The 57,671-nt window shown below is 44.1% G+C and carries 44 protein-coding genes (1 of these 44 only partly in view); 29 read left to right on the top strand and 15 right to left on the bottom strand.

Annotated elements, in window-relative coordinates:
- From HDC92_RS17820 to HDC92_RS17780, 9 genes are all read left to right on the top strand, one after another.
- A protein-coding gene (locus HDC92_RS17820) for an amidohydrolase family protein (RefSeq protein ID WP_255484571.1) crosses the window boundary here: on the top strand, positions 1-516 show its 3' portion. It extends 411 nt beyond the left edge of the window; 516 of the gene's 927 nt are visible here — the last part of the coding sequence; the start codon falls outside the window, past its left edge; the stop codon is at positions 514-516.
- A gap of 15 nt (positions 517-531) precedes the next feature.
- On the top strand, positions 532-1,467 hold the full coding sequence (locus tag HDC92_RS17815; protein ID WP_183876470.1) for an amidohydrolase family protein: 936 nt from the start codon (positions 532-534) through the stop codon (positions 1,465-1,467).
- Between the two features lie 16 nt (positions 1,468-1,483).
- Positions 1,484-2,458: an amidohydrolase family protein gene (locus HDC92_RS17810; RefSeq protein ID WP_183876468.1), complete on the top strand. Its 975-nt coding sequence runs from the start codon at positions 1,484-1,486 to the stop codon at positions 2,456-2,458.
- Complete coding sequence (locus HDC92_RS17805; RefSeq protein WP_183876465.1) at positions 2,448-3,254, top strand: amidohydrolase family protein; 807 nt, start codon at positions 2,448-2,450, stop codon at positions 3,252-3,254. The genes HDC92_RS17810 and HDC92_RS17805 overlap by 11 nt, the downstream gene beginning before the upstream one ends.
- A gap of 51 nt (positions 3,255-3,305) precedes the next feature.
- Positions 3,306-5,450, top strand: coding sequence for a hypothetical protein (locus HDC92_RS17800; RefSeq protein ID WP_183876463.1), 2,145 nt, complete (start codon positions 3,306-3,308; stop codon positions 5,448-5,450).
- A gap of 173 nt (positions 5,451-5,623) precedes the next feature.
- Positions 5,624-6,769, top strand: a complete 1,146-nt coding sequence (locus HDC92_RS17795) for an alpha/beta hydrolase (RefSeq protein WP_183876461.1) — start codon at positions 5,624-5,626, stop codon at positions 6,767-6,769.
- A gap of 209 nt (positions 6,770-6,978) precedes the next feature.
- Complete coding sequence (locus HDC92_RS17790; protein WP_255484570.1) at positions 6,979-10,176, top strand: SusC/RagA family TonB-linked outer membrane protein; 3,198 nt, start codon at positions 6,979-6,981, stop codon at positions 10,174-10,176.
- A 19-nt stretch (positions 10,177-10,195) separates the two neighbouring features.
- The gene (locus HDC92_RS17785; RefSeq protein WP_183876457.1) at positions 10,196-12,022 is read left to right on the top strand and encodes a RagB/SusD family nutrient uptake outer membrane protein; all 1,827 of its coding nucleotides are present in this window, start codon (positions 10,196-10,198) and stop codon (positions 12,020-12,022) included.
- Positions 12,023-12,040: 18 nt separating this feature from the next.
- Positions 12,041-13,120: a DUF5017 domain-containing protein gene (locus tag HDC92_RS17780; RefSeq protein ID WP_183876455.1), complete on the top strand. Its 1,080-nt coding sequence runs from the start codon at positions 12,041-12,043 to the stop codon at positions 13,118-13,120.
- Positions 13,121-13,187: 67 nt separating this feature from the next.
- Here the strand turns inward: HDC92_RS17780 and HDC92_RS17775 are convergent, their stop codons facing one another.
- Entirely contained in the window at positions 13,188-13,826 is a 639-nt protein-coding gene (locus HDC92_RS17775) for a DUF6266 family protein (protein ID WP_183876453.1), read from the bottom strand.
- 460 nt (positions 13,827-14,286) lie between these two features.
- Between HDC92_RS17775 and HDC92_RS17770 the strand changes: the two genes are divergently transcribed.
- Together HDC92_RS17770 and HDC92_RS17765 are read left to right on the top strand one after the other, a co-directional pair.
- Positions 14,287-15,339, top strand: coding sequence for a Gfo/Idh/MocA family protein (locus HDC92_RS17770; RefSeq protein WP_183876451.1), 1,053 nt, complete (start codon positions 14,287-14,289; stop codon positions 15,337-15,339).
- Between the two features lie 42 nt (positions 15,340-15,381).
- Positions 15,382-16,851, top strand: a complete 1,470-nt coding sequence (locus HDC92_RS17765; protein WP_012780527.1) for a sodium:solute symporter family protein — start codon at positions 15,382-15,384, stop codon at positions 16,849-16,851.
- Between the two features lie 54 nt (positions 16,852-16,905).
- Here HDC92_RS17765 and HDC92_RS17760 read toward each other — a convergent pair whose 3' ends face one another.
- Entirely contained in the window at positions 16,906-18,867 is a 1,962-nt protein-coding gene (locus HDC92_RS17760; protein WP_183876449.1) for a hypothetical protein, read from the bottom strand.
- A 253-nt stretch (positions 18,868-19,120) separates the two neighbouring features.
- Between HDC92_RS17760 and HDC92_RS17755 the strand changes: the two genes are divergently transcribed.
- Genes HDC92_RS17755 through nagA form a run of 9 tightly spaced genes read left to right on the top strand, consistent with a single transcriptional unit; the run spans position 19,121 to position 30,883 of the window.
- The gene (locus tag HDC92_RS17755) at positions 19,121-20,488 is read left to right on the top strand and encodes a DegT/DnrJ/EryC1/StrS family aminotransferase (protein ID WP_183876447.1); all 1,368 of its coding nucleotides are present in this window, start codon (positions 19,121-19,123) and stop codon (positions 20,486-20,488) included.
- Positions 20,489-20,516: 28 nt separating this feature from the next.
- The gene (locus tag HDC92_RS17750; protein WP_183876445.1) at positions 20,517-21,920 is read left to right on the top strand and encodes a hypothetical protein; all 1,404 of its coding nucleotides are present in this window, start codon (positions 20,517-20,519) and stop codon (positions 21,918-21,920) included.
- An 8-nt stretch (positions 21,921-21,928) separates the two neighbouring features.
- A complete protein-coding gene (locus tag HDC92_RS17745) occupies positions 21,929-23,341 on the top strand; it encodes a DegT/DnrJ/EryC1/StrS family aminotransferase (protein ID WP_036675411.1) in 1,413 nt (470 codons plus the stop codon).
- A gap of 3 nt (positions 23,342-23,344) precedes the next feature.
- Positions 23,345-24,733, top strand: a complete 1,389-nt coding sequence (locus HDC92_RS17740) for a neutral/alkaline non-lysosomal ceramidase N-terminal domain-containing protein (RefSeq protein ID WP_183876443.1) — start codon at positions 23,345-23,347, stop codon at positions 24,731-24,733.
- A 6-nt stretch (positions 24,734-24,739) separates the two neighbouring features.
- A complete protein-coding gene (locus HDC92_RS17735; protein ID WP_183876441.1) occupies positions 24,740-25,747 on the top strand; it encodes an amidohydrolase family protein in 1,008 nt (335 codons plus the stop codon).
- Positions 25,748-25,786: 39 nt separating this feature from the next.
- Positions 25,787-27,088, top strand: coding sequence for a hypothetical protein (locus tag HDC92_RS17730; protein WP_183876440.1), 1,302 nt, complete (start codon positions 25,787-25,789; stop codon positions 27,086-27,088).
- A gap of 3 nt (positions 27,089-27,091) precedes the next feature.
- Positions 27,092-29,230 (top strand): PVC-type heme-binding CxxCH protein, encoded by a 2,139-nt coding sequence (locus HDC92_RS17725; RefSeq protein WP_183876438.1) that lies wholly within the window; start codon positions 27,092-27,094, stop codon positions 29,228-29,230.
- Between the two features lie 23 nt (positions 29,231-29,253).
- Positions 29,254-29,670, top strand: a complete 417-nt coding sequence (locus tag HDC92_RS17720) for a high-potential iron-sulfur protein (protein WP_012780536.1) — start codon at positions 29,254-29,256, stop codon at positions 29,668-29,670.
- A 22-nt stretch (positions 29,671-29,692) separates the two neighbouring features.
- Positions 29,693-30,883 (top strand): N-acetylglucosamine-6-phosphate deacetylase, encoded by a 1,191-nt coding sequence (gene nagA, locus HDC92_RS17715; protein WP_012780537.1) that lies wholly within the window; start codon positions 29,693-29,695, stop codon positions 30,881-30,883.
- 10 nt (positions 30,884-30,893) lie between these two features.
- On the opposite strand, the gene rfbC is transcribed toward nagA, so the two are convergent.
- From rfbC to HDC92_RS17700, 3 genes are read right to left on the bottom strand one after another with little or no spacing between them, the layout of a single operon-like run.
- A complete protein-coding gene (gene rfbC, locus HDC92_RS17710) occupies positions 30,894-31,448 on the bottom strand; it encodes a dTDP-4-dehydrorhamnose 3,5-epimerase (protein ID WP_012780538.1) in 555 nt (184 codons plus the stop codon).
- An 8-nt stretch (positions 31,449-31,456) separates the two neighbouring features.
- A complete protein-coding gene (locus HDC92_RS17705; protein WP_183876436.1) occupies positions 31,457-31,759 on the bottom strand; it encodes a DUF4286 family protein in 303 nt (100 codons plus the stop codon).
- Positions 31,760-31,774: 15 nt separating this feature from the next.
- Positions 31,775-33,583, bottom strand: coding sequence for a tetratricopeptide repeat protein (locus HDC92_RS17700; protein ID WP_183876434.1), 1,809 nt, complete (start codon positions 33,581-33,583; stop codon positions 31,775-31,777).
- 64 nt (positions 33,584-33,647) lie between these two features.
- Here HDC92_RS17700 and HDC92_RS17695 point away from each other — a divergent pair, with 64 nt between their 5' ends.
- The 4 genes from HDC92_RS17695 (at position 33,648) to HDC92_RS17680 (ending at position 39,571) form a co-directional block, all read left to right on the top strand.
- Positions 33,648-35,153, top strand: coding sequence for a PAS domain-containing protein (locus tag HDC92_RS17695; RefSeq protein ID WP_183876432.1), 1,506 nt, complete (start codon positions 33,648-33,650; stop codon positions 35,151-35,153).
- A gap of 146 nt (positions 35,154-35,299) precedes the next feature.
- Positions 35,300-37,198 carry a prolyl oligopeptidase family serine peptidase gene (locus HDC92_RS17690; RefSeq protein WP_183876430.1) on the top strand — a complete coding sequence of 633 codons (1,899 nt, stop codon included), beginning with the start codon at positions 35,300-35,302 and terminating at the stop codon, positions 37,196-37,198.
- A gap of 11 nt (positions 37,199-37,209) precedes the next feature.
- Entirely contained in the window at positions 37,210-38,877 is a 1,668-nt protein-coding gene (locus tag HDC92_RS17685; protein ID WP_012780543.1) for a sensor histidine kinase, read from the top strand.
- 4 nt (positions 38,878-38,881) lie between these two features.
- Positions 38,882-39,571 carry a response regulator transcription factor gene (locus HDC92_RS17680; RefSeq protein ID WP_036675418.1) on the top strand — a complete coding sequence of 230 codons (690 nt, stop codon included), beginning with the start codon at positions 38,882-38,884 and terminating at the stop codon, positions 39,569-39,571.
- Here HDC92_RS17680 and HDC92_RS17675 read toward each other — a convergent pair.
- The 8 genes from HDC92_RS17675 to HDC92_RS17640 all read right to left on the bottom strand — a co-directional run bounded on the left by HDC92_RS17675 (position 39,568) and on the right by HDC92_RS17640 (position 49,181).
- Positions 39,568-40,449, bottom strand: a complete 882-nt coding sequence (locus tag HDC92_RS17675; RefSeq protein ID WP_183876428.1) for a hypothetical protein — start codon at positions 40,447-40,449, stop codon at positions 39,568-39,570. The two genes, HDC92_RS17680 and HDC92_RS17675, sit on opposite strands and share 4 nt — an antisense overlap.
- Before the next feature lie 17 nt (positions 40,450-40,466).
- Entirely contained in the window at positions 40,467-41,726 is a 1,260-nt protein-coding gene (locus HDC92_RS17670; protein WP_183876426.1) for a metallophosphoesterase, read from the bottom strand.
- A 20-nt stretch (positions 41,727-41,746) separates the two neighbouring features.
- Positions 41,747-43,240, bottom strand: a complete 1,494-nt coding sequence (locus HDC92_RS17665; RefSeq protein ID WP_183876424.1) for a sigma 54-interacting transcriptional regulator — start codon at positions 43,238-43,240, stop codon at positions 41,747-41,749.
- Positions 43,240-44,337: a vWA domain-containing protein gene (locus tag HDC92_RS17660; RefSeq protein ID WP_012780548.1), complete on the bottom strand. Its 1,098-nt coding sequence runs from the start codon at positions 44,335-44,337 to the stop codon at positions 43,240-43,242. The genes HDC92_RS17665 and HDC92_RS17660 overlap by 1 nt, the downstream gene beginning before the upstream one ends.
- An 81-nt stretch (positions 44,338-44,418) precedes the next feature.
- Positions 44,419-45,300: a cupin-like domain-containing protein gene (locus tag HDC92_RS17655; protein WP_183876422.1), complete on the bottom strand. Its 882-nt coding sequence runs from the start codon at positions 45,298-45,300 to the stop codon at positions 44,419-44,421.
- Between the two features lie 84 nt (positions 45,301-45,384).
- Positions 45,385-46,266: a cupin-like domain-containing protein gene (locus HDC92_RS17650; protein WP_183876420.1), complete on the bottom strand. Its 882-nt coding sequence runs from the start codon at positions 46,264-46,266 to the stop codon at positions 45,385-45,387.
- Positions 46,267-46,441: 175 nt separating this feature from the next.
- A complete protein-coding gene (locus HDC92_RS17645; protein ID WP_183876418.1) occupies positions 46,442-46,993 on the bottom strand; it encodes a fasciclin domain-containing protein in 552 nt (183 codons plus the stop codon).
- Between the two features lie 85 nt (positions 46,994-47,078).
- Positions 47,079-49,181, bottom strand: a complete 2,103-nt coding sequence (locus tag HDC92_RS17640) for an alpha-galactosidase (protein ID WP_183876416.1) — start codon at positions 49,179-49,181, stop codon at positions 47,079-47,081.
- Positions 49,182-49,302: 121 nt separating this feature from the next.
- Here HDC92_RS17640 and HDC92_RS17635 point away from each other — a divergent pair, with 121 nt between their 5' ends.
- Genes HDC92_RS17635 through HDC92_RS17625 form a run of 3 tightly spaced genes read left to right on the top strand, consistent with a single transcriptional unit; the run spans position 49,303 to position 53,760 of the window.
- On the top strand, positions 49,303-51,297 hold the full coding sequence (locus tag HDC92_RS17635) for a DUF1800 domain-containing protein (protein WP_183876414.1): 1,995 nt from the start codon (positions 49,303-49,305) through the stop codon (positions 51,295-51,297).
- 18 nt (positions 51,298-51,315) lie between these two features.
- On the top strand, positions 51,316-52,584 hold the full coding sequence (locus tag HDC92_RS17630) for a DUF1501 domain-containing protein (protein WP_012780554.1): 1,269 nt from the start codon (positions 51,316-51,318) through the stop codon (positions 52,582-52,584).
- Positions 52,585-52,623: 39 nt separating this feature from the next.
- Positions 52,624-53,760: a formylglycine-generating enzyme family protein gene (locus HDC92_RS17625; protein ID WP_317618101.1), complete on the top strand. Its 1,137-nt coding sequence runs from the start codon at positions 52,624-52,626 to the stop codon at positions 53,758-53,760.
- Positions 53,761-53,764: 4 nt separating this feature from the next.
- Here HDC92_RS17625 and HDC92_RS17620 read toward each other — a convergent pair whose 3' ends face one another.
- Positions 53,765-54,553 carry an SDR family oxidoreductase gene (locus HDC92_RS17620; RefSeq protein WP_012780556.1) on the bottom strand — a complete coding sequence of 263 codons (789 nt, stop codon included), beginning with the start codon at positions 54,551-54,553 and terminating at the stop codon, positions 53,765-53,767.
- Between the two features lie 17 nt (positions 54,554-54,570).
- The gene (hemW, locus tag HDC92_RS17615; protein WP_012780557.1) at positions 54,571-55,710 is read right to left on the bottom strand and encodes a radical SAM family heme chaperone HemW; all 1,140 of its coding nucleotides are present in this window, start codon (positions 55,708-55,710) and stop codon (positions 54,571-54,573) included.
- Positions 55,711-55,832: 122 nt separating this feature from the next.
- Between hemW and HDC92_RS17610 the strand changes: the two genes are divergently transcribed.
- Positions 55,833-56,819 (top strand): DUF4271 domain-containing protein, encoded by a 987-nt coding sequence (locus HDC92_RS17610; protein ID WP_012780558.1) that lies wholly within the window; start codon positions 55,833-55,835, stop codon positions 56,817-56,819.
- Positions 56,820-56,837: 18 nt separating this feature from the next.
- Entirely contained in the window at positions 56,838-57,608 is a 771-nt protein-coding gene (locus HDC92_RS17605) for a uroporphyrinogen-III synthase (RefSeq protein WP_012780559.1), read from the top strand.
- Positions 57,609-57,671: the final 63 nt, after the last annotated feature.

The raw sequence follows: 57,671 nt of genomic DNA, 5'->3' as shown, positions 1-57,671 counted from the left end.
CAGGGCATGATTGGTATGAAACTTTATAACCAGGTGAGGATCAATAACCCGGTTTTTTATCCCGTAATTGAAAATTTTATAGATTACAACATGATCATCCACGTACATGGCGAAAGTCAGCTTGGTGTTGGCGGTTACCGGATGAAATATGATGTAAAAACCACACCAGAAATATCCCTGCCTGAAGATTTTGCCGACATGGCAAAAAGGTATCCTGAGGCCATGTTTCAATATGCCCATATTGGCGGGGGCAGTGACTGGGAGTATGCCTGTAAGGCATTTAAAAATCTGCCCAACATTTATGTAGATACCGGGGGTAGCAACAATGAAGAGCACATGATTGATTTTGCGGTAAAAACACTGGGTGAAGACAGGGTGCTTTTTGGATGTGACGGAGCTTACTTACAGGGACTGGGCAAGATCATTTCGTCAGGCTTAAGTGAAAACCAGAAACAAAAGGTCTTTTTCGGAAACTACAATAACATTTTAAGAAAATCGGGACGAAACATCAGGTAATTTAAAACAGAAGCTATGATCAACCGAAGGAAATTTATTAATGCCAGTACCCTTTCTGCCGCGGGCATGCTGCTGTCCGCCGCATTGCCGGAAGAAGTCAGGGCCAGTGAAAAGTCCGGTCTATTTGCAGATAAAAAGCCGGCTTATGACCCTGTAAAAGAAATTTTTAAGTATAAAAAGATCGATGCCCATAACCATGTCCACCTGTTTGATGGCGGGCCCGAAGGGAATATCGAATTTGCCGAAAAATTTGGCATCACTAAAATGATCATCTCCAGGCCAATAACCAGCGGGGAAGGCACACCCAAAGATTTTAGAGGCTATAACGATCTGGTGCTGAAAGTGATGAAACAGTTTCCCGACAGATTTACCGGGCAGCTTACCTTAAATGTAAACTATCAGAAAGAATCACTGGAAGAAATAAAACGTTGTGTAGGCGAAGGCATGATCGGCTTAAAAGTATATCACCAGGTTAAAATCAACGATCCGCTGTTTTATCCCATCATTGAAAAATTTATCGACCTTAACATGATCATTCATATGCATGCCCATTGTCAGCTGGGCTTTGCCGGTTACCGGATGAAATACGATACCAAAAGCAAACCAAATACATCTATTCCAGAAGATTTTGTAGACATCGCCACACGGTATCCCGAGGCTATGTTTCAATATGCACATATCGGTGGCGGCGGCGATTGGGAATATGCCTGTAAATCGTTCCGGAACCATCCCAATATTTATGTAGACACCTCGGGGAGCAATAATCCCGAAAATATGGTAGATGCGGCATTGGAGATACTTGGGGAAGACCGTTTGTTTTTTGGATCGGATAACTGTTATTATCAAAGCGTTGGCAAAATCCTGTGTTCCGGTTTAACCGAAACACAAAGAAAGAAGATCTTTTTCGACAACTATAACAACGTCCTGAAAAAGTCGGGCAGGAATTTTTAATCTAAACACATTGCAAATGAACCGAAGGAAATTTTTTGCCAGTACCGGACTTTCAGCGGCCGGGCTGATCGTATCAGAAAGCCTTTTTGGAATAAATTCAAAGGTAGAAACTGCGCAGGCCAGCACCAGTGCCCTGGCTGGCAGGTACGACATCATGAAAGAAGTGATGAAGTACCCTAAAATAGATGCCCATGTGCATGTTGATCTTGGGAACAGTGATCCGGCGGCACAAAAGAAGTTTGCTGAAGTGCTGATCGATTATGCAGACCGGCTCAATATCCGGAAACTGGTCCTTTCAAAGCCGGTAACCAGGCTCATCAAAGGGATTCCGGATGGCAGCGTGGAAGCATTTATCGACCACAACAACATCATACTTGGTGTGATGAAGCTGCATCCCGACCGGTTTACCGGGAGCTTTACCTTTAATCCGGTACACCTTAAGGAATCCATGGATGAAATCAAGAGATGCGTTGACCAGGGGATGGTTGGCGCAAAAACCTATTACCAGACAAAGATCAGCGATCCGGCATTCTATCCGATAGTGGAAAAAATGATCGACCTGAAAATGATCATCCATACCCATGCCGAAACGCAGCTGGGCGTGGGCGGCTACCGCATGAAATACGATGGGCGCAAACCCCTGAATGTGTCTATCCCGGAAGATTTTGTGGCCATTGCCAAAAGATACCCGGAAGGTATGTTCCAGCATGCGCATATAGGCGGTGGAGGCGATTGGGAGTACATGTGCAAAGCCTTAAAACACAGTCCGAATGTATATGTGGACACTTCGGGAAGTAACAACGAAGAATGGATGATTGATTTTGCATTGCAGGAGCTTGGAGAAGACCGTCTGCTTTTTGGTTCTGACAATATGTATTACCAGAGTGTAGGCAAGATCCTGGCTTCTAACCTGAATGAAAGCCAGAGAAAAAAGATATTTTTTGAAAACTTTAACAATATTTTAAGAAAAGGAGGACACCATGTTGATTGATATCAATGCGTATGTTGGCCACTGGCCATTTCAGCAGCTTAAGTACAATACCTGCGAGGGGCTATTGGGCCGGATGAATAAGTTTGGGGTCGATAGCTCTGTGATCAGCAACCTGAATGGCATTTTTTATAAAAATACAGCCTCCGCAAATGAAGAACTATACGATGAGATCAGGTCTAACCGGAAGTTTGGCGATCGGTTTATCCCTTTCGGTGTCATCAACCCCATCTATGCCGGCTGGAAAGATGACCTGGAGGTTTGTGTAAAGAAATATGGCTTTAAGGGCATCCGGATCTATCCCAAATACCACGATTTTGGCATTACCGACCCGGCATGTATTGAGCTGGTAAAAAGGGCGCGCGACTACGGCCTGCCGGTGGCATTCAATTTCCGGATGGTCGACAGCCGGCAGCGGTCCTGGATGGACATCGATTATGTGGTAGGCACGCCGAAACCAGAATGGAACCTGAAAAACATTTTGCCGATAGTAAGGGAAGTCCCGGATGCCAAATACATGATCCTGAACTTTGCCAACAATGCAGCGCTGAATGATGAAGAAATGGGCCTCGTAAAGAAAAGCAATTTGCTGTTCGATACTTCGGGACGGGCCATTACCAATATGGCCGAATTTATTGGCCGCTACGGTAAAGATAAGTTTGCTTTTGGCACACATGCACCCATTTTAGATTACCTGACCGGACAATTGCGCATAGAATCTATGGGACCCTCTGAAACAGATGCACAGACCAAAGAGCTGTTAAGGTCGGGGAACGCAAAAAAGATGCTCGGAATATAAGGCTCTTTTTATCCAATTAATTTATAGCATTTAAGCAGATCAACAAGCTCAATGAAACACACAAATGACCGCCGCGATTTTATAAAAAAGATTTCTTTAACAGGTCTTGGCCTGGCGCTTACCAACGGCTTTACTAAAACGTATGCCGGCACAACCGGAAATACACTTGTTGACAGGAGGGCAACGATAGTTGGCCTGCCACAAAACCCTTCCGTACCTTTTGTGCCCCAGCGCGCTGCAAGCTGGTGGGTAACCATAGAAGACCTGCAATGGTCGCAAAAAAAGATCGTCGATAAAATAAAACGAAGAGCAGCCGCTTTTGCCGAGGCCGAAATAGATCTGGCCATCAATTACGGCTGTCATATCCGGTTCGACTTTTCAAATTATTTTGGGCAGCTGCACGGTTATATGGCCAATGTATGCGATGAACTCCATAAATACAACATCAAGTTTATGGACCACTACTCCTGTAACCATGTCGAAAGACCAAGAGGCGAGGAGGAGTTTAAAAAATTACACCGGGGGCAGCGCCATCATGTATTGTTGTTCCATGATCCCAAAGCCGCGGCATTTGCCCAGTATGAAGGCCATTTGTTTAATGATATCTGTGAGGTCGACATCCGTGATGGCAGCAGGGGCTATGCCCGGCAGTATCAGATGGAAACTTTTTGCCACAACAATCCTGGTTTTCTGGACATGCATGCCCGGTACCTGGAAAGGCTTTTCAAAGAAGTACCTATTGATGGCATTGAAGTGGATGACATGTGTGATTACTCTGGCTTAACAACTTGTGGTTGTAAATATTGCCGCGACCGCTTTAAAAAAGATTATGGGCATGAAATCCCTGCATTTGGCGAAAAAAGCTTTTGGGGAGACGTTAAGAAGCCGATGCTGCAATGGGGCAATTATGAAAACCCTGCATTCAGAGATTGGTTAAGGATGAAAACGGATGTGATTGTTGATCATGTAAAAATGGTGAAAAGGATTGCAGGTGATAAACCTTTAATGTCCTGTTGTTCCAGTACCGGCCCCATCGTGCTGAACGGCATCTCGCTCGATCTGGAAAAAATGGCCCCTTATCTCGACTTCTTTATGCTCGAAAATGTGGGTACCAATGTAAAGAGTGTCGATTGGACGCACATGGATGCGGAGGCCCTGAACCAAAAAGATATTGCCGATAAACGGGGTAATGCGCCTGCAATGGCTTTAAGTTATACCATTTACGAGAAAGGCGGATATTTTGGCTGGGCGTTAAGCCGCTTCTGGGGGGTGGCCAACTGGAGCAGTACCCACAACCAGCGCCTGGAAGAAGACCCTGCCGATGCCAAGGAAATGGAGGATGTAATCCGGCCCTCTAATTTATGGGAAGTTAAGCACAGCCCCATGAAAGCAAGGGAAGGTAAAGATCTGGTAGAGGTAAGAGTGGTAAACAATAAGCTGTGTAAAGACAATGGCTGGCGGGATGATGAAGGACAGGAGCATTGGACCCATGCCAAAACCTGGTCAAAAAAACTGCTCGAAAACAACATAGGTTACCGCTTTGTGCGATATGAAGAACTGGCCGATGCCCCGGCATTGAAAAAAGATCAGACTCCCCTGGTCCTGGACGGGGTAGGCTGTGTTTCTGATGCCCAGTTTAGCGCCATAAAAAATTATCTGGCTGCCGGAGGAAAAGCATGGCTGGCCCTTCCGTTTGGAACCCATGACGGAAAAGGTTTTAAACGGCCTGTTCCCCTGTCGGATGAACTGCGCAGCACAAAATATAAAAACCTTGTTTTTATCGATTCTATTACCAGATCCGATGTGCTCAGTAAACTCATTGCCCAGGGAAACCTGAAACCGGTTATCAGGCAAATTGCCGGTGATAAAGGCTGGGTGGCAAGGATACGGATCTACAAGAATAAACCGGTTATACATTTAATGAATACGGCACTTACTGGTATACCGCACCCCAGCATAAAAGACAACTCTGGTATCAGTATACTGGCCGATATCAGCTCTAAGATAGAAAACAACAAACTGCAGTACGAAATACATACAGAACGGATAAAATTAACAGACCTAAAGGTATCAAGCCCTGAACTGGCCGAAAATCAAAGAAATGTAGCTGTATTTAAAAGTAAAAAGGGGTATTCTACTTTCAATGTGGACTTAAATGGCATTAAGGTTTATGCAGAACTGATAAACGCCGTGTAGGTGAGCTTATTTTTTGTTATAAAAACTTACCTTACAAAGTGTTAATTGTAAAATAATATTACTTTTCATTTGTTTTATAAAAATATTACCTATATTAGGGTACGTAACCGTAACTATCTAAACCATTCATATTAACATTAAGATGTACCATTTGGCATGTAAAATTATTTCCTATGAAAATTATTAATTTTACTAAAAAACTATTTGCAGCGGTGCCTTTACTGTTCTTTTTTGCAGGGGCTGCACTTGCTATAGGTGTTCCGATAGCATCATCAGGCCCGGAGCTCCTGGTTTACCTTAATAGATCCGGTCAGAAAAAACCTGTCAGTACCAAGGCCGAATGGCAGATCAAGCGACAGCAAATCCTTGAGCGTATGCAGCAGGTAATGGGTAAATTGCCTGGACGTAAAGGTTTGCCTGCAATGGACATCCACATTACAGATAGTCTTAAAGAAGATGGTTTTACCCGTTATACAATTAATTTTACTGTTGCCGAAAACGAAATTTTACCTGCCGACCTGTACATTCCCCATCAAAGCGGGAAACCTAAACGGCTACCCGCTATGCTGGCGCTGCATGGAACCAGTGCATTAGGAAAAAGATCCATCGGCGGGGAAAGTCCGCTGGCCAACAGGGCTTATGCCAAAGAACTGGCCATGCGGGGTTATGTGGTAATTGCGCCCGACTATCCGAGTTTTGGCGACCTGAAAGACTATGATTTTGAAAAGGACAGGTATGAATCCGGTTCCATGAAAGCCATATTTAACCATATGCGCTGTGTTGACCTGCTGCAAGCCAGAAAAGACGTAGACCCCGAACGGATCGGGGTGATCGGGCATTCGCTCGGCGGGCACAACGCCATTTTTGCAGGTGCCTTTGATACCCGCATCAAAGTAGTGGTATCCAGCTGTGGCTGGACCCTTTTTGGCAATTATAACGCAGGCAACGAAGTAAGTCAAAAACATGGTGGCCGGTTAGGCCCCTGGGCACAAACGCGTTATATGCCCCTGGTAAGAGATAAATATCAGCTGGATGCAGCGCAGATGCCCTTTGATTTTGACGAAGCAATTGCAAGCCTGGCCCCAAGGCCTTTCTTCTCCAATTCGCCAAAAAGTGACGCCAATTTTGATGTAAAGGGTGTAAAAGAAGGAATTTTAAATGTAACTAAGGTATATAAATTTTTAAATGCTGATGATAAGCTCCAGGTAGATTACCCTGATGCAGGGCACGATTTCCCTCCGGAAGTCAGGCTAAACGCTTACGCATTTATTGACAAGGAACTAAACCATACAAGTATTCACAAAAAATTATTGTTTTAACCACTGGCGGCGCTGAAAAATAGGATAAGTTTCGTCCAAAACAATATAATTAAACAAGTAAATTAGGTTAGATATTTTTATTGGAGTAGATGGATAGGGGTCAGCAGTATAAATGGCTGGCCGGCCAGAGCTATTTAACTATCCGGATTTTTATACTATATTTCGGGTACGTACACTTATTAATAAAACTTAAAATTAAACCATATAACATGCTGAAAATTTACAACAAAACCAAACGACCATGGCGAATTCCCTGCTGGGGAATAGCCATGCTGATTTTCCTGACCTCCTTTATGCCGGGGCGGGTTTTATCACAAGATTTAAAATTAATCAAAGGTACAGTTACCGAAGCTTCAAACGGACAGCCACTTCCGGGTGTAAGTGTTAAGGTTAAGGGTACCACAAGGGCCGTATCTACCAACAATCAAGGCCAGTACAGTATTCAGGCAAGGAATACAGATGTGCTGGTGTTTTCTTTTGTGGGTTCAAAAATGCAGGAGATAGGTGTTGGATCAAAAACCACAGTTGATGTCAGATTGATTGATGATGCAACATCCCTGGATGAAACAGTTATTATCGGTTACGGCTCAGTTCAAAAGAAAGACCTGACAGGTTCCGTAGGTCAGGTAAACATTGCAGATTTGTCTAAAGCTCCGGTTGGTTCTTTTGCCGAAGCGCTTGCCGGACGTGTATCTGGTGTTCAGGTGACAGCCAATGATGGACAGCCAGGTGCAGGGATCAATATTTTTATAAGGGGAGTAGGTTCATTGACGCAAAGTTCTTCACCCTTATTTGTAATCGATGGATTCCCAATAGAAGATCTGGATCCAGCTACACTTAACCCGGAAGAAATTGAATCGATGACGGTGCTTAAAGATGCTTCTTCAACCTCTGTATACGGTTCAAGAGGTGCCAATGGGGTAATTCTTATTCAAACAAAACGAGGTAAAGTTGGTAAACCAGTTGTTACGCTCAACAGCTCACTTGGTTTCTCAGCAACACCAAAGCCTATGGAAGTAATGAGTCCGTATGAATTTGTTAAATACCAGGCCGAGCTCAATCCTACCAATGCAAATGTTACCGCATTTTTTGCTTATGACAAGGCATTGGGCAGACAAAAGACTTTAGAAGATTACAGAAATGTAGAAGGGATCAATTTTCAGGACTATATGTTGCGCACTGGTGCAGTGCAGATTCATAACCTTGCCGTAAGGGGGGGAAATGAACAAACCCAGTATTCGGTTTCCGGTTCCTACTACGATCAGAAAGGGGTTATGATCAATACAGGCATTAACCGTTACACCGGAAGCATTAAATTAGACCAGACCCTGAGCAACAAGTTCAAGGTTGGTATTTCCGGCACGTATAATGTGATTGAACAAAATGGTCAGGGCATCAGTAGCAGCGGGATATCGGCATCAAACCCAACTACGTTTATCCTGCCAAGAGCCTGGATGTATAGGCCTATATCTGCAGATCCTGGTGATGACCTCCTTAATGAAACTGCTGATGATGAAGCTGTTACTGCCTCTGATATCAGGATAAACCCGGTTATTGACCTCGAAAATCAACATCAGATTTTTAAAACAAATGTATTGAGGGCAGATGGTTATATTTCCTATCAGATTACCAAGGACCTGTCTATAAAAAGTACAGCAGGGCTTAGTCACGACCGAAGGCTTACCGAACAGTTTTATAACTCCAAAACTTCTCAGGGGAGGATCAGTTCAACAAACAGTACAAACCTTGTCAACGGTTTTGTAAGAAATAATTTCCTGAATAGTTTTTCTAATGAGAACACCCTTAACTACAAAAAAACCTTTAATAAGGTACATACTTTAACCGGCCTTGCCTTATTCTCAGTAAATAGTTTCAACTCATCTACCAACGCTTATGGCGGAAGGCAACTGCCTAACGAAAGTCTTGGCATGGATGGCCTGGATGAAGGTATCGTATTTAATCAAGACATAGGAAGCAGTAAGAACACCATGGTTTCCTATGCCGGAAGATTAGATTATAACTACAAATCAAAATACATCCTTACTGCCGCTTTCCGGGCAGACGGATCATCTAAGTTTGTTAGTCATTGGGGGTATTTCCCGGCGGCAGCGCTGGCCTGGAATATGCAAAATGAGGGTTTTTTCTCTAAATCACTTCCCTTTATCTCTACTTCTAAGCTTAGGCTAAGCTTTGGTAGCAATGGCAACAACCGGATCGGTGATTTTGCCAACTATGCAAGGTTAACACAAAGCCTGGATGGCTATTCTTTCAAAAATGGTACTCCCATTGGATCTGTATATGTTTCTGCAGTGGCAAATCCCGACCTTCAATGGGAAACAACCACCCAAATGGATTTAGGCTACGAGATTGGCTTTCTTAAAGATAACATTTCACTCGAATTCGACCTTTACCGGAAAACGGTTAGCGATCTGCTGCTCAATGCGGCGTTGCCACCAACATCTGGGTTTTCAACTGCTGTCAAAAATATTGGTAAGCTAAGAAATGAAGGAATGGAGTTCACCTTGCATACCAATAACATCACCACTAAATCCTTTACCTGGCAAAGTAGTTTAAACATTAGTTTTAACCGTAATAAAATTATGGAACTGACCAGGGGACAACAAAGTTTGCCAACTAATGCAGCCTATGTATCTCAGTTCGGGAAACCTTTGTACCTGGCAGAAATCGGAAAGCCAGCAGGTATGATGATCGGTTATATATGGGAAGGAAATTACCAGTATGCAGATTTTGATGAACCTTCTCCAGGGGTGTATATATTAAAACCATCTGTGCCAACCAACGGCGCAGTACGTAATACCATTCAGCCTGGCGACATTAAGTATAAAGATTTGAACGGCGATGGTGTGATGAATGATGCCGATGTTACATTTATCGGAAGAGGTCAGCCCATACATATCGGGGGCTTTTCCAATAATTTTACATACAAAGGATTTGGCCTTAATGTATTCTTCCAATGGTCTTACGGTAATGATATTTATAATGCCAACAGGTTGTTATTGGAAGGAAACAGTAATGGCTATGCGCTAATTAATCAGTTTGCAAGCTATGCCAACCGTTGGTCGCCTGAGAACCAGACCAATGAAAATTACCGTACCCGTGGTCAGGGACCGATAGGTTTTCATTCTTCAAGAGTTGTAGAAGACGGCTCATTTTTACGTCTTAAGACAGTAGCATTAAATTATAATATTCCTGCTAAGTATCTTAAAAGCTTATATTTAAGTAACTTAAGTCTGAATGTTGCTGCCCAGAACTTAATCACCTGGACCAAATATTCAGGAATGGATCCGGAAGTTTCAACACGTAACCCCATCCTGACACCTGGTTACGATTATTCTTCCTACCCAAAATCGCCCACCGTTGTTTTCGGACTAAAGGCAGCATTTTAAACCCATTAAATCAGATGTAATGAAAACAAAATATTATTTTCTCACTTTTATCTTCTTATTAAGCTTTGGGTCATGTAAGAAGTATTTGGAAACCAAACCAACGGACTTCCTTAATCCCGATGCCTATTATGAAACAGAGGCACAACTGGATTTTGCGCGTTCCAGCGTTTATCATATTGTAGGGGCATCACAGCTTTGGGGCTCCTGGGCAAATTATCTTTTAGGCTGGCAGGGTGATGAAGGGTATATGAACCGCTTTACCTTAACCACGGGTCCCTGGAATTATTTTTATTCCTCGGCTGATTCCTATAACGCGGGATACTGGAGTAATCTTTATAATGGCATCAACAGGGCAAATGTAGTTCTGGCCAACCTCGATAAAAACACAGCTATAAGCCAGGCAAAAAGAGATGTAATCCGTGGTGAAGTACTGTTTCTGAGGGGTTATTTTTATTTTCAGCTGGTGCAATATTACGGTGGTGTCCCTTTAAAAATAACCCCAACCTCTTCGGTTGTTGATGTAGATATACCAAGGGCCAGTATAAAAGACACTTATACGCAAATCCTGAAAGATATGGAAGCTGCCGAACCACTAGTTCCCGGCATCGCATCCTTAGGGTATGGTGGGGCAATCAGTAAATCAGCAGTGCGTGGTATGCTGGCACGGGTAAACCTGTACATGGCAGGTGAGCCACTTAAAGAACAAGCCAGGTATAGTGAGGCTAGTAAATGGGCAAAAATGGTTATTGATGATGCAGAATCTGCACATGCTTTAAATGCCAGCTACCCTCAGATATTCATTAACCTGTGTTCAGATAAATACGACATCAAAGAAAGTATTTGGGAAGCTGAATTCTGGGGCAATAGATTAGACCAATACACCGAGACCAGTAATATCGGCTATATCAACGGCCCGGCATCAACTGCAGCTACCATCAATGGTCTGGCAGATTCCTATATGAGCATCACCTCTAAACTATACGATGTATTTGAGCCTGGCGACAATAGAAAATGGTGGGACATTACCCATTTTACCTATACAGCTACAGGGAAAACCATGGTAGCCTTACCTGCAACCCAGGCGGCGAAAAATGTACTCAGGCCCGCAAAATGGAGAAGGGAATATGAAGTTGTAGCCAAGAATGGCGCAAACACACCCAATAACATAGCAATTTTACGATATACAGATGTATTGCTGATGTATGCAGAAGCTCAAAATGAAATTAACAATGGTCCAACACCAGAAGTCATAAATTATGTTAACCTTATCAGGAAAAGAGCTTGGTCTACCGGAGTTAAAACTATCACGGTAACTAATGGAGGATCTGGCTATACAACAGCTCCAACGGTAACTTTTTCGGCAGGTTCAGGCGCTACGGCTGCTGGTGTGGCTACCATTTCGGGTGGAGTAGTCACTGCAATTACCCTTAGCCGAGATATTACTGGTGTTACCTTTAATCAGGATGGTAAATATACTACGGCTCCAACCATCAGCATTTCAGGTGGTGGAGGTACAGGGGCTACAGCTTCGGCCACAATTTATCTTCCTGCAGATGCAGAACTGAAGCCAGCGCAAACGGCTTCAAAATCTGCTTTTCTGGCTGCTATCCAGGATGAACGCTTTCGCGAGTTTAATTATGAAGGTTTGAGGAAGGCTGACTTGCTGCGCTGGGGGATATTTTTACAGGTTAATCAGGATATGGGCAACTTATTGAACAATGAGATCCCTGGCAATGCCGCAGTAAAGTATTTTACAAACGTAAGTGCTAAGGACCTGTTTATGCCAATACCTACAAGTGAAACAACCACTAACCTGGCGATCACCCAAAATCCAGGCTGGAATTAACAATTTTAAACGAAGAAGATGAAATTTAGCTATTATAATATGTTACTGGGTGTGCTTTTGCTGGCGGCCTGTAATAAAGAATTAAAATTAGAAAAAGCCCCTGATTTTGATGTAACTACTGCATCCACAACCTATAAAGCAGGGCAAGAGATCACTTTTAATATAAAAGGTGGAACTGCACACATTATTTCCTTTTATTCCGGAGAAACATTGAAAGATTATGCTTTTAAAGATGGTCGTGTTATAGATGTAAAGGGTGCAGGGGCTACACTGGAATTCCAAAACAGTGTGCAGGTTGGCACACAGGCAGGGCAACTGTCTTTTCTATATTCGACCGATTTTAATGGTGATTATTCCAGTCTGGCCAAAGTTAAAGCCGCAACCTGGACAGATATTACCGCCAGGTTTGCTCCATTGGCTACAAGTGCCACTTTTGTGCCCGCAACTATAAGTCCGAAAGACATTTCTGATCTGATAACTCCTGGTAAACCCATTTATTTCGCGTTTAAATATGTGACAAAACCACAGGCAACAAATGGCCTTGCGCGCCAGTGGTTCATACAGACTTTTGCGGTAAAAAGTAAATCAAAATTAAATGGTACGGCCCTTACTATTACTGATCAGGTCAGTTCGGGATTCAGGATAGTGGATGAGAATGCTGTAAACGCGCCTGCACGCTCAAGTGTTACAGCTACAAGGGTAACACTTTATGGCAATGAATATTTGACTGCAGATCTTCCAAGATTCAATCCGAATGATCCAATGTACGATCCTACAAATCCAATTTATAACCCAAGAGACCCCGCTTATCAGCCAACTGCGAAATTTCCTACTTACGTGCCGTTTAATCCAACAAGTCCATACAATGATCCAACCAGTGAACATTGGGCTGTAAGCAGGGCCATCTCCGCAGAGCAAGTTGATCTTGGCCCGGATTTGTCCACTTCTATAAAAGGCATATCCAACCCAAGCCTGGATGTACATAGATATACCTATGCCACTCCGGGAACTTATAAAGCTGTATTTGTGGCTTCGAACAATACCATAGATGATACTAAAACGGTAATTAAAGAAATTACATTAACCATTACACCTTAAATAAGTTTATTCCATAGGGCTGTCCGAAAAGGTCGGACAGCCCTATGTTTATTCATGTACCAGAGTATCACGTTACTGCCACCAATCCTAAATACTCACTGGTAGCCGCGATTTTTCTGCTTTCCGAGTAAAAGCTGATATAGCAATGCACCTCGTGCCCTTTAAAGTCGGCAGGAAGAACTAACCTGGCCGCTTTTTCACTTCTTAGCGCAGCATTTTCCAGTTTGCAAAACTGTTGAGTCACCGGGTCGTAAACGACTACCGTTACCTGGTCGGCAGCAGAACGCATGGGCGTAAAATTTCCATTTTCCCAGCTAAAGTCTATCGCATTACTGGTTGTCGACACTGCATTTGGCAGCCATGAACCCAACAACTCCCCTTTGCTGAACAACAATTGATCAAAAGCGATGCTTTGATCAGGATAAACACCTGCAATGGCATTTTTCATGTTGTAAGACAGCGCATCATTCATTGGGGTGTACTTTTCTATGTTTTGAAAACAGCGCGTTATGATGTCGTCCAGTCCCAGTAAAAAGCCCCTGAAAAGGGCCATCTTATTTTGCTGTGCCAGCTGAGCTGTGGTTGCAGGTTTGTTACTCGTTTCAGGTAGGCCGCGCATATAATCTATCCCGCGCCAGCTTGCGCCTACTACGGCACCCACCTTCCCTGAAAATCCGCCAAGGATTCCCTTTTTTATTCTTCCCATGTTTTTATAAATTAAGTTTTAGTATGTTAGTTACCAGCAATATATAAATATTTTTTTTATCTTTAAAATTTACCTTGCCTACTACGGATAAGATTAAGAACCAGGTCTTCCTGATAGCAAGTCCTCACATCGTCCACACATTCTACACACTTTCTTCACAAAAAGGTACCTGTTTGTGGGTTTGGTGTGAAGGATAGGTGAACCAGGTGTGAAGAATGACTTTCTTTGTGAAGAACCAGGCCTTTCCAGGATCTTTACGGCTACCAAAGCGCAAAAAATTATTTATTTAAAGAATAAATAGGTGATCTGATTTAAAAATTATACATTAGTGCTGTTAACGTGTACGTACCCTTAACTATGATATCAGGGTTATTACCTTAAATTACCTGCTTGAAATGGTTATAATTTAGCTTATTTTAAGCCCTAAAAACAGCAGGTGTTTAACTTATAAAATAAATGAATGGACAATAAAGTAATAGGTTTTGGAATTGTGGGCACAGGTGCCATTGCTGGTATCCATGCCCAGGCCATTGCTGCCCTTAAAAATGCAAAGCTTTTGGGCGCTTACAGCTTAACAAAAGCTAAAGTAGATGAATTTGCTACCCAGTACAATTGCAGGGCTTACGATTCGCTGGATGAGTTGCTCAAAACAGAAGGACTGGATATCGTATGTATCTGTACCCCTTCTGGTGCACACCTGGAGCCTGCCCTTAAAGCCATAGCAGCAGGCAAGCATTGCCTGATCGAAAAACCGATTGAGGTTACCCTCGAAAAAACCGACCAGATCATTGCCGCAGCGAAGCGTAAAAATGTACAGGTGGCCGTTGTGTTCCCTACCCGTTTTTATCCGGCGAGCCAGCATTTGAAAAAAGCCATCGACAGCGGCAGGTTTGATCAACTGGCCCTGGCCAGTTCTTATGTAAAGTGGAGCCGTACCCATGAATACTACAGTTCAAACCCATGGCGTGGTACCTGGAAACTGGATGGAGGGGGTGCTTTAATGAACCAGGCCATTCATTCCGTGGATATGCTGCAATGGTGCATGGGCCCGGTCCAATCGGTAATGGCCATGTCGGGCAATGTAAAACATAAAAATATTGAAGTAGAAGACACCCTGGTTGCTGTACTGAAATTTGCGAATGGGGCTATGGGCACCATAGAATGTTCAACGGCTGTTTACCCGGGGGCTTATAAGAAACTTGAAATCATGGGCAGCGCTGGTACGGTAGTGATGGAGGACAACGACATTAGCCAGTGGCAGTTTGAACAGCAAACCGAACAGGATACAAAAATCAGCGAAGGGCCTTCCGAGCACCTTTCAAAAGGTGGTGTTGCCGATCCGAAAGCCATCAGCTATTCGGGGCACCAGAAACAAATGGAGAACATGATCGAGGCCATTTACAACAATGGCCAACTGCTAATAGATGCTGAAGAAGGACGTAAATCAGTAGAGATTGTACTGGCCATTTATAAAAGTGCCCAGACAGGACAGCTGGTAAAGCTGCCATTATAAAAACTGCCGATAACCAATTATACAACCTAAACTAACACGTTAATGGAAAAAATAGATTATATCGTACTGGCCGGTTATTTTTTAGTCCTCGTTTTAATGGGGATATGGGGATATACCAAAATCAAATCCTCGGCCGATTTTTATACTGCCGGTGGTAAGTTGCCCTGGTGGCTTTCGGGTATTTCGCACCATGTTTCCGGCTATAGCGGTGCGGTATTCGTGGCCTATGCAGCCATAGCCTATAACTATGGTTTTACACTATACATGTGGTGGGCCCTCAGTATAGCCATTGCCATGGTGGGTACAGTATTTTTTATTGCACCAAGGTGGGCCAGGTTAAGGTCTAAAGCAGGTATACAATCGCCTACTGAATACCTGGCTACCCGTTACAACCTCAGTACCCAGCAGGTGATGGCCTGGAGTGGGGTAATCATTAAAATATTTGATGTAGGTGCAAAATGGGCGGCTATTGGCATTCTGTTAAACGCTTTTACGGGTCTGCCCATAGCTACGGGCATTTTAACAGCTGGTGTGGTCAGTATGGTATACATTACCATGGGTGGCCTTTGGGCCGATGTGGTGAACGATCTGGCTTCCTTTCTGATCCAGTTTACAGCAGGTATCATTATGATGGTGATGGTGCTGATCCAGCTGGGCGATGGTTTAAATGGTATATTTACGATGTGGGACCGCTTACCGGCGGCACATGGCCAGCTGTACAATGGCCCCTATACACCGGCTTTTGCCATTTCTTTTACGGTCATCTGCTTTTTTAGTTTCAGCGGGGGTACCTGGCACCTGGCCACCCGGTTTATCTCATCGCCATCTGGTACTGAAGCCCGTAAGGCGGCAACGCTTTCCATGCTGATGTACCTGATATGGCCATTGATCCTGTTCTTTCCCATGTTTGCCGCACCAATCTTTATAAAAGACCTGGCCGACCCCACACAATCTTATGCCATGATGGCCATAAAATTCCTGCCCCATGGTTTGGTAGGTCTGTTGCTGGCCTCTATGTTTGGCAATACCCTGGCCATGACAGCAGCGGATGCCAATACCATTTCGGCAGTAATTACCCGCGATATTATGCCGGTGCTGTATAGAAAGATGAGCACCTTCAATCAGAAAAAAATGTTGGTTATTGCAAGGGTAACCACTTTTCTTTTCATCCTGACCACACTGATCATTGCCTTTCAGTCCAAATCTTTTGGTGGGGTGTTCGGACTGATCATTACCTGGTTCTCGGCTTTGGTTGGCCCTACTGCTATACCAATGATACTTGGGCTGTTGCCTGCATTTAAACATAGCGACAGCAGGGCAGCATTACTTTCTATTTTTGGGGGACTGATCACTTTTGCTGTAATGAAATCGTTTATGACGGTAAGCTTAACGGCAGAGCTGGCCTCGCCTATTGTTACCTCTATGATTATTTATATCGGCTGCGGCCTGTTTTTAAGGAGCAAAGTGAAACCGGAAGTTGAAGCCCTGCTGGCTTCACTGAAAGAGGATTAAACAAAAGGCTGTCCGAAAAGTGTGTTCGGACAGCCTTTTTATATGGGTATGGATTTACAGTTTGTAACTGAACAAATGAGAACCGCTGACAAAGAAAATCCGGCCATTGGCATAATCACCGCCAGCTTTGATGTTTGATGGGGAAGTAGCAATCAGTTTTAGGTTATAATTGTCGGGATTGATCTGTACAATTGCCCCATCGTTGAAAAGCAGGTATATTTCACCTTTAGGTCCTTCAACAAATATCCTCGGGCTTTGCTCTGCGGTTGTACGGCCATATTTAGGCAGCAGATCTTCTTCATGGATAACCTGTTTTTTCGCCGGGTCGAATACAAAAAACACCTTTTTATCTTTAATGCCGTAAACCATCCCATTGGGCATTAAGCGCATGTCGCTGTATTCCTGTGCCTGAGGGAACAGGGCCTTTTGCCATTCTATCTTTTTGCTGCCCATGTCCATGATGTACACTACGGCTTCTGTAGCCTTCTTTTCGCCACCAGAACCTGGCGTTGTAGTGGTGCCACCGAGTATTTTGCCATTTTTAAGGGGCACAATGCTCATGGTCGACTGGTCCTGCACCACTTCTTTATCGGTAAGCAATATCTGTTGCTTGGTCTTATCGTCCCAAAACAACAGGCCGCCGCCTGTAGCACCATATTCCGGACTGCCGCTCATGATCATTGTTTTTCCATCGGGATGGGCCACCAGCCGGAATGGCCTGATGACAGTAGGTGATGCTACGGAGAGATACTGGGGGTTGGAAACAGTACCTTTTTTTGGCCAGCCTTTCCAGGGTTGAAAGGGGTTCCAGTCTATCAGGTAGCCCCCGTTATATACCGCGAAAAACACTTTGTTGTTCTGGTTTGCCAGGGCATTAAACTGCCCCAGGGCAGGGCGGTTTACCCAATTGTCGTTTTTCAAATCGTAATTAAAAAAGCGCATCGGAAAAGCTGTACCACCTACTATAGTCCCATCTGGTGCAGTACCCACGCCCATTACAATCGCGCCATCGCTGGAATAATTAAAGGTCACAGTGTTTTTTTTCCTGGTTCCCGGGTTTTCGGTAACCAGCACCCTGTTTACCAGGTCCAGGCTTTTCAGCAGGCTGCCATCCGGAAATTTATCATGAACAAGTACTTGTGAACCTGTAATAACAGGTTTTGGTTTCCGTGTCCGGTATTGCCCCACCTTGTTCGCTTTGCCTTTGTACAGTTCATACCAGGGGCCGTCTCCGCTGCTCAGGCTTTGTCCATAAACTTTTCCGTTTAAATCCCTGGATACAGACGCTATGCCTAATTTTCTTTCTGCCGGGGGGAGTATGCTTGTAATTTCGGCAGATACGGGATTAAAAGCAAAAATCTGGCTGGCGGCATTGCCTAGCCCAAAATAGATCCAGCCGCTGTCATCTGCTGTGATCGACCTCGGGTATTGTGCCCATTTTTCTTTGTTTACAGATTTATAATCTTTAAACTCACGGGTTCTGGGATCAAAAGAAACCAGGCCGCTGCTGGGATAAGTTGCTGCCCAGATCCTGCCGTCATCATCGGCGGTCATGGACATTGCCATTTGTGGCGTGGCCTTGCTCACAAAGGTAAATTTCCTTAATACGGGATCAAATTCTACAAAGTGGGAGCCATAAAGGCTATAGAGTTTGTTACCTTCAGACAAGATGGAGGAAAATGGTGTATCCCCCTTGGTGTCAAAAGGGACCGGGAATTCTTCACTTTTGCCGGTCAGCGCATCAATCATCAATAAGGCATAGCCACCACGGTGGTCAAAAAGCCAGACCAGGACAATGTTGCGGCCCTGGCCATCTACGGTTGCGACCACGCCACGGTGATTGCTGATGGGCGAGGCAACACCATGATCGTAAAAACCGCCGCCCAGGTCTTTGGTCTTGCTTTCAACGGTAAAACCACTCTGATCGGGAAGCGGGCTTACCTGGACATTTTTTTGTGCATGGGCAATGGGGATCAGGGCCATGTAAAGGGTAAAAAACAGGATTGCTTGTTTCATTTTAGTATGTGTTATGGTTACGTACACGTAAATATAAATATCCTGATTATTAAAGCAGTATAAAATCTGTAAATCGCGTAAATTATTTGATATATATATTTTTTTGTTTCAAAAGAATTCCTACCTTAGATATAAATCGGGTACGTACACTAAAATAACATCATTTATACTTCATACCCGATAAAAGAAATTCCATCATAAGAACCATTACAGAGGAGGGAGTTTCATTATAAATGACCAAAACTATATCCAAATGAAAAAATCTGATTTTTCGAGGAGACATTTCATCACTGCTGTTACCACCACTTCACTGGCAGCGGCGTTTTCCAATGTTATTCCCGCGTTCGGGCAGTCTATAGCAAAAGACTATGGTAAACTGGCCATTCTGGGCGGTACACCGGTAAGGACCAAAGGATGGATCAACTGGCCGGCTGTTCTGGCCGATGAAAAAGTGATCGCTTCTATTGTAAATACCACCAAGAGTGGCAAATGGAGCCGTATCCAAAATGCTGCAAATGGTACTGTAGCCACGTTCGAAAAAGAATTTGCGGCTTTACTGGGCGTTGGTTTTTGTGTAGGTACTGGTTCGGGCACGCAGGCACTGAGTACTTGTGTAGAGGCTCTGGGTATCGGCCCCGGCGATGAAGTCATCACTTCGCCCTATACCGATTTTGGCACGATATCTTCCATTATAGGCAGTCGTGCCCTGCCGGTGATGGCCGATCTGGACCGGGCATCTTATCAGCTTGATCCTGATGATGTGGAAAAAAAGATCAATAAAAATACCAAAGCCATTATGCCGGTGCACATGATGGGCATGCCTGCCGACATGCAGCGCATTATGGCCATTGCCAAAAAACACAATTTATATGTCATAGAGGATGCCTGTCAGGCTAACTTTGCACAATATCAGGGTAAGCAGGTGGGCACCATTGGCGATCTGGGCTGTTTCAGTTTTCAGGCCAGTAAACAGATTTCCTGTGGTGAAGGCGGTGCGGTGATCGGGAATGATGCCGCGCTGATGGACAAAGTATTTACGGTACAGAACCATGGCACCGACCGTAAGGGTAAAAATGTGACCATTGGCCCTAAATACCGCATGAACGAATTGGAGGGCGCCATTTTAATGGGCCAGCTATCGGGTGCCAAAGAGCGGTTTGTCCGCAGAAACGAAAATGCAGCCTATTTAAGCGCTAAGCTCAAAGGCTTCCCGGGGCTTATACCCCAAAAACAATATACGGGTACGCAAAGCAGTGGTTATTACCTGTATGCCATGAGTTATCAGAAAGAACATTTTAACAATGCCGACCGTAGCAAATTTCTGAAAGCGATAGCAGCCGAGGGCGTTGCACTGAGCCCTTATATTAAAGGCCTGCATACCGAGCCCTGGGTAGACCATATTTTAAGCTTAAAGGAATATAAAACGATGTATACGCCGCAAAGGCTTGTACAATACCGCGAGCAGGCCTTAAACCTGCCGAAATGCGATCTGGTTGGACAGGAAATGGTAGTATTGGGGGGCTCAGCGCAGTTGCTGGGCACTAAAGCGGATATGGATGATGTAATTAATGCGATTATGAAGGTTTATGAAAATAGAGACAAGCTGAATGCAATTGAATAACTATACTATACACTAACACAACACACACATGAACCTGAGTATTAAATGTTTTAGACTATTGTTTTGCCTGGCTGCGTTATGCTGCCTTGTGAACAATGCAAATGCCGTTCCTATTGATTCCTTAAAGCATGTACAGGCTGGTCAGCTAAGCTTGAGCACCTTTGATGTAGATGCTACGCCTCCGGTGGGCAGCGACCTGGCCTACGACCCCATGATCAATTCCTGGGACATGAGCCTGCGTGCCAAGGGCTTTGTACTGATGGGTTCGGGCAAACCAATTGTGGTATGCTCGGTAGACTGGATTGGGATTTCCAATGATAGCCAGGATGAATTTAAAGCTGCCATAGCCAGCGCTGCAGGTACGACCACAAACCGGGTAGCGGTACATGCCCTTCATATACACGATGCTCCGGCATGTGATTTTGGTGCAGAGCGGATTTTGCTGGCAGCAGGGCTGAAGCCAATCAGCTTTGAAGGCAGTTTTGCACGTGAAGTGATCAGGCGTTTGGCTGTTGCTGTACACAACTCAATAAAAAAGGCCCAGCCTGTTACCCATCTGGGACTGGGAAAGGCAATAGTTTATAAAGTTTCTTCAAACCGCCGTATTATTGGGGCTGATGGTAAGGTAAAGGCCAGCCGTACTTCTGCTACCAAAGATTCGGCCATGAGGGCAGAACCCGAAGGTCTGATCGATCCGGAATTGTCGCTCATCAGTTTCTGGAACAAAGATAAACCGGTAGCCGTACTGAGCTATTACGCCACCCACCCTCAAAGTTATTACCGTACCGGGGTGCCAAACCCCGATTTCCCGGGCTTAGCCAGGTTTATGAGGCAGCTGGCTGTGCCGGATGCCCTGCACATCCATTTTAATGGTGCCGGAGGAAACATTACTGCGGGAAAATACAACGACGGGGCACACATCAACAGGCTGATCCTGGCAGAAAGACTTGCCGATGGAATGAAACGCGCCTGGGAGGCCACTAAAAAAGAGCCCATTGACGCTGCTGGGGTAGAATGGACAATTGAGCCCATCAAAATCCCTTTAAAAAAGGACGTGGTAACGATGGAACAGAAAATGTATACAGAAACCCCGGTTTTCCTATCCAACAATATGTCTAAACTCGTATTACTGCGCAGGGAAGAAGCGGGTAAAAAGATTGATATAACCTGTCTTAAACTGGGTAATGCACGAATCCTGCACCTTCCAGGTGAACCATTTGTAGAATATCAGCTGGCGGCCAAAGCCTATCGTAAAGATCTTTTTGTAGCGCTGGCCGGTTATGGGGATTATGCCCCGGGTTATATCTGTAATGAAGAAGGTTACCGCCAGGGCGGCTATGAGGCCGGACAGGCCTCGGCAGCAAACCCTGACATAGAAAAAGTACTGATGACAGCCATTCACAAGCTGTTAAAAAATAAACAAACCAAATGACAATGCTGATGAAACCTAACACAAACAACCAAAACAATGAAACCAGAAGGAAATTTATCAAGTCGACCGGTATTTTTGCTGCTGGTTTAGCTTTAGTTCCCTCATTTTCCATGGCATCCGCTAAGGATAAAGGCGTATGGAGTTTTCTAACCGGAAAGCAGGACGATAAACTGGCTGTTCTTGGCGGTAAGCCGCTCCGTACCAAAGCCTGGCAAAAATGGCCCATCTGGAATCCGGAAACCGATGAAAAGCGCGTTGTTGATACCATCAGGAGCGGCGTTTGGTCGCGCGCCGGGGTAGCCAATGAATTTGAAGCGGCATGGGCCAAAGCGCTGGATGTTAAACGCAGTTTAACTGTAGCTAATGGTACAAATGCGCTAATTGTTGCACTTCACCAGATGAATATTGGTGCAGGAGATGAGGTATTGGTACCACCCTATACTTTTATTGCTACGGTTTCTGCGGTACTGCTAAACGGTGCCATCCCTGTTTTTGTGGATGTGGACCTCGAAACTTTCCAGATGGACCCGGATAAGATAGAAGCAAAAATTACTCCGCGTACCAAAGCGATACTACCTGTACACATTTTAGGCTTGCCATGTGATATGGACCGAATTATGGCGATTGCCAAAAAACACAATCTTTTGGTACTTGAAGATGCCTGCCAGGCGCACTTGGCAGAGTACGATCATAAAAAAGTAGGCACCATAGGCCATGCCGGTTGCTTTAGTTTCCAAAACTCTAAAAACCTGCCCATTGGCGAGGGAGGCGCAATTGTGAGCAACGACGAAAAATTTATCGACAAATGTTTTTCTTATACCAATTATGGCTATCCATATGGAACAGCTGTAGGTACAGTAAGCGGCGGGAGCGCTATGCTGGGTACTAAAGTCCGAACTTCTGAATACGCGTCGGCCATCGGGCTGTCGCTACTGAAATACCTGGACGCACAAACCACCACCAGGAATGAAAATGCAGCTTACCTGAAAGCACAGATTGCCAAAACCCCGGGTATTGTACCTTATAAACTATATGATAAAGTGACCAGGGCAGCTTATCACCTTTTTCCTTTCAGGTTCCAGAAACAGAACTTTAAAGGCCTGTCGAGAGATAAATTTTTGAAAGCGTTAAGGGCAGAGGGCATCCCATGCTCCAGCGGATATACCCCTTTACTGGAAATGAACTTTATAAAAGATGCTTTTGAATCGAAGAATTTTAAACGCATGTATACAAAAGGAGAGTTGGATTACAACAAATACCTGAAAAATAACAAATGCCCGAATAATGACATCCTGTGTCATGAAGAGGCTGTATGGTTTTCGCAGAGTATGCTTTTAGGCAGCAAATCTGATATGGATGACATTGCTGCAGCGATTGCAAAAATTTACAAAAATGCGGATGAACTTAACAAAATGGGCTAAACGATGAAGAGACCAATTTTATTTTCAACGCTTTGCTGTGTTGTTTTTTTAAGTACTTCAGTATACGCACAAAAAACTGCTCTTGCTGAAGCGGCCGACTGGAAAGCTGGCGTTGCCAGGGTTGTAATTACCCCAAAGCAGCCCATGGCAATGGCCGGCTTTGCCAGCCGTAACCATCCTTCTGAGGGTACCCTGCACGACTTATGGGCCAAAGCACTTGCCCTGGAAGATGCCAATGGCAAAAAGGCCTTACTGATTACCACCGACCTTTTAGGTTTTCCAAAAGATGTGTCTAACCACATCAGGGACAGGATTAAAAGCAAATTTGGTTTAGACCGCGACCAGGTATTGCTGAACAGCTCACATACCCATTCGGGTCCGGTTTTACAGGATGCGCTGACAGACATTTACCTGCTGGATGCTGTACAACTGGAAAAGATCAAGCAATATTCACTTGCACTGGAAGACCAGATTGTTAAACTTGCCGGTGAGGCCCTGGGTAAAATGGAGCCTGCTGCACTTTATGCACAAAATGGGGTAACCAGATTTGAGGTTAACCGTCGCAACAACCCTGTAGCTACTTTAACCAAGGTTGCAGAATTGAAGGGGCCAAGTGATTGGGCAGTTCCGGTAATCAAAGTAGTGAATAAAAAAGGAGAGCTGAAAGCCATTGCTTTTGGTTATGCTTGTCACAATACCGTTTTGGAACGCTATGAATGGTCTGGCGATTATGCCGGTTTTGCCCAGATAGAGGTTGAAAAATACCATCCGGGAACTACGGCCATGTTTTTTCAGGGTGCTGGTGCAGATCAGAACCCCCTGCCTCGCGGTACTGTACCTCTGGCCAAACAATATGGCCGGGAACTGGCAGCTGCGGTTGACCGTGTAATTGAAGAGGACATGCGGAAATTACCTGCTACCCTGTCTACCGCCTATTCGGAAATAAATTTGCCATTGGGTGCTGTTCCAAATAAAGAAGAGTTGACCCAAATTGCTAAAACAACGCCGGTAGCTTATCAGAAACGCTGGGCCGAACGTATGATCGGTAAGATAGATAAAGGAGAGCAACTGATCCGCTCGTACCCATATCCTGTACAGGTGTGGTCAATTGGGGGTCAGGCCCTTGTAGCCTTAGGGGGCGAACTCACTGTAGAATATTCCATTATCACTAAGCAGATGTTTGGCCAGGACGCCTTTGTTTTGGGCTATAGCAATGATGTGATGACCTATATTCCTTCCTGTTCCATTTTACAGGAAGGCGGCTATGAAGGTGATGCTGCCAGAATGGTATATGGTATGCCCGCAAAATGGGATGTAACAGTTGAAACCAGGATTTTAAACGAAGTGATTTTGCAGGCCGAAAAAGCTGGCGTGCCAAAAATTGTCAGATAATGAATTATGGATTTTAAAAAATCAAAAACGAAACCATCCGCATCCCTGTCCCGGCGCAAGTTTATTGCCGGGACAGGCCTGCTGCTGGCCGGAACTGCCTTAAAACTACAGGCGAACCCGCTCTCTACGCGCTCTACGCACTCTCCGCTCGATTCACTTTTTGCTGAGCCGATTATTGACATCCACCAGCATACCGATTACATGGGGCGTACTACCGAACAGCTGATTGCGCACCAGCGGGCCATGGGGATTACCAAAACCATTCTTTTGCCTTCAGGCCGTCCGGTTAATTCGGCCAGTACACACTTTGGCGTAGGCAACGGCTTGCAGGCCAAAGCTACCGGAAACACCATTTGCTACGGACTGGCAAAAAAATATCCTAAAGAATTTTTGTTTGGTGCCAATGAGGTGCCCGACCTGCCGGATGCCCTTCAAGAAATTGAAAAATATTTAAAGCTGGGTGCTTCTGTTATAGGGGAGTCTAAATTTGGGGTAGAGTGTGATTCGCCGGAGATGCAGAAGATCTATGAGCTGGCACAGGCCTATAATGTTCCGGTGCTGATGCACTGGCAGTATGAAATGTACAACTATGGCCTGGAGCGCTTTTATAAAATGCTGGAAAAATATCCTAAGGTGAACTTCATCGGGCACTCCCAAACCTGGTGGGCTAATATTGACAAGAACCACCTGGACCAGAAGGTGCTTTATCCGAAAACAAAGGTGACCCCCGGCGGATTGACAGACCAGCTGCTGAGCAATTACGACAATATTTACGGCGACTTGTCAGCAGGTTCAGGACTAGGTTCCATGACCAGGGATGAGGACCATGCGCGTGCCTTTATAGAAAAACATCAGGACAGGTTGCTTTTTGGCAGCGACTGCACCGATATAACCGGGCATATAGACAACTGTTTCGGGGCAAAAATAATTGCCGAGGTAAGGAAATTATCGCCCACAAAAAAAATAGAAAGAAAGATCTTATACCACAATGCAAAAAAACTGTTCCGCCTGTAATGCCGCCATTACAGAGGAACACAATAAAACAGATTTAAAATGAGCAATACCTTAATAGCAAAGCGATACTACTCCGGGTTTGAACTGGCCCACGATACTTACAATGCAATATCGGCCGCCAGTGATGGCAGGGTTTATTATGTGCTTTCATCAGAATCTTACGATATCGGCGGAAAAATTTATGTTTACGATCCTGAAACAGATACGACGGCATTACTGGCCGACCTGACCGAGATCTCCGGTGAAAAGGACAGTAAGGCTATTCCCCAGGGCAAAAGCCATGTACGCTTTTATGAAAGTAATGGCAAACTGTATTTTGTGACCCATGTAGGCGTTTATGATATGATAGATGATATGGAACGCCTGCATGTAAAAGCACCTGAGGGTTATGCGCTGTATCCGGGCGGACATATCCTGTCGTACGACCTGGCTGAGGGTAAATTTGAAGACCTGGCCATTGCGCCGGAAGGCGAAGGGCTGCTTACCATGGCTATCGATAAAGAAAGGGGCCATATTTATGCACTGACCTGGCCATTGGGCTATCTGGTCCATTATGATATGAATTCCGGCAAATTGCGGAATATCGGTTTACCCTGCGGCCGTGGCGAAGCGGGGGAAGTGGGTAAAGATTACCGGGTGATCTGCCGTTCGATGTTTGTAGACCCTGCCGATGGTACCTTATATTTTTCTACGGCCGAAGGCGATATCCTTACCTTTAAACCTGAAGAGACTACTTTTTCAAAGCTGGAAGATATTGACCTTAAACTGGACTATTTTGGCAGTTATGATGCTACCAGGCCAGGAAGCATGGGCTATAACTGGCGCAAAATATTCTGGCATGCTGCAGAAAAAGTTGCTTATGGTGTACATGGCAATTCGGGTTACCTGTTTCGTTTTGACCCCAGAAAACGAAGCATTGAAATTGTAGACCGCATTGCTTCAGCACCCTCTCAAAAGAGCGGTATGTTCGACCAGTTCAGCTATGGTTACCTGGGCTTTCAGCTTGGGCCGGATGATAAAACCATTTATTACCTTACGGGAGGGCCAATTTACATTGATGGCAAGCGTCTTAAAGGGAAAGATGCCATTGCCAAAGGTGCAGCCAAGGGATTAGAGAACCTGCACCTGGTTACTTATAATCTTTCCAACAGAAAATATACAGACCATGGACCCATTTTTTATGAAGACGGTTCCAGGCCAACCTATGTAAATTCAGTTACCATTGATGCAGCAGGGAATGTGTACACCCTAGCCCGGTTTATGCACAATGGAAATGAAATACAGGACCTGATCAAAATTCCGAATCCTTTTTTAAACACACATAAAACAGTAAATGCTTAAAATATGAAAGCTCTGAACCTTAAAAGAAACCTGATATGGATTGCTATGGTGGCAGTTGTATTTGCCTCCTGTTCAAAAAAGAAAAAGTATGAAGAGTCCCGAACGGCCGAGGAATCTATCAGTACTTTTGATATGCTGAATGGTTTTAAAGCCGAAGTATATGCTACCGAACCGAATGTCACCGATCCTGTTGAGCTCACGTTTGATGAGGAGGGCAATGCTTATGTCATTGAGATGGGTGATTATCCGTATAAGGCGGTAAAAGGACAGGGTAAGGGCCAGATCCGTAAGCTGATCGATAAGGACCACGATGGAAAAATAGATACCTCTGTTATTTTTGCCAGCAAACTTGAAAGTGGCACCAGTATATTGCCATGGGAAGGCGGCTTGCTCGTCACCGCTGCACCCAATATTTTCTTCATGAAAGATACCACTGGCGACGGTAAGGCTGACATTAAAGAAGTGCTGTTTGCCGGCTTCTTTGAAGACAATTCTGAAGCTCAGATTACGAGTTTGAGGTATGGTATCGACAACTGGATCTATGCCAATAATGGCGGGATGGCCGGTGAAATTACTTTTAGCCGTAAACCAAATGCCCCTGCCTTACAGATCAAAGGGGGCGACTTCCGGTTCCGACTGGATAAAGGCCTGTTTGAAGTAGAGTCTGGTGCCGGTCAGTATGGCTTGGATATGGACGATCTTGGACACCGGTTTTATACCAATAATTCCAGGCACATTTCCAATTCGCCCATTGCCGGCAGGTACCTGAAACGCCACGATCATATGAACTTTAAGTCTGTAGTGAACATTTATGCTGCTGAACCGATCATGTACCAGGCTACCCCTGCACCATGGTGGCGTGCAGAACGTACAAAAGCACGCAATGCGAATTTTGAAAAAGAAAAACTGGATAGAAAGGAATATGCTGAAGGACGTTTTACTGCAGCTTCCGGCGGAACGATTTATGCCGGCGATGCCTATCCGAAAGAATTTTATGGCAGTAGTTTTATTGGCGATGTAGCCGGAAGCCTGGTGCACCGCGATATTATTGAAATTGGCAACGACGGGCCTTTTTTTAATGCAAAACGCAGCGCAAAAGAAGAGAAACGTGAATTCATAGCTTCAACAGATCCATGGTTCAGGCCTTGTAACTTTACCCTGGGCTATGATGGTAACCTGTATATGGTGGATATGTACCGTCAGCACATCGAAACACCAGTATCTATTCCTGATTCCCTGAAAATGGATATGGACTTTATGCGTGGCAATAATTTTGGCCGCATTTACCGTATTGTTTCTACTGAAGCAAAAGCACAGAAATCATTGCCACCGCACATGCGGAACCAATTTGGTCAGGAACTGGTGGCTTACCTGGGTCATCCAAACCGCTGGTGGCGTTTAAATGCCCAGCGCATCATCATTGAGCGTAAAGACAAATCGGCTATCCCGGCTTTGGTCAAAATGTTCAACGAGGATAAAAACCCGATCAGCAGGCTGCACGCCCTGTATACTTTAGAAGGCCTGGATGCCCTGAATGCCGAGCTGGTAGGTAAAGCATTAACCGATGCCAATGCAGGTTTAAGAGAACATGGCGCCATCCTTTCAGAGCGCTTTCCAGAACTGGCGGGTCAGCTGGTAAAAACCATTGCTGATCCTGTAGGACTGGTTTCTTTACAGGCAACATTAAGCGCCGGACAGCTGAAGGCTGGACAGGTAGTACCTGCTTTTGCCAGTCTCATAGAAAAGAAATATAAAGACATGTGGTTCAGCAATGCCGTGTTGAGCTCAAATCCCGGTTCATCATTTGAACTGGTAGATCAGCTGGCCAAAAATGGGGCTTTCTTTACTGCTCCCGATTCTGCGAAACTGGCTTTTGTAAAAAATATTTCGACCATTATCGGTTCCCGGAAATCGGGTGCAGAGGTATCAAAACTGCTTGCTTTCTTCTCTTCGCCTGCTGTAAAAACAGATCAGAAATGGGTGCAGGAAGGTTTGAATGGCCTGGCTACCGGATTTAAAAAATCTAAAAACAAGGAAGGTAATGCAGCCATTGCCGCTACGCTTAAAAAGCTGGAAGGCAGTGCGGTTGCAGAAAATAAAAAGGCATATCAGGATGCTGCCGAAGCTTTAAAAGGAAGTTGATTTCAGACCTAAAACAGATACAGATGAAGATTCAAAATAACTCACGCAGGGCTTTCCTGCAAAAATTTCTTTCGGCCGGACTGGTGGTAGTTGCCGGTGGTGCAGTTTTAAGCAGTTGTAATGGTGACAGCCCTAAAGAAAGCGGAACAGTAACCGGGGAAACCCCTAAGGCAGGGGCGGATACCGCAAAATCAGCTTCGGCAGGGAGCGGTGCCGACGATTTTAAATGTGGTGATTATTCTAATGTAAGTCCCGAAGAGCTGGCCAAACGTAAGAAACTCGGCTATGTAGAGAAATCCCCTGATCCGGAAAGAGAATGCCAAAAATGTAATCTTTTTATTCCAAAAGGTGCGGAAAAAACCTGCGGAGGATGCATTCTTTTCAAAGGACCTGTTAACAAGGAAGGTTCCTGCACCTATTGGGCTGAACAGGTTTCCTAAACATATATAAAAACATAAATTAATGCTTCAGAATACTTATAAAATAGTTGGCGGAAAGATCATTACGCCTTATCGCATCATTGATCAGGGAACACTGTTAATTACAGGAGATAAAATTGCACAGATCAGCGAAGGGGATATCCATGCCCCCGGTGCTATTGAAATTGATGCCCGGGGGAACTATGTTTCCCCGGGTTTTATAGACATCCATATCCATGGGGGTGGCGGTCATGATTTTATGGATGGCAACGAAACGGCTTTTCTTAAAATTGCTGAAACGCATGCCAGGTTTGGTACAACGGCCATGGTACCTACCACGCTGACCAGCACCCGTGAAGAGCTGCTGAATACGTTGGATATTTATAAAGAGGCAGATAAAAAGAATACCATGGGTGCAAAATTTATCGGTATGCACCTGGAAGGGCCTTATTTCTCGCCAGATCAGCGCGGTGCCCAGGATCCGCGTTTTATCCGTAACCCTGACCCGAAAGAGTATGAAGCCATTATAGCCCATTCTGATGTCATTAAACGCTGGAGTGCTGCCCCTGAATTACCAGGGGCCATTCCATTTGGCCGGTACCTGAAAAGTAAGGGCATTATTGCTGCAATTGCACATACCGATGCCATTTATGAGGAAACACTGGAAGCCTTTGAAAACGGTTATACCCTGGCCACCCATCTTTATTCCTGCATGTCGGGCGTAACCCGCCGTAATGCTTACCGCTATGCGGGTGTGATAGAAAGCGCTTACCTGATTGATGAGATGGATGTAGAGATCATTGCAGATGGCATACACCTGCCTGCAGCCCTGCTGCAACTGGTGTATAAAATAAAAGGCACAGTAAAAACGGCATTGATTACAGATGCGATGCGGGGTGCCGGGATGCCGCCTGGCGACAGCATATTGGGCAACATTGCTACCGGTATGAAGGTAATTGTGGAAGATGGGGTAGCCAAACTGCCCGACCGCAGTGCTTTTGCCGGAAGTGTGGCCACTACAGACAGACTGGTACGTAACATGGTCCAAATGGCACACGTACCCTTAACTGAAGCTATAAAAATGATCAGCACTACGCCTGCGCGCATCATGGGTATTCAGGACAGCACAGGATCACTGATTGAGGGCAAACAGGCTGATGTGGTCATTTTTGATGAGAACATCGATATCCGGATGACCATGGTAAATGGCCATATAGTGTATACAAAGCCTTAAGATAAGAGCATCAGAAAGGGCTTTTAAAATCCTTAAAAGCAGAAAGGAGGAGGTCTTTATCAGACAAGAGCAGGTCCTGTTCAGGAATGCTGGCATTCCAGTTGATGTTCAGGTCAGGATCGTTCCACATCACCCCGATTTCTGAGGCCTTATCATAGTAATTGCTTACTTTGTAAGTAAAAATGGTCTGGTCTTCCAGCGTTAAAAAACCATGCAGAAATCCGGGGGGTACCCAAAGCTGTTTGTGGTTTTCGCTGCTCAGCTCAACACCAAAATGCTGACCATAAGTAGGGGATGCTTTTCTGATGTCGACTGCAATATCCCATACCGCACCCTGCAGTACACGGACCAGCTTTCCCTGCTCAAAGGGTGGACTTTGTGCGTGCATTCCGCGCAGTGCCCCTTTTTGTGAGAAGGACTGGTTGTCCTGCACAAAATTAGCACTGATGCCGGCCTCAGCAAATAGCTTTGCATTATAGCTTTCGTAAAAATAACCACGGTTGTCTTTCCATACCTTAGGCTCAATTACTAAAAGGCCGGCCAATGGTGTTTGTGTAATTTGCATAAAATTGATTAATCGATATATTCCATTAAAGTGCGGAAGGCAACAAACTGATTTTCGAAATGTTTGTTCACATCGGCCTGCAAGGCAGGGGCAAACTTTTCCTGATAATCCAGGTAATCGGCCATCTGGGCTGCAACGTACTGGGCACAATAAGTTACCCCTTCATTTGGGGAGTCCAATACCCTGAGCAAACGGTGTGAAACAAATTTTCCGGTGGCCATTACCTGCGGTATATGTACTTCTTCCATCCATTTCAGCCAGCGTTCGGCCGCGGCATCTTCAACTATTGTAGTTACGTTGTATAAAAACATGCTGCAAAGATAATATTATGTACCCACATAGTCTCCCCTAAGTTTTCTGAAACGTTTGCGTGCTTCAGCAGTATACATGCTGCCGGGGTAATCATTGATCAGTTTCTGGTACAGATTTTTGGCCTGTTCATTGTCCTTCCCGTTTTTCTCATACAGATCGGCCAGGGTAAACAGGGCATCATCTGCCCAGATGCTGCTTTCCTTTAAATCTATGATGGCCTTCAGGGCCGCAACAGCCTTATCTGTTTCATTGCTTTTGATATAGATTTTTGATTTGGCCATTAAAATATCATCGGTGAGGCTGTTGTTTGGAAAGGCGATGTTGATGCTGTCCAGTTTGGCGATTGCTTTCATGGGCAGGTTCCTGAACTGCAGCATTTCGGCATCGGCATACATTTTAAGTGCATTGCTGTCTGCCGGAGTTTGCAGGTTATCAGCTATCAGCAGGCTCAGGTTCAGTGCATCATTGGCAATCAGTTGCGAGGTAGAGGCTTTGAGCACATCGGCCTGCGACTTGGCGTAGGCAAAATTGCCTTGATAAAAGGATAAGCGGGCAGAGCGGTACCGGGCTTCGTTGCCAATTTCCTGGTTATCGAACTGTTTAGCTACCTGTTCATAGATCAGGAAGGCTTCCCAGGGCTGCTGAGTAAGGATATAAATGTCGCCCAGATCTAATTTAGCCTGACCTGCCTCGGTGGCCGGAATGCCAGGCGTTTTGAGTAGTTCTTCCAGTGCATTTTCGGCTTTGGGCAGGTCGTCCAGGTAATAGGCCTGCAGGTTTGCCCATTTCTTCAGGGCAAAGATCGTCTGCCTGCTCTTGCCATATTCGTCGATAATGGCCTGGTATGCTGCGGCCAGCTCGGTAATTGCTTTTTTATCAAAATGCCCGGCGATAACCAACTGATATTTGGCATTGATCATTTCCACTTTTGCAGGCAGGTACCAGGGGCTTTCCTTACCTTTGCCGAGGATGTATTCGTAAGCCTTAATGGCTGTTGGATAGGCTTTATTGTCTATAAAGGTACCGGCTGCATTAAATAAAGTTCCGCCGTCATCTCTTGTGCGTTTATCCTGTGCCATTAACTGTCGCAGTGCCATTTCATATTCCTGCTGCTGCAGGTATTGCCAGATGAGCAGTTTAGTATATACCTCTGTCTGCGGCTCTTTTTGTATCTTTTTGAGCAGGGCCGACTGCAGCAGCTGGTAATCGCTGTTGTCTTCAAATACTGTTGCCAAAACACTTTCGGCCTGTGGCAGCAGCTGTGGCATTTGTGGCAGTGCATTCAGGTATTCCTGCACCAGCATATGCTTGTCCTTTTTATAACGGTAAATGCTCAATAGTTCGTAAGTAAAAGGCTGCTCGTTGTTCAGTATTTTCCGGCCCTGTAAAAAAGCAGAAATGGCCAGGTCGTAGGCCTGGAAACTGTAAAAATGATTGGCAATTTCCCTGATCTTAAATTCGTCGGCAGGAAGGTTGGCAATCACCTGCATATATAACTTATTGGCAGCGTCGGTCTGGCCTTTGTCCTGATAAATACGTGCAAGTGCAATACCGTACTGCAGGTTTTTAGGATTTTGCCTGATCAGTTTCTTAACTGTTTTTTCTGCATCGTCAAAGCGTTTAAGTTTTAACAGTGAATTGAAATAAAGTTCAAAATAGGCATCGCTTCTGGTATTATTGAAGAGCTTTTCCAGTAGGACAACAGCTTGCTGATACTGGCCCTGCTGGTAATACTGATAGGCCAGTGCATCGTCTACATTGTCCTGCGCCAGGCAAAACAAGTGTGCAAAACACAGCAAAACAATTACAGCTACTTTTTTCATTCTGTGAACTAAGATCGGGAATTTGGCTAATAAAATAGTAAATTCATTTTCTAATTCGTTCGCTATGCCAACAATAGATGGATTATTCGATCTTGAATCGCTTGAAAAGAAAGTTTTGGAGTTAAATTCAAAGTCCGATGTTTTACTTACGCGGGTACTGTCGCATTATGTGCAGGGTATAGAGTTGTTGTTCCCTGAAATGCATTGTACCATCATGCAAGTGAAAAACGGCAGGCTGTATAGCTGGGTTGCTTCTTCTTTACCTAAAGATTATGCTGAAGAAATTGAAGGAGGCCAGATTGCAGATAATGTGGGTTCCTGTGGCACAGCGGCTTTTTTAAAGCAAACGGTAATTGTAGCAGATATTGGTAAGGACCCGAGGTGGGAGGGCTACAGGGAAATTGCATTGGCTTCCAATCTGCTGGCCTGCTGGTCCAGGCCAATTGTGAATTCGGTGGGTGAAGTTATGGCTACATTTGCCATTTATTACAACGAGGTTAAAGTGCCAACTGAAGATGAGTTAAATATCATTGAACGGGCCAGTTCCCTGTTGCAGATAATTCTGGAGAGCAGGCAATACGCTGAAGCCTTGAAATCGAGCAATGAGCTGTATGATTATGTGAACAAGGCTACTAATGATGCCATATACGACTGGGATATCATGACCAACAACCTGGAGTGGGGAGGCGCTTTTTTCAGGATATTCGGCTACCTGCCTGATGGCGAAAAGTTTCCCATTCAAAGGTGGATTGAAATGATCCATCAGAGTGATATTGATCCGGTTACCAAAAGTTTGCGTGAGGCTTTAAGGGAGGTCACTACAACCCACTGGACGGCGCAGTACCGGTTTAAGCGGGGTGATGGGAGCTATGCATTTATAGAAGAAAACGGGTACATTTTAAGGAATAATGATGGTGAGGCCATTAGAATGATTGGTGTTTTACGTGATATTACGCAGCGCACACAGCACGAACTGGAAATAAAAGAACACCTGGAACGTTACAATGCGGTGTCTAAGGCAACCAGCGATGCGATATGGGACTACGATTTGCTGAGCCAAAAAGTGATCTGGAACAATGGGGTCAAAGAAATTTTTGGCTATGAGCAGGTAGAAGAGGTTTACCAGTGGTGGTACGATCATGTGCACCCGGATGATGTATTGGAGATTACGGCTCTTGTAGATGCCTGTAAAAGTGAGAAGCGCTCGCGCTGGACTGCCGAATATCGCTTTAAGTGCAGTGACGGCAATTATAAGTTTGTGCTGGACAGGGGATTCTTGTTGTTCGACGACAATGGTGAGGCTGTAAGGATGATCGGGGCCATGCAGGACATTACCGAGCGCATTAATTATATCCATACCATTGAAACCCAGAACCACAGGCTTCGTGATATTGCATGGGCACAAACGCACCTGGTTAGGGCACCCCTGGCACGTATTATGGGCTTGGTGCAATTGCTTAGGGAACCTGGAAGTTATGTTACCGATGAGGATCAGCTGCTCAGTTACCTTCATGATTCAGCAACTGAACTTGATAAAGTGATCAAAGGGATCATCGAGAGAAGTGTTTAAGATGTTTTCCAGGAAATAGCCACCCTAATTGAAACAACACATACCTTCGGTTATTTTGCGTAACATTAAGGCTTTAAAGTAACAATATTGGTGTATTGCCTGCATACAAAGCCGGTGTTGCGTAGATTTGCGGGCTAGTAACTGTTATGATTGGACTAAAAAGATGTTTTTTCCTGGTACTGATGGTTCTTGCTGCTGGCTGTCGGCAGAAGGAAGTGTTGAGGACCATACCTGTTGATGATTTCTTTAAATCGCAGGATAAAATAGGCTACAGGCTATCGCCAGATGGGAAAAATCTTTCTTACCTTAAATTACAGGGGCAGGACCAGAACATTTATATTGAGGATATTGAAACTGGAAGAGGCAAAAATATTACCCGGTTAAAGGATAAAAAAATCGTTTTTTACTTTTGGGTAAGCAACCATGAACTGATCTATTATAAAGAGGTAGATGCAGCGAGCCGGCAATCGGATGTGTTTATTATTGACAAGGAAGGGAAAAATGAACGCCAGCTGGTAAACAATGAAAAGAGCAGGTTAAAGGTGATTGAAGATCAGCTGATCGACGATAAATACCTGTTGGTATCTTCTAATAAAAGGGATTCGACTGTTTTTGATGTTTACCGTTTAAACGTGCGGAACGGACAGATGGAAATGGCCGCTAAAAACCCGGGAAATATCATCGACTGGAGAACAGATGCCGAAGGGAAGCTTCGGCTTGCCATAAGCAGTGATGGGGTAAATTCTACGATCCTGTACCGGGCAAATGAAAACCAGCAATTTAAAAAAGTACTGACCAGCAATTTCAAGGACACGTTCTACCCTGTTGCTTTTAGTCATGAAAGACCCAACGTAATTTATGCCATATCGGATGTAAACCGCGACAAGACTGCCCTGGTTGAAGTGGATTGCAATACCGGCAAAGAAATAAAGAATATTTTTTGTAACGATAGCCTGAACATTACTGATGCCCAGTATTCAAAGAAAAACCAGCGGATTTCTTTCGTGGTGTATGAAACCTGGAAAAAAGAAAAGCATTACCTGGATGACTCCGTAAGGCAGGTTTACAGCAATCTCGACAAGCTTTTGCCAAAAACAGAGACCCGGATATTTGACAAGGACAAGGCAGAAACGGTATTCATACTGAGGACATTTACGGACAGGAACCCAGGTTCTTATTACCTGTATTTTGCCACTACGGGTAAATTGCGAAAACTGAGTGATTTTAATGCCTCGATTCATGAAAGCGAACTTTGTGAAATGAAACCAGTGGTTTATACCTCAAGAGATGGCCTGAAAATTCATGGATACCTAACCCTGCCCCTGAATGTAAAAGCGGAGAACCTGCCCGTGGTAGTGTTGCCGCATGATGGGCCGGGACAAAGAAATTTATGGGGCTACAATCCTGAAGTACAATTTCTGGCAAACAGGGGCTATGCGGTATTCCAGATCAATTACAGAGGCTCATCAGGTTATGGGAAAACCTTTGTGGCTGCTGGTTTTAAAGAATGGGGTGGCAAAATTCAGGATGATATCTACGATGGGGTAAAATGGCTGATCAACCGTAAAATTGCTGATCCTAAGCGTATTGGTATATATGGTACCGGCTTTGGTGGTTATATAGCATTAAATGGCCTGTATTTAAATAAAGGTACTTATAGCTGTGCCGCATCAAATTCAGGCGTGATTAACCTGTTCACCTATTTGAAATCGATCCCCCCGTATCAAAAGCCAAATTTGCAGATGTATTATGAAATTATCGGTAATCCTTTAACAGATATTGACAAGATACGTAAGGTATCGCCCCTGTTTCAGGTAGATAAGATCAATGCACCTGTATTGCTGGCCGAGAACATTAAAGATCCGAACAACAATTCCGGCGAGGCCATACAATTTGTGAAAAACCTTAAAAAACGCAATGTCAGTGTTACTTATCTGGAAAATGACGGCGATATAAATATCTATTACGCCAGGAATCCGGAAGGAAGGCGTAAATTTTATGATGCCCTTGAAGAATTTTTAGAAGTTAACCTGAAAAGGAAGTAAATTCACGTTTAATGGCTTCAGAGAAAAAAGACGGTTACCGTAAGAATTTTTCATTGATACTCACCTTCATCGTGCTGATGTCTGTCCTGTTCCTGCTTTCGCTGGGCCTGGCCTATAGGTTCAGTACAAAATACATTGAGAATGAGTTTGTATCGGAGAAGGTAAATGTGCTTGAAGAGAGTATCAAGGCGTATAACGACTTTTTTCAAAAGAAACTACCGGAAGTGTCTTATTATAATGGCTACCTGGATTCTGCAACGGCAGCCAGTTTTGTGGATACCGTTTTGCTGGAATATCCTTTTGTTTCGAAAGTTGTTTTTTATGATTCGGAAGTGAGCAATGCGCCGGTCAGCGATGGCTTAAATATTGGTAGATTCTCTTTCGGCCCTAAAAACATTTACCAGTTTGGCAGCCTGGTGCCCCTGGACTCCGTACAGTTGTTCTCGAGGAACAATACCCGTAATTTTATTGTTGGGGACGATTTCAATACCCTGGGTTTAAAGCTGGTGTCTTATATAGAAGGCCTGGATACTACCCGTGTACCAGGACAGGATGAGCTGTTCAGCAATTTCAGTATTGTCAGGTCCAACAAGATCACCTACCTGAACATCCCCCGGATGGAGGACTTGAAAGTGTATAAGAAAATGATGCGCAGCCGCCTTGCAGCGAATCCTGTTTATCAGCAGGATATGCTGTCGTTCCAGCTGGATCCTTATAAAATAAAGATCAAAAATACCCGCCCGCTTTTATATCAGTACATTAAAATAGAGCCGCTTACTTACGACCCTTTGGATACAACCGAAGTATACCTGAGCACAGAGATCACTTTACCGGGCCCGTTTTCTGATTATAAACTATATTTTATTTCTTCAAAGTCTTTTATTGAAAAGGAAGTGTTTAGTTATTTTCTTCCTATTGCAGTGGCAATCCTGTTGTTTTACAGTATTGTGGTATTGGTAGCCTTTTTAATTTACCGCAACCTGAACATTAACCAGAAGATGTTTAAACTGCAATATGATTTTGTAAACAACCTTACACATGAGTTTAAGACACCGGTTAGCGTGATAAAGATTGCAGGGAACAACATTAAAAGTGCTGCGGCGCTGACAGACAGGGAACTGAAGATGTATGGAAAAATACTGGATGAAGAGGCCGACAAGTTAAATGGACTGATGAATAAGCTGCTTGCCTTTACACAGATAGAAAATAAGGCGATTGCCCTGAATAGGGATGAGATCAAGATGCTGGACTTTTTGGAAAGTACTGTTGAATCACATCGGTTAAAACACCCTGATTTCGACTTCAGTTATGAGGTTTCAGGGTTTACTACTTTTGTGACCGATCCGGTACTGCTGGGCAGTTTGTTTGATAACCTTGCTGAAAATGCCTATAAATATTCGCCCGCAGAACGTAAAAAACTACACATCAGTGCCAGGCTGATTAAAGGGAAAGTGGTGTTTAGGTTTACAGACCAGGGCATTGGTATACCTGCATCAGAAATTAATAATATATTTAAGAAGTTTTTCCGGATACAAAATCAGTACAACCAGAATGGGAGCGTTGGCTTGGGGCTGGCTTTTTGTAAGGAACTGGTTAATTTTATGAAGGGTGAAATTACAGTGAGAAGTAAGGTGAACAAAGGAACAGAATTTAAGATTGTACTACCATATAATGATTAATACTATGTCGAAAGGAGTTAAAATACTGATAGTTGAGGACGATGAGAATTTACGCTTTTTAGTTGTACATCGTTTAAAGGCCGAAGGCTACGAGGTTTCGGAAGTGGGCGATGGTGAGGCTGCGGAACGCATGATCCTGGCTGAAAAACCGGATATTGTATTGCTGGACTGGATGCTGCCCGGTAAACAGGGTGCAGAGGTGTGTGAAGAAGTAAGGAAACAGGGTTTTGATAACCTGATCATTATGATGACTGCCAAGGCACAGGATGTGGACAAGATTGATGCTTATAACTTTGGGGTTTCGGATTATGTAACCAAACCTTTTAACATGGATGTGCTGGTGGCCATGCTGGACAGTAAAGTGAAGTTTATTTTAAATAACGACCGTTCTGAAGTACACCGTTTTGGCAATATGGAACATCATCCTAATATCCATACTTTGTTCAGGGACGGAAAGAAAATAGAGCTGACCATTCTGGAGAACAGGATATTGCTATACTTTTTGCGGAACCCGAATAAGGTGATCAACAGGGATGAACTGATGCTGGTGGTATGGGGCTATAATTCTGATGTAAATACGCGTACGCTGGATATGCACATTGTGCGCTTGCGCAAAAAGATAGAACTGAACCCCGACAACCCGCAGCTGTTGCAAACTGTAAGAGGCGTGGGCTACCGTTTTAACCCTTCCTAAAACCGAAGGTTGATGAGTACCAGGATTAAATATTGCAGCAGCATGGTGCCATCCAGAAAGAAAAAATAATAATATTCATTCTTTTTAATGTTGGATTTGAAAATTAACCAGCCTGTAAGCAGAATGGTTAAGGTTAAGGCAATGATGTCTGCATTTATGGCCTGATTGAAAAGGATCAGCAATGCCAGGTAACCCAGCAGTAAAAACTGGCAGAAGAGATAGGCTTTCTTCTCTCCCAACATTACAGGAATAGTTTTTAATGCATATAGCTTGTCCTGAAAAAGGTCCCTGATGTCAAATGGGATGGTAATGGCAGCAATGAACAGGAAACGTTTGGCTACCAGCAGCAGTGTTTCTGCAGAGGAGATGCTGATCTGGTAATTGTGTTCCAGTTCTACAATAGGCAGCAGCACACAGCTGATAGACCATACCAGTGCAATAAGGAAAAGTTTTATACCAGGGATGTTGCGCAGGCCTATCTTCTGGTTGTTGAGGGTAAGAAATGGGATGTTATAGCCCAATGCCAGTACAGCCGTAAAGATCATCAGCAGCTTGGCTTCAATGCTCAGGTAAAGCAGGCCCAGCGGGATCAGGCAAAGCATGGCGATCAGTGTGATGGAAATGATGAGCCGGTGATGGGAAAAAATCCACCTGACCCTTACATATTGCGAGTTTTCCGGGTTCTTAGGTTTGGACAGCAACATGCTGAAATTGTAAATGCCTATGGTACCAAAAAAGATAATGGCAAGAATGTACTTGTCGGGCTCGGCCTTTAATAAATGATAGGTGATCAGGCCCTGGGCTACTGCACAGATGGCAATAAACAGGTTGCTGAACAGCAAAAAATCAAGAATAGACAAGAGCACTTTTTTGATCATCTGGAGAAAGCAATTGGTTAGGCGCGCTTCAGTTCAAATATCGTTATTTCCGGCAAAATTCCAACGCGGCCAGGGTAGCCTAAAAAGCCATAACCTACGTTGACATACAACTGCTGGTTTTGTTCCTGGTATAGACCTGCCCATTCTTTATAGATGTATTGTACAGGACTCCATTGAAAATGTTCAGTTCTTACCCCAAACTGCATCCCATGGGTATGACCGCTAAACATGGCGTCTATTTGCGGATAGCTGCTAAGCACCTGGCCACGCCAGTGCGAAGGGTCGTGTGACAGCAACAATTTAACAGGCAGGTCATCCGTATTTTTAACGGCCAGTTCCATCTTTCCATATTTAGGGAAACGGCCCATGCCCCAGTTTTCGATACCCAGGATGCCGATTTCTTCGCCATCTATCTTTAGCCTCCTGTTTTCGTTCATCAGCAGGTCCCAACCCATCAGTTCATGTGTTTTGATTACAGCCTGCAGGTTTTTTGCTTTTGCAGGCGAAGGTGTTCTGCCAAAATGGTAGTCGCCATAGTCATGATTCCCCAATGTGGAATATACGCCTAAAGGTGCTTTGACCTTCGAGAATATATCCTGGTAGTTGCGCATCTCGCTGGCCATGTCATTAACCAGGTCGCCGGTGAAGAATATAAAGTCTGGTTTTTCGGCCAGTAGCATTTCTACACCACCCAGTACCGCTTTTTTATTGTAAAAACTGCCCGAGTGGATATCGGATATCTGTGCCATTTTAATGCCGTCAAAAGCTTTTGGCAGGTTAGGGAGGATCAGCTTACGGCGTTTTATCTTATAATCATAGGCGCCTGATACCACACCCCAGCTTAAAGAGGCCAGGGGAATGGCCGCGGTTACCATTCCTGCTTTCATCAGAAAAGCTGAGCGGCTGATGGGTTCTCCGGTTGCAGCCTGTTTAGCCGCAGTTGCAGGCAGGGAGGTCTTTTTATTGGAGCGGGTGAACCGGATCAGGCCTCTGCGCAGGTCATCAATTAACAGGAAGGGCAGCATTACAAATTTGCACACCACAGTTAAAAAGAAAGCAACCAGGATAATGGCCCTGATGGCCAGATACAGGTTCAGGTAAATGCTTGCAAAAACGCCTATCAGCAATGCAATGGTATAGGCCCACCATAAAATACTGAATATTTTTTTTGTACCGGGCTTCCATTTTTTGAATACAGATAAAATGGCCCTATAGCAATAGTAATCAAATACCAGTAGAAAAACACATAAAAAAAGGATCACAGAGATTCTGCCCATAAAGCTGTTGTTGCGGTTTATTAATAGTTGTCATCTTCGTCCTCTTCTTCCAGGTCGACGTTGAACAGGCTGTCGAACATATCGGAGAAGCCAAAGCCGCCTTCCAGATATTTTTTGTTAAGCTGAGAGTATTCGGCAAGACCATGCAGTGCAAATTCCATGAGCAGCAGCATTTGATTGTCGCTTACTTTAGGGTGAAGCTTTTTGACCAGATCGTACAGGCCTGCCACCTTCATCAATTCTTTTTTATACTGTGCGTTGCTCAGGTCGTCGGAAATATCCAGGGTATGCCCTTCTGTAAACCATTCTGTAATGGTGGCATAAGGATTGGCGGTTCTGCTTTTCTTTGCCTTTTCAGGATCGGGGAAGTAGCGGGCAAAGAGGTTTTTGATGGCTTTACCGATCAGGGTATTGGCTACCTTTGCGGGGCCTTCCAGCTCCCCTTCGTAAACCAGCTCAATTTTTCCGGTTACTGCCGGGATAATACCAGTCAGATCGGATAGTCTCACCATAGTGTTTTTTTCTCTGTTAATGAGCATTCTGCGTTCCGCAGTGCTGATCAGGTTTTCGTAGGCAGAGATGGTGAGCCTGGCAGATACACCTGATTTCTGGTCAATAAATTCACTTTTCCGGGCTTCAAAAGCCACCTGTTCTACCAGGTCCTTTACCAGTCCGTCTGCTTCAATGTTTTTATTTTGTTCCGGACTGATCCTGGCTTCCTGGAAAGTGATTTTCCTGGAAATTGCTATTGTTTTAGGATAGTGGGTCAGGATCTGGCTTTCAATACGGTCTTTCAGCGGAGTAACGATGGAACCACGATTGGTATAGTCTTCAGGATTGGCTGTAAACACAAACTGCACATCAAGTGGCAGCCGCAATTTGAAGCCCCTGATCTGGATGTCCTTTTCCTGGAGCATGTTAAACAGGGCTACCTGTATGCGTGCCTGCAGGTCGGGTAATTCGTTAATGACAAAAATGCTGCGGTGTGCCCTTGGTATCAGTCCGAAGTGGATGACGCGCTCATCGTTATACGTTAATTTTAAGGTAGCCGCTTTAATAGGGTCTACATCGCCGATTAAGTCGGCCACCGTTACATCAGGTGTAGCCAGCTTTTCGGTATAACGTTCAGACCTGTGCTGCCAGCTGATGGGCGTATTGTCGCCATGGACCAGGATTTCATGTTTGGCATACCAGGAAATGGGGTTGAGCGGGTCGTCGAAGATCTCGCTGCCGCTTACATAAGGGATGTACTCATCGAGCAGATTAACCATTAAACGGGCGATGCGTGTTTTGGCTTGTCCGCGTAAGCCCAGTAAAAGGATATTATGACGGGACAAAATTGCGGTTTGCAGTTCTGGTATTACCGTTTCATCGTAACCCAGGATACCATCAAAGCCTGCATCTTTATCCTGCAGCTGTCTGATCAGGTTTTTACGCAACTCATCTTTTACAGAAATTGAGGTATAGTTTGAGGCCTTTAGTTCGCCCAGTGTTTTTATGTTGATGTGATCCATTATCTAACTGTCTTTCTTCGGTTTTTAATGTAGTCTTCAAAAATGTATTCTCCCAGTCCGTTCAGTGAGCTATAAAACGCCCTGCCCCCGTTGATCTGTGTAAATTCACGTACAAATTGCTGCAGATAGGGGTCCTGGGCAATCATAAAGGTAGTGATGGGTATGCCCAGGCGTTTACATTGCGCGGCCATGTTTAAGGTCTTATTGATGACCTTTCTGTCCAGCCCCATACTGTTCTTATAATAACGGCCGTTTTCCTTTAAGCAGGTAGGCTTACCGTCTGTGATCATAAAGATCTGTTTGTTATGGGTCTTGCGCCTGCGCAATAGATCGGTAGCCAGTTCCAGACCTGCAAAAGTATTGGTATGGTAAGGTCCTACCTGTAAATAAGGCAAATCTTTTACGGTAATGGGCCAGGCATCGTTCCCAAAAACGACAATGTCTAAAGTGTCTTTGGGGTACCGGGTTTTAATGAGCTCGGCAAGGGCCATGGCTACCTTCTTTGCAGGTGTGATGCGGTCTTCACCGTAAAGGATCATGGAATGGGAAATGTCTATCATCAGCACTGTGGAAGTAAGGGTCTTATAGTCTTTCTCTTCTACTTCCAGATCGCGTTCGGTAAGGGTGAAGTTGCCGATGCCATGATTGATCTGGGCATTGTGGATGGAAGCAGTCATGTCGATCTGGTCCAGACTATCGCCAAAGGTATATTCCCGTCTGTCGGCATTTTTTTCTTCCCCTATGCCCGAAATGTTGCTGTTGTGGTTTCCTTTACCGGCCTTTTTCAGCTTGCCAAAAATCTCTTCCAGAGCCGATTGCCGGATGGTCTGTTCTGTTTTGGCGGTAATGCTCAGGTCGCCATTAGCAGGATTTTCCTGTAAATAACCCTTTTCTTTCAGGTCATCTATAAAATCGCCCATACCATATTCATTATTGGTAAACTTATACTGCTTATCCAGCTCGTTCATCCAGGCAAGGGTTTCCCCTGCATCGCCCGCGGTATAGTTGAGCAATTGGGTAAAGAGTTTGAGCAATTCATCAAATCCGCCTTTGGGCAGATCATCAGGTTTAAAATCAGAAAATTGGAACCCTCTCATGTATTCAGTATAAACGAATTATCGAAGGTAAAAGTTTGTAGTGGCAGTAATGTTAAACGGTTGTAAAAATACCTGCCAGGATTATTTAGGACTGCCTTCGGCCATTGCACTTTCAGCCCTTTTAACAGCCAAACGTTCCCGCCATTTTGCATAAGGTGCTTTAAAGGCCATTTTTAGCACGCTGTCGAGCCCGCCTTTTACAGCCAGGTTAAACACACTTTGCGCTTTTCGGGTGATGGAAGCATCCCAGGCCCTGAGGCTCAAGGAGAAAGAGCCATCCAGGTATTTCATCCAGTGCCACATTCCGGTAGGCATAAACAGGGTATCACCATGTTCAAGAAAGACCTCATAGCCCTCTACACCCTTTAAAGCAGGGAACTTTTCGAAGTCGGGATTCGCCACATCGTAATCTTCCAAAGCATAAGTGGCATTGGGTATGCAGTAAAGGCGTTTTTTCCATTTGTTGTCAAACAATATGATGTGTTTTCTGCCACCAAAATGGGTGTGAAAAAGATGGGGCAAATCGATGTCGTAATGTAAAAAGGTAACGGAGTTGGAGCCACCAAAAAACATGGCTGGCATGCTTTCAATAAAGCCACCCATCAGGTCTTTAGGAATCACGATGTCATTTATAAGGTCGGGATAGTGTTTAAAAAGGTTAAAAAAGAAAATGCGCAGTTCTGTAGGCTCTTTTTTGATAAGGTCAAGATAATCGCCGAACTTCATTTCTGCTACCGAGGCGTTGATGGGTTTGGAGGGGTCGGCCTTTGAATTGTCCATCAGGCTTACAGTAATGTTGCCCCCAATCTGTTTCAGGTAGTCGGTTGTCCATTTTTCTCTGGCTGGCCAGGTTTTGGTTAAGCCTTTGATGATCAATGGACGGCGTGCATCCAGGTAATTCTTTTTAAAATCAGCAGGGCTGATGCTTTCAACGGTATCTACCGGCTTTAAAATAAAGCTCATATTGTTTCGTCATAAGATACCAGGAACGGCTCAATGCCTGTTGCCGATCTTATTTGCTAACAAATGTAAAATAAATTTACAAGATTAGTAAGGTTGCTGTCTGGCCAGGGCCCTGTTGGCCCTTTTAATGGCAAGGTCTTCTTTCCAGTTCATGTATTTTTCCCTGAAATTGGCCTTCATGAAATCATCAAACTTGCGCTGCAGGGTAAGGTTATATAAGCTTTTGGCCTTTACTGCCCAGGATTTATCCCAGGCACGCAGACTGATGGAAAAAGAGCCATCCAGGTATTTCATCCAGTGCCAGTATCCGGTAGGCATAAACAGCGTGTCGCCATGTTCAAGGAATGCCTCTACACCCTGCACTCCTTTTAGGGCAGGGAATTTCTCGAAATCCGGACGTTCCACATCATAATCTTCGAGGGCATAGGTTGCATAAGGGATTTGGTACAAACGCGCTTTCCATTTGTTTTCAAAAAGGATAACGTGTTTGCGGCCATTAAAATGGGTATGAAAAATATGGGCAAGGTCTATGTCGTAATGCAAAAAGGTTACAGAGCCTTTGCCACCAAAAAACATATTGGGATAGCTGTCCAAAAATCCGCCCATTAAATCTTTAGGGGCGCGATAATCTTCAAGCAGTTTAGGAGCCTGTTTAATGGGGTCGAACAGGAATATGCGGAGATCCGTTGGTGTGGTTTTAATGAGTTCTATATAATCTTCAAACTTCATTTCTGCAGCAGAAGCGTTAATGGGTTTAGAAGGGTCGGCTTTGGAGCTGTCGTACAGGGGCACTGTTTTATCGCCAACCACAGTTTTCATATAGTCCAGATTCCATTTTTCATAAGCTGGCCAGCTTTTAGACATGTTTTTAATGATCAAGGGCTTGCGGGCGTTCAGATAGTGCTTTTCAAAATCTGTTTTGCTGATGTCATTAACGATATCAATAGGAGTCAGGTTAAACTTCATATAAATAAATTGTTAAGATGAAGCAAAATTATACAATCCGTTATCCGGAAGGTAAAGTTGGATGAAAAATTAAAATACCCTGACAAATGGTGTAAAAAAGTCAGGGCTTAGCGAAATAAAAAGCCGGGACTGTTAAAGTCCCGGCTTACACATATCCCCCTCAGCTTTTCAATTTTTATTTTGGCATCAATACGGTATCAATCACATGGATCACTCCATTTTTTTGCATTACGTTGGCAATGGTAACCGTTGCAGTTCCGCCTTTTTCATCCTTAAGTACTAATTTTTTTCCTTCCATCCATGCCCAGAGTTTACCGCCTTCAACAGTAGTCAGTTCTGTTTTGCCTTTTCCTTTTTTGATGGCTTTGTCAATGTCAGCCGCAGTCCATTTACCGGCAACAACATGATAAGTTAATACTTTGGTTAAGGCGGATTTGTTTTCAGGTTTCAGTAGGGTCGCTACCGTTCCGGCAGGCAGTTTGTTGAATGCAGCATTTGTTGGGGCAAAAACAGTAAATGGTCCTGCTCCTTTTAAAGTTTCGACCAATCCGGCTGCTTTAACGGCAGCAACAAGTGTAGTATGGTCTTTAGAGTTTACTGCATTGTCTACAATGTCTTTTGTGGTGTACATTGCAGCACCACCTACCATCGGATTTTTTTGAGCGTAAACCTGTGTTGTGAATGCCAGAGCTACTATGGCAATTGCTGATAAAATAATTCGTTTCATAATTTTTTGTTTTATACAGGCAGATACGAAGAAAAAAATGGTACGGATTTTTTCTTTATCAGATTTCTAAAAAAAGAGGAAACGACTATTCTATAATTTGGTAATGATAGAGGGCATAACTGTTGTTTGCAGGCAGACTAAATGTTACCCGGCCTTCTTTATCCACATTGGCTGTGGTATTTTTGCCCTGCCCCAATTCGGTTTGCAGCCTTATTTTTTTACCGGCGGGTAACCAGGTTTGAACGGCGCATGTAGCTTGGGCATTGCGTTCCCTGATGACCAGCAGGTAACCCTGATTGCCTAAGATGGATTGAAAGCCGGTCCAGGAGGTGCCGCTGGGTTCTTCGCCGATAGGAAATATTTGTCCGGAATGCAATTTTGACTGAATGTCCCGGTATTTTTTCAGGGTTGGTGTGATGCTGTATGCCTTTTCGGGCAAACCACTTGCTTCCATCCAGGCCAAAGGTTGGGCCATCATGGTTAAAGCAAATTCGTAACCGAAACTTACGGTTGAGGGAGCCAGCAGATCATCTTTTGCATACTTGTCTGTATTTCTGAAGTTGTTCAAAAATTCTATCTGTAAATTTTGCGGAGGGACGTATCTGGACAACATCCATAGATTTCTCAGTGTCCAGGAAGGATAATAGCTACCAAAATCGGTATATCTGTTTTCAAGAAATATATTTCCATATTCATTAAAATAATGATAGCCATACCTTTTGCCAGCAGTTACATCCAGGTTAAAAACGGCTTCATTGTTTGTGACTTTCATCACGCTGTCCAGCATTTTCCGGATATTGATGTCGCTCTGTTTATCCATTACCTGGACACCGTCAATTTTAAAAGTACGGATGCCATATTTGTTATATAAGCTGATCAGTGCCCCTGCATCATCCTGCCAGTGCACATAACTGCTGTCCTGACTGGGATTGAACCATACACAGATCTCTATTCCAAGTTTTTTACCCAAATTGACCAGGGGACTTAAGCCATCGGGGAATTTTTTGATATCTGGCAGCCAGTAGTCCCGTCTTTTCCAGATGCCTTCGAAACTTCCTTTAGACAAAGCAGAGGCGGCTGAACGCCCGGTTTGCCAGCCATCATCGAGTTGAAAATGGGTAATGCCCAGTTTATGTGCTGCCCTGATCTCGTTCAGGCTAAAATCGAGGCCAATCTTTTTATCCTGACTGCGGTCGCCCCAGGTATTTAACAAGATCATGTCGTCACGCCCCGGCAGGTGTGTGCGCAGGTTTTTCTGATAGCTGCGTAAAGCTGAGAGCCTGTCCAGTGTGCTTCCGGCAGTAACGCCGGTTACAAAGCCATAACAGCGTACCCACTCATTTTTAGGGATGTCAGAAGGCAATACACCTATGCCGGCGGCCTGGATATTTCCCCAGCGTGCCAGAAAATCAAATCCGGGATAGGCCAGTTGGGCTTCAGCGGTAGGGCTTTCTTTTAGAATAAAAATGCCTTTATCGCTCAGTACATCATTTATAAATAAAAGGTTGCCCTTCATCCTGCTTTCGCCATTGTACAACAATTGCCGATATTCCTGAACCAGGTTGTTGCGTCGGTCGGTCACATCAAAAAATTCGACTGAATTTAAACGCCAGTGTTTACCCGGTAGCGACAGATTTTCTATGACCGGTGCATTGGCTTTGCCTTGAGCTATGGCTTCAATTTTTTCAATATTGATGAGGTCGCCTACATTTATATTTGTGGAGGCCCATTTTTCGTTTACCGAGCCTTTTAAATAGAAATCGCAGGCAATGGCAGGGCTTTCCGGATATATTCTGAAAACCCTTCTTACAAAAAGCGACCCAAATTTGACCTCTACCTGTGCCCTTAAATAGGCGGGCGCAATAGAGGTTGCAGCCACTGCTTCTACGTGCAGACTGCCACTTTCAGCTTTTCCGCTGCCTGGCAAAATGCAATCGGGCTTGTTTCCGTTTAACAACCAGCTGTGTTTATTTTTTTTATCGGTTAGCTGTGTGCTGATCAGGTCGCCATTATTCCAGTTGTAACTTCTGCTCAGATAGTCATTTTCCAGGGTAAGTACATTATTGATCAGTATAGCCTTACAAGTGTTCAGTTCTTTTGGGGTACGTACCCGAGAATAGCTATAATTAAAAATGCCGGTAAAAAGAATAAGAAGGGAGATATGGAATAAATTGCCTGGTTTAATCATGGATTAGATTTTGCTTTGTGTGTATCCACCGAAATTAGGATTATAATACATCAATTACAAATATTGATTAATCCTTATCAGTTTTCTGTTGTCCTATCGTTATAATCAAAATAAACAAGGTATGAAAACACCGGTAAAAGTTATCTATTCATTTGTATTCCTGCTATTTATTGCAGGATTGTGTTCTTCCTTTGAAAAGGAGAAATCTGCTGCTGTGAGATTTTCTTTTCCGTATAAGCAGGCCGGACTGGATGAACGGCAGGCAGCTGCACATCTTTTAAGCAGGTTTACTTATGGGGCCAGGGCCGAGGACATTGATGAGGTTGTTAAAACTGGCCTGGAAAAATGGTTTCAACAGCAATTGGATGGGAAGCTTAAAGACGATTCCTTAAACAGGATGTTAAATCAGTACGAAGATATTAACCTGAGCAATACGGAAGTGGAGAACAAATATCCGCGTCCGGGTCAGGCTGTCCGCATGGCTGTTAAGGATGGGATCATCGATAAAGACTCAGTGAATAAGGCTGATGGCAAGGAATACCGGCAGAAGATAAAAGCTTTTATGGATTCCAAAGGATATAAACCGCAGCAGGAGCTGTACCGCCAGTTTTTTAACCAAAAAATATTAAGGGCTGCTTACACCAACAACCAGTTGCATGAATTGCTGACCGATTTCTGGTTCAATCATTTCAATGTTTCTTTAACAAAAAACCAAAGTGCTTCTTTTATTCCCGCCTATGAACGGGATGTGATCAGGCCAAATGTAACAGGTAAGTTTGAAACGCTGTTGCTGGCTACGGCAAAATCTCCTGCAATGCTGATGTACCTGGATAATTTTTCGAGCAGCGGGCAGCAGGTTGCCGATAATGATGGCATGCAAATGCAGATGGGAGAAATGCAGACCATTAAAAATCGCCAGGCTGCAAGGGCAAAACTAATGGCAAATTCTCCTGCTTTCAAAAAACAGCAGCAGAAAAAGAAACAAGGGGGGCTGAATGAAAATTATGCCCGTGAGGTAATGGAACTGCATACCTTAGGTGTAGATGGAGGATATACGCAAAGCGATGTAACCCAGGCAGCAAGAGTTTTAACGGGCTGGACCATTGCACCAATGGGTGATAACGGATATGGTTCTGCTGCAAAAAACCTGTTGAACAGGGTAGACGAAAATACACTTGAAAAAAGAGGCTTTGTACATGAGGGTGATTTTCTTTTTATACCTAACCGCCATGACAATGGAGAAAAGGTAGTTTTAGGAAAGCGCTTTCCGGCACATGGTGGATATGAAGAAGGGGTAACATTACTATCCATGCTTGCCCATCACCCTTCTACTGCGAAGTTCATTTCTAAAAAGCTCGCTACACGGTTTGTGAACGATAATCCTTCGCCGGCGCTGGTGGACAGAATGGCCGGGACCTTTACGAAAACTGATGGCGACATTAAGCAGGTGATGATTGCTATGGTAACAGCTCCGGAATTCTGGGGCAAGGATGCATTGAGAGAAAAAACAAAATCGCCATTTGAACTGGCCATTAGTGCTGTACGCAGTTTGGATGCCAAAATTACACAACCCTATCAACTGTATACCTGGATCAATAAAATGGGGCAGCGTATGTATTATTACCAGGCCCCAACAGGTTTTCCGGACAGGGGACAATACTGGATCAATACCGGTTCTTTGTTAAACAGGATGAACTTTGGCCTGGCCCTGGCTACACAACGTATACCAGGTATCAAAATTAACCTGGCTTCACTAAATAACAACCATGAGCCTGAAAGTGCGGATGCGGCCCTGCTTATTTACAGTAAGCTCATTATGCCGGAACGTAACCTGGATGAGACGGTAAAACGGTTAAAACCAATGTTAAATGATCCTGATCTGGTGAATAAAGTGGAAACTGCTGCTGCTAAGGCTGCACCGCCCCAGGTTGTGGAAACAAACATGGCAAGTTCTGATTCCGGAATGATGAATCAGGAAGATAAGGCGGGGGCTAAAGTAGCCAACAGGGGATTTGGTAAGAAGGCAAATAAGATTGCAACTGCTGCAGGCAACAATACCATGCTGGCACAGGTAGTAGGGGTAATTATCGGATCACCTGAATTTCAACGTAAATAAACCTTAAAATATATCATCATGACTTCAAGAAGAGGATTTATAAAAGCAGGGGGACTGGCCTTATTTGGAATTGGATTGGGCGGGATCCCGGGGTTTTTGGCAGAAGCGGTTGCCAGTACAAAAGCACCGGGTTTGTTTAAAAGAAAAAAAATACTTGTTTGCATTTTTCAGCGTGGGGCAATGGATGGGCTGATGGCTGTAACCCCATTTACAGATCAATACCTTAGGGCAGCAAGGCCAACATTGTTTATGGATGCTGCAAGAGGTAATGGAAAGCGCACTCCGCTGATTGATCTGGATGGCCGTTTTGGTTTGCACCCCTCTATGGCTGCATTTGAAAAAGTGTTCAGGGAAAAAAGAATGGCTATTGTACATGGCATCGGTTCACCAAATACTACCCGCTCGCATTTTGATGCACAGGATTTTATGGAATCGGGTACACCTTTCAGAAAGGGTACAGATAGCGGCTGGTTAAACCGTGCCGTAGGCTTACTGGGACATGAAGCGGCCACACCATTTCAGGGGGTGAGTTTAACCTCGTCACTGCCAAGGTCATTTTATGGTGATAATCCGGCGGTGGCCATCAGTAATCTACAGGATTTTAACATCCAGCTGCGTGGAAATGTGAAGGGGGCCAATATGGCAGCTAAAAGCTTTGAAGACTTATATGATACCACTTCGTCTGGTTTGTTAAAAGAAACCGGTAAAGAGAGTTTTGATGCGATAAAAATGCTTCAAAAGGTGGATACCAAGAATTACTCTCCTTCAAACAACGCCATATATCCAAATACAGCATTGGGCAATTCATTAAAACAAATTGCCCAGTTGATTAAAATGGATGTTGGGATGGAGGTTGCTTTTGCTGAATCTGGTGGCTGGGATACCCACTTTAATCAGGGTGCAGAAACCGGGATTTTTGCAAGAAATGTGAACGACCTGAGTAATAGTATAATGGCGTTCTGGACTGATATGGGAACTTATCAGGATGATGTTACAGTAATGACCATGACCGAGTTTGGCCGTACGGTAAAACAGAACGGGACTGGGGGAACAGACCATGGCAGGGGATCCTGTAACTTTATTTTGGGGAACGGGGTGAGCGGCGGCCTGGTGCATGGTTTGGTAAACCCGCTGGCAGTTGAGAACCTGGAAGATGGGCGTGATCTGGCCGTTACTACAGATTTTAGAAGTGTTTTTAGCGAAGTAGCGGATAAGCACCTGAACATCAATAACGATAAGGTGCTTTTTCCGGACTGGGATGGTAACAAAATTGGTGTAATGCGCTAGCTTATTTCCTGGTATTCATTTTATCGCTATTTTTACAAAGTGAAAAGAGTTATTTTATCCTTGCTGGTGGCGATGGGGATTGCCTCATGTAATCAAAAAAATGTTAAAACAACAGCCACCGGAAATGAGGCCGAAGGTATGGCTATAAAAACGGATTCCAGTTGCTGCAATGCCAATCTGCCTAAAAGGTTTGGATCGATTGGTGCAATTGATTCTTTGGGTGCAAAGGATCCGAAGGCAAAAGCTTCGCATGAAGGGATGAAATTTATTCCGGCCGGAAGTTTTGCAATGGGTGCTGCGGACAATGAAGGCCGGCCCGATGAATATCCTGCACATGAAGTGGTGATGGATGGCTTTTGGATTGATGAAACAGAAGTAACGAATGCACAATTTGCGCGTTTTGTAAAGGCTACGGGTTATGTAACGCAGGCCGAACGCAAACCAGACTGGGAAGAGCTGAAAAAACAACTACCGCCAGGCACACCCAAACCTGCTGACGAGTTGTTACAGCCTGCATCTTTAACCTTTTCAAAACCCACCAAGCGTGTAAACCTCAATGATGTTTCTCAATGGTGGCGCTGGACAGCCGGAGCCAGCTGGAAACATCCTCAAGGCCCTAAAAGTAGTATTGTGGGTAAAGACAATTATCCAGTTACTCAGGTTTCCTGGATAGATGCTTCTGCGTATGCCAAATGGGCGGGTAAACGCCTGCCTACTGAAGCGGAGTGGGAATATGCTGCCAGAGGTGGCCTGCAGCGTAAAAAGTATCCATGGGGCGATGAAAGCCTGGATAAGGGAAAAGTTAAGGCGAATACCTGGCAGGGTGAATTTCCTTATACAGACTTAAAAACAGATGGTTTTTCAAGTACAGCCCCTGTAAAATCTTTCGCTGCAAATGGCTATGGCCTTTACGACATGTCTGGGAATGTATGGGAATGGACCGCAGACTGGTATACCGCCGACTATTACAGGGGCCTGAAGGGAAAAGTAAATAATCCGAAAGGACCAGCCGAAAGCTACGATGCCGATGAACCTACCATTCCTAAGAAAATTATCAGGGGCGGTTCGTTTATGTGCCACTCTTCTTATTGCAAGGGATATAGGGTAAGCTCAAAAATGAAGTCCTCTATGGACACAGGCCTGGAGAATACCGGTTTCAGGTGTGTAGCTAACTAAAAATTTACCTGGTTACTTTTGCTGTTCTCATGTATCTGGAAAACCGGAGTGGAAAGAAGCGCTTAAACCAGACACCTTTTATTTCTTTACCACCAATATATACCTCTTCTTTCTGCTGCTGAACAGCCTGAACGATTTGCCTTGCACATTCTTCAGGTAACATGCCGTTTTCCTGACCACTATCCATCGTACCTTGTGGACTGCCATTGGCTGTCAGGGCATTTATGGAGACCTGAGTTTTGATGAAGCCCGGGCATACGATAGTGATCTGTATGTTCTTGTCGAATACTTCTGAACGCAATGAGTCGAAATATCCATGCAGGGCATGTTTGGAGGCCGAATAGGCTGACCTTAAACGTGTGCCAAACTTTCCTACAAGACTGCTGATACAAACGATCTTTCCACCACCATGGGCAATCATGTTTTTGATGACAGCCTTGCTTAATATAACGGTTCCCCAGAAGTTTACGTTCATTAACCGTTGTTCTGTCTGCATTTCTGTGGTTAATGCCAGGCTTCTTTGACTAATGCCTCCACTGTTGATCAGCAGGTCGATGTGTCCGTAAATCCGTATGGCTTCTTCAGCTTTGCTCTCGAGAGCAGCGGTGTTTTCCAGATCTAAAGGCAGTACATGGATATTCACCGGACTTTTGCAGGCGTTTTTAACCCTATATAGTTCGTCGCGATTGCGTGAGGATAAGATCAGCTTTGCGCCCATTTTATCATAGGCATATACGAGGGCTTCTCCAATACCGGATGATGCGCCGGTAATCCAGACAACTTTGTTCTTCATGTTTTCTAAATTGGTGGTTAAAGATGGTCATCTTGTATCAGAAATAATTCAGATGCGATGTGATCAGCAAATAATTTACCTTCCTGTGTCAGAATCAGTTGTTGGTTTTGGTTTATGAGCCATTGTTTTTCTATAAAAGGTTGTATGCTTTTTAGGGTGCCGGTTAAAAATTCCTTTCCAAAATCTGCCATGATCTTTTGCAGACTGGTGCCCCAGACGGTACGGAGAGAAGTCATGATGTATTCATTAAATCTGTCGTATGTACTCAATTCCTCAATTGTTTCGGCCAGGTTTCCTGCCTGTAAGGCACTTAAATAAGCAGCATTGTTTGCTATGTTAAGGTAGCGGTTCTGCCCATCAAAACCATGCGCAGCAGGGCCGATACCCAGGTAAGGTACACCGCGCCAGTAATTGGTATTGTGCACCGCATATTTGCCCGGCTGACTAAAATTGGAGATTTCGTAATGTTCAAATCCCCCCTCTTTTAATTTGTTGATCAGGGTAAGGAACTGGGCAGCACTTTGTTCTTCATTAACGGGAACCTGTTTCCCCTTTTTAATGGCACTGGCCAAGGCAGTCCTGGGTTCAACGGTAAGCGAATAGGCTGAAATGTGCGGGGTTTGGAACTCAATCGCTTTTTGGATGTTTCGCTGCCATTTATTATCGGTCAGTAAAGGGTAGCCGTAAATGAGATCAATGCTCAGGTTTTCAAAACCGGCATCCTGACTACGTTTGATACAATCTTCAGCTTCCTTGGCACTATGTGCCCGGTTCATCCAGATCAGGTCTTCTTCAAAAAAAGACTGGATGCCGATGCTGAACCGGTTTACAGGGAGCTGTCTCAGTTCAGTGATTTTTTTGGCATCCAGATCGTCAGGATTAGCTTCAATGGTAATTTCTGCCTCAGAAGAGATCGAGAAATGCCGGGTTAGGGTATGAAAAATCTTTTCGAACGATCTGGCCGGAAGCACCGAAGGAGTTCCCCCACCAAAATAAATACTGCCCACCTGTCCGGTTATCCTGTCCTGTTTTTTAATGATCTCTGTACATATCGCATCAGTCATTTCATCTATATATTTTAAAGAAGTGCTGAAATGAAAATCACAATAGGTACAGGCTTTTTTGCAGAATGGGATGTGGATATAAATTCCGGACATGGGACAAAGATAATAAAAGTAAAACTGTAGATGACCATAAGGATACCCTTCATACTGATGATACAGATGATTGGAAAAAAAGCAATGGTGAATTAATGCCGGAATAAGCTATTTTTGCGTTAATGATTTTAATGCGGATTGTTTTATTTGTTGTTATATTTTTTGGAACAAACTTTAGCCCGGTGCTGGCCCAGGAAGGTATTGCTCTGCCTGATACCACGGTTGCGGTTAAAAAATATTATACACAAAGAATAGTTAAGGATTCTGCCTATTTTGCAAGACAGAAATTTGTAACGGATTCAATCCTGATGCACACCTGGATCATACCAGATTCTTTACTGGATAAAAATATCATCATAGACAGTATTTTAAAGGCAAATACTTATGGCCGGTCAGGTCTGTTTACACGGTATAGGGAGTTTGAATCAAAGGTTAATGTAAACCCGTATCATACGGGTACACCAGTCCCTAAAGGAAATTTATGGGTACTTGGGGTAATTGCATTGTTGCTGGTTTTGTTCGCCTCATTAAAAGTTTCCTTTTCCAAACAGCTGCAAACGATAGTTCAATCTTTTTTCAGCAACCGGATATTGAATAATTTAAATAAGGAGGATAATCTGTTTACTTCCTGGCCATTTTTACTCTTGTTTGTGCAGTTTGGTTTTACAATAGGAATGTTTTTTTACCTGGTTACCCAATATTATCATCTCTCATTTTCTGACAGTGGATTCCGTTTTTATATAAGCATATCTGTTTTGATTGTACTGCTGTATGTATTAAAAATCGTTTTGCTGCGCTTACTGGGATATCTTTTCAGCATCCAGAAAGCGATAAACGAATATGTTTCTATATTATATTTAAGTTATTTTAATATCGCATTAATGTTTATACCTCTGGTGATCGCTTTTGCCTTATCTCCTTTAAAGTATGGACCTTATTATATTGCTATTTCATTTATTCTGTTAATTATTGTATTTGTTTTTCAATTTATTAGAGCGGGAGTAAATATTTTATCTCATTATCGGTTTTCAAAAGTATATTTATTTTTGTACTTTTGTGCCCTCGAAATCTGCCCTATATTAATATTAATCAAGGCGATAGGATTATAAAAGCGGTAATTAGGTAAAATGCAAGAAATGACAGACGATAGGTTACGTAAAGTGAAAAGTATATTGGTAACCTTACCAAAGCCAGAAACAGAGAAGTCTCCTTATTTTGATTTGGCAAAGAAGTACAACCTGAAAATTGATTTTAGATCATTTATTCATGTTGAGGGGGTCCCAGCGAGAGATTTCAGAAAAGACAAAATTACTTTAAGTGATTTTACTGCCGTAGTATTTACCAGCAGGAATGCAGTTGATCATTTTTTCAGGATCTGTGAAGAAATGAGGTATGATGTTCCCGCTGATCTGAAATACTTTTGTATTTCGGAGTCAACGGCCTTATACCTGCAGAAATATATTCAATATAGAAAACGCAAGATCTTTTTTGGTAAACAGACTGCGGCAGATTTAGCTGAAGTGCTGAAAAAACATGCAGATGAAAAATTCCTTTATCCTTGCTCTGATGTTGCAACTGAAGACACAATGAATTTTTTACAGAAAAATGGGTACGATTTTACACCGGCAGTTCTGTTTAGGACAGTAGTGTCTGATCTTTCTGATCTTGCTGAAGTTTTTTACGATATTATTGCTTTCTTCAGTCCTTCAAGTATACAGTCGCTGTATACAAATTTCCCCGATTTTAAACAAAATAACACTCGAATTGCCGCCTTTGGGGTAAATACCCATAAAGCGGTTAAAGATGCCGGGTTAATTGTGGACATAGCAGCTCCTTCACCGGAAGCGCCTTCTATGATTATGGCAATTGAGAATTATATAAAAAAATCGAACAAATAAAGTTTCTCTGTTAGCTAATAGTTTAAAATTTTTCTTAAAAATATTCATCTTGGCAATAAAAAT

The sequence above is a fragment of the Pedobacter sp. AK017 genome, assembly GCF_014200825.1.
GTDB classification, from domain to species: domain Bacteria; phylum Bacteroidota; class Bacteroidia; order Sphingobacteriales; family Sphingobacteriaceae; genus Pedobacter; species Pedobacter heparinus.
The sequence above is the reverse complement of the archived record's forward strand: the minus strand, read 5'-3'. Positions and strand labels throughout refer to the sequence as shown.

Excerpts from the sequence above, each read along its gene's own strand:
- HDC92_RS17660 (WP_012780548.1), bottom strand. The coding sequence starts at position 44,337 with ATGAGAGGGTTCCAATTTTCTGATTTTAAACCTGATGATCTGCCCAAA.
- HDC92_RS17795 (WP_183876461.1), top strand. The coding sequence starts at position 5,624 with ATGAAAATTATTAATTTTACTAAAAAACTATTTGCAGCGGTGCCTTTA.
- HDC92_RS17720 (WP_012780536.1), top strand. The coding sequence starts at position 29,254 with ATGAAGATTCAAAATAACTCACGCAGGGCTTTCCTGCAAAAATTTCTT.
- HDC92_RS17805 (WP_183876465.1), top strand. The coding sequence starts at position 2,448 with ATGTTGATTGATATCAATGCGTATGTTGGCCACTGGCCATTTCAGCAG.
- HDC92_RS17705 (WP_183876436.1), bottom strand. The coding sequence starts at position 31,759 with ATGTTTTTATACAACGTAACTACAATAGTTGAAGATGCCGCGGCCGAA.
- HDC92_RS17790 (WP_255484570.1), top strand. The coding sequence starts at position 6,979 with ATGCTGAAAATTTACAACAAAACCAAACGACCATGGCGAATTCCCTGC.
- HDC92_RS17675 (WP_183876428.1), bottom strand. The coding sequence starts at position 40,449 with ATGATCAAAAAAGTGCTCTTGTCTATTCTTGATTTTTTGCTGTTCAGC.
- HDC92_RS17620 (WP_012780556.1), bottom strand. The coding sequence starts at position 54,553 with ATGAAGAACAAAGTTGTCTGGATTACCGGCGCATCATCCGGTATTGGA.
- HDC92_RS17780 (WP_183876455.1), top strand. The coding sequence starts at position 12,041 with ATGAAATTTAGCTATTATAATATGTTACTGGGTGTGCTTTTGCTGGCG.
- HDC92_RS17685 (WP_012780543.1), top strand. The coding sequence starts at position 37,210 with ATGGCTTCAGAGAAAAAAGACGGTTACCGTAAGAATTTTTCATTGATA.
- HDC92_RS17605 (WP_012780559.1), top strand. The coding sequence starts at position 56,838 with ATGCAAGAAATGACAGACGATAGGTTACGTAAAGTGAAAAGTATATTG.
- HDC92_RS17690 (WP_183876430.1), top strand. The coding sequence starts at position 35,300 with ATGATTGGACTAAAAAGATGTTTTTTCCTGGTACTGATGGTTCTTGCT.
- HDC92_RS17670 (WP_183876426.1), bottom strand. The coding sequence starts at position 41,726 with ATGGGCAGAATCTCTGTGATCCTTTTTTTATGTGTTTTTCTACTGGTA.
- HDC92_RS17640 (WP_183876416.1), bottom strand. The coding sequence starts at position 49,181 with ATGATTAAACCAGGCAATTTATTCCATATCTCCCTTCTTATTCTTTTT.
- HDC92_RS17815 (WP_183876470.1), top strand. The coding sequence starts at position 532 with ATGATCAACCGAAGGAAATTTATTAATGCCAGTACCCTTTCTGCCGCG.
- HDC92_RS17650 (WP_183876420.1), bottom strand. The coding sequence starts at position 46,266 with ATGAAGTTTAACCTGACTCCTATTGATATCGTTAATGACATCAGCAAA.
- HDC92_RS17765 (WP_012780527.1), top strand. The coding sequence starts at position 15,382 with ATGGAAAAAATAGATTATATCGTACTGGCCGGTTATTTTTTAGTCCTC.
- HDC92_RS17760 (WP_183876449.1), bottom strand. The coding sequence starts at position 18,867 with ATGAAACAAGCAATCCTGTTTTTTACCCTTTACATGGCCCTGATCCCC.
- HDC92_RS17810 (WP_183876468.1), top strand. The coding sequence starts at position 1,484 with ATGAACCGAAGGAAATTTTTTGCCAGTACCGGACTTTCAGCGGCCGGG.
- HDC92_RS17735 (WP_183876441.1), top strand. The coding sequence starts at position 24,740 with ATGGATTTTAAAAAATCAAAAACGAAACCATCCGCATCCCTGTCCCGG.
- HDC92_RS17695 (WP_183876432.1), top strand. The coding sequence starts at position 33,648 with ATGCCAACAATAGATGGATTATTCGATCTTGAATCGCTTGAAAAGAAA.
- HDC92_RS17740 (WP_183876443.1), top strand. The coding sequence starts at position 23,345 with ATGAAGAGACCAATTTTATTTTCAACGCTTTGCTGTGTTGTTTTTTTA.
- HDC92_RS17755 (WP_183876447.1), top strand. The coding sequence starts at position 19,121 with ATGAAAAAATCTGATTTTTCGAGGAGACATTTCATCACTGCTGTTACC.
- hemW (WP_012780557.1), bottom strand. The coding sequence starts at position 55,710 with ATGTCCGGAATTTATATCCACATCCCATTCTGCAAAAAAGCCTGTACC.
- HDC92_RS17800 (WP_183876463.1), top strand. The coding sequence starts at position 3,306 with ATGAAACACACAAATGACCGCCGCGATTTTATAAAAAAGATTTCTTTA.
- nagA (WP_012780537.1), top strand. The coding sequence starts at position 29,693 with ATGCTTCAGAATACTTATAAAATAGTTGGCGGAAAGATCATTACGCCT.
- HDC92_RS17725 (WP_183876438.1), top strand. The coding sequence starts at position 27,092 with ATGAAAGCTCTGAACCTTAAAAGAAACCTGATATGGATTGCTATGGTG.
- HDC92_RS17745 (WP_036675411.1), top strand. The coding sequence starts at position 21,929 with ATGAAACCTAACACAAACAACCAAAACAATGAAACCAGAAGGAAATTT.
- HDC92_RS17750 (WP_183876445.1), top strand. The coding sequence starts at position 20,517 with ATGAACCTGAGTATTAAATGTTTTAGACTATTGTTTTGCCTGGCTGCG.
- HDC92_RS17635 (WP_183876414.1), top strand. The coding sequence starts at position 49,303 with ATGAAAACACCGGTAAAAGTTATCTATTCATTTGTATTCCTGCTATTT.
- HDC92_RS17630 (WP_012780554.1), top strand. The coding sequence starts at position 51,316 with ATGACTTCAAGAAGAGGATTTATAAAAGCAGGGGGACTGGCCTTATTT.
- HDC92_RS17680 (WP_036675418.1), top strand. The coding sequence starts at position 38,882 with ATGTCGAAAGGAGTTAAAATACTGATAGTTGAGGACGATGAGAATTTA.
- HDC92_RS17730 (WP_183876440.1), top strand. The coding sequence starts at position 25,787 with ATGAGCAATACCTTAATAGCAAAGCGATACTACTCCGGGTTTGAACTG.
- HDC92_RS17645 (WP_183876418.1), bottom strand. The coding sequence starts at position 46,993 with ATGAAACGAATTATTTTATCAGCAATTGCCATAGTAGCTCTGGCATTC.
- HDC92_RS17775 (WP_183876453.1), bottom strand. The coding sequence starts at position 13,826 with ATGGGAAGAATAAAAAAGGGAATCCTTGGCGGATTTTCAGGGAAGGTG.
- HDC92_RS17655 (WP_183876422.1), bottom strand. The coding sequence starts at position 45,300 with ATGAGCTTTATTTTAAAGCCGGTAGATACCGTTGAAAGCATCAGCCCT.
- HDC92_RS17610 (WP_012780558.1), top strand. The coding sequence starts at position 55,833 with ATGATTTTAATGCGGATTGTTTTATTTGTTGTTATATTTTTTGGAACA.
- HDC92_RS17785 (WP_183876457.1), top strand. The coding sequence starts at position 10,196 with ATGAAAACAAAATATTATTTTCTCACTTTTATCTTCTTATTAAGCTTT.
- HDC92_RS17665 (WP_183876424.1), bottom strand. The coding sequence starts at position 43,240 with ATGGATCACATCAACATAAAAACACTGGGCGAACTAAAGGCCTCAAAC.
- HDC92_RS17700 (WP_183876434.1), bottom strand. The coding sequence starts at position 33,583 with ATGAAAAAAGTAGCTGTAATTGTTTTGCTGTGTTTTGCACACTTGTTT.
- HDC92_RS17770 (WP_183876451.1), top strand. The coding sequence starts at position 14,287 with ATGGACAATAAAGTAATAGGTTTTGGAATTGTGGGCACAGGTGCCATT.
- rfbC (WP_012780538.1), bottom strand. The coding sequence starts at position 31,448 with ATGCAAATTACACAAACACCATTGGCCGGCCTTTTAGTAATTGAGCCT.